At 64.1% G+C, this 55,897-nt stretch carries 59 protein-coding genes and 2 pseudogenes (2 of these 61 only partly in view); 36 read left to right on the forward strand and 25 right to left on the reverse strand.

Annotated elements, in window-relative coordinates:
- The 4 genes from IVA74_RS17040 to IVA74_RS17055 all read left to right on the forward strand — a co-directional run.
- Positions 1–239, forward strand: partial view of a TetR/AcrR family transcriptional regulator gene (locus tag IVA74_RS17040; protein ID WP_247346119.1) — the final stretch only. It extends 346 nt beyond the left edge of the window; only the last 239 of its 585 coding nucleotides appear in the window; the start codon falls outside the window, past its left edge; its stop codon occupies positions 237–239.
- Between the two features lie 98 nt (positions 240–337).
- Positions 338–928 carry a DUF308 domain-containing protein gene (locus IVA74_RS17045; protein ID WP_247346122.1) on the forward strand — a complete coding sequence of 197 codons (591 nt, stop codon included), beginning with the start codon at positions 338–340 and terminating at the stop codon, positions 926–928.
- 201 nt (positions 929–1,129) lie between these two features.
- On the forward strand, positions 1,130–2,146 hold the full coding sequence (locus IVA74_RS17050) for an esterase (RefSeq protein ID WP_247346125.1): 1,017 nt from the start codon (positions 1,130–1,132) through the stop codon (positions 2,144–2,146).
- 115 nt (positions 2,147–2,261) lie between these two features.
- Positions 2,262–3,482 carry an MFS transporter gene (locus IVA74_RS17055; protein WP_247346127.1) on the forward strand — a complete coding sequence of 407 codons (1,221 nt, stop codon included), beginning with the start codon at positions 2,262–2,264 and terminating at the stop codon, positions 3,480–3,482.
- Between the two features lie 22 nt (positions 3,483–3,504).
- On the opposite strand, the gene IVA74_RS17060 is transcribed toward IVA74_RS17055, so the two are convergent.
- From IVA74_RS17060 to IVA74_RS17070, 3 genes are all read right to left on the reverse strand, one after another.
- Positions 3,505–3,891 (reverse strand): ester cyclase, encoded by a 387-nt coding sequence (locus IVA74_RS17060; protein WP_247346130.1) that lies wholly within the window; start codon positions 3,889–3,891, stop codon positions 3,505–3,507.
- Positions 3,892–3,948: 57 nt separating this feature from the next.
- Positions 3,949–4,821, reverse strand: a complete 873-nt coding sequence (locus tag IVA74_RS17065; protein ID WP_247346132.1) for a bifunctional helix-turn-helix transcriptional regulator/GNAT family N-acetyltransferase — start codon at positions 4,819–4,821, stop codon at positions 3,949–3,951.
- 81 nt (positions 4,822–4,902) lie between these two features.
- A complete protein-coding gene (locus IVA74_RS17070; RefSeq protein ID WP_247346135.1) occupies positions 4,903–5,256 on the reverse strand; it encodes an MmcQ/YjbR family DNA-binding protein in 354 nt (117 codons plus the stop codon).
- 1,043 nt (positions 5,257–6,299) lie between these two features.
- Between IVA74_RS17070 and IVA74_RS17075 the strand changes: the two genes are divergently transcribed.
- The 11 genes and pseudogenes from IVA74_RS17075 (at position 6,300) to IVA74_RS17125 (ending at position 15,162) form a co-directional block, all read left to right on the forward strand.
- Positions 6,300–7,955, forward strand: a complete 1,656-nt coding sequence (locus IVA74_RS17075) for an acetolactate synthase large subunit (RefSeq protein WP_247346137.1) — start codon at positions 6,300–6,302, stop codon at positions 7,953–7,955.
- 116 nt (positions 7,956–8,071) lie between these two features.
- Positions 8,072–9,898: a chloride channel protein gene (locus IVA74_RS17080; protein WP_247346140.1), complete on the forward strand. Its 1,827-nt coding sequence runs from the start codon at positions 8,072–8,074 to the stop codon at positions 9,896–9,898.
- 24 nt (positions 9,899–9,922) lie between these two features.
- A complete protein-coding gene (locus tag IVA74_RS17085) occupies positions 9,923–10,270 on the forward strand; it encodes a Lin0512 family protein (RefSeq protein WP_247346143.1) in 348 nt (115 codons plus the stop codon).
- A 4-nt stretch (positions 10,271–10,274) separates the two neighbouring features.
- Positions 10,275–10,966: pseudogene (locus IVA74_RS17090) on the forward strand (GNAT family N-acetyltransferase).
- Between the two features lie 75 nt (positions 10,967–11,041).
- Positions 11,042–12,226, forward strand: coding sequence for a serine hydrolase domain-containing protein (locus IVA74_RS17095; protein WP_247346146.1), 1,185 nt, complete (start codon positions 11,042–11,044; stop codon positions 12,224–12,226).
- A 98-nt stretch (positions 12,227–12,324) separates the two neighbouring features.
- Entirely contained in the window at positions 12,325–12,534 is a 210-nt protein-coding gene (locus IVA74_RS17100; RefSeq protein WP_247346149.1) for a DUF2892 domain-containing protein, read from the forward strand.
- The gene (locus IVA74_RS17105) at positions 12,531–13,052 is read left to right on the forward strand and encodes a sigma-70 family RNA polymerase sigma factor (protein WP_247346153.1); all 522 of its coding nucleotides are present in this window, start codon (positions 12,531–12,533) and stop codon (positions 13,050–13,052) included. Before IVA74_RS17100 ends, IVA74_RS17105 begins: the two co-directional genes overlap by 4 nt.
- Positions 13,053–13,055: 3 nt before the next feature.
- Entirely contained in the window at positions 13,056–13,403 is a 348-nt protein-coding gene (locus IVA74_RS17110; protein ID WP_247346155.1) for a carboxymuconolactone decarboxylase family protein, read from the forward strand.
- Positions 13,404–13,434: 31 nt separating this feature from the next.
- The gene (locus tag IVA74_RS17115) at positions 13,435–14,097 is read left to right on the forward strand and encodes a DUF429 domain-containing protein (protein WP_247346158.1); all 663 of its coding nucleotides are present in this window, start codon (positions 13,435–13,437) and stop codon (positions 14,095–14,097) included.
- A gap of 16 nt (positions 14,098–14,113) precedes the next feature.
- Positions 14,114–14,356, forward strand: a complete 243-nt coding sequence (locus tag IVA74_RS17120) for a hypothetical protein (protein ID WP_247346161.1) — start codon at positions 14,114–14,116, stop codon at positions 14,354–14,356.
- A 101-nt stretch (positions 14,357–14,457) separates the two neighbouring features.
- Complete coding sequence (locus IVA74_RS17125) at positions 14,458–15,162, forward strand: glutathione S-transferase N-terminal domain-containing protein (protein ID WP_247346164.1); 705 nt, start codon at positions 14,458–14,460, stop codon at positions 15,160–15,162.
- Positions 15,163–15,164: 2 nt separating this feature from the next.
- Here IVA74_RS17125 and IVA74_RS17130 read toward each other — a convergent pair whose 3' ends face one another.
- Complete coding sequence (locus tag IVA74_RS17130) at positions 15,165–15,536, reverse strand: tRNA-binding protein (RefSeq protein WP_247346167.1); 372 nt, start codon at positions 15,534–15,536, stop codon at positions 15,165–15,167.
- A 105-nt stretch (positions 15,537–15,641) separates the two neighbouring features.
- Between IVA74_RS17130 and IVA74_RS17135 the strand changes: the two genes are divergently transcribed.
- Complete coding sequence (locus IVA74_RS17135; RefSeq protein WP_247346170.1) at positions 15,642–16,001, forward strand: ArsC family reductase; 360 nt, start codon at positions 15,642–15,644, stop codon at positions 15,999–16,001.
- 3 nt (positions 16,002–16,004) lie between these two features.
- Here IVA74_RS17135 and IVA74_RS17140 read toward each other — a convergent pair whose 3' ends face one another.
- Positions 16,005–16,652: a hypothetical protein gene (locus IVA74_RS17140; RefSeq protein ID WP_247346173.1), complete on the reverse strand. Its 648-nt coding sequence runs from the start codon at positions 16,650–16,652 to the stop codon at positions 16,005–16,007.
- 351 nt (positions 16,653–17,003) lie between these two features.
- Here IVA74_RS17140 and IVA74_RS17145 point away from each other — a divergent pair, with 351 nt between their 5' ends.
- The 7 genes from IVA74_RS17145 to IVA74_RS17175 all read left to right on the forward strand — a co-directional run bounded on the left by IVA74_RS17145 (position 17,004) and on the right by IVA74_RS17175 (position 23,549).
- Positions 17,004–17,759 carry an ABC transporter ATP-binding protein gene (locus IVA74_RS17145; protein WP_247346176.1) on the forward strand — a complete coding sequence of 252 codons (756 nt, stop codon included), beginning with the start codon at positions 17,004–17,006 and terminating at the stop codon, positions 17,757–17,759.
- Complete coding sequence (locus tag IVA74_RS17150; protein ID WP_247346178.1) at positions 17,752–18,498, forward strand: ABC transporter ATP-binding protein; 747 nt, start codon at positions 17,752–17,754, stop codon at positions 18,496–18,498. The genes IVA74_RS17145 and IVA74_RS17150 overlap by 8 nt, the downstream gene beginning before the upstream one ends.
- 89 nt (positions 18,499–18,587) lie before the next feature.
- Positions 18,588–19,811 carry an ABC transporter substrate-binding protein gene (locus tag IVA74_RS17155; RefSeq protein ID WP_247346181.1) on the forward strand — a complete coding sequence of 408 codons (1,224 nt, stop codon included), beginning with the start codon at positions 18,588–18,590 and terminating at the stop codon, positions 19,809–19,811.
- 72 nt (positions 19,812–19,883) lie between these two features.
- A complete protein-coding gene (locus IVA74_RS17160; protein ID WP_247346185.1) occupies positions 19,884–20,747 on the forward strand; it encodes a branched-chain amino acid ABC transporter permease in 864 nt (287 codons plus the stop codon).
- A gap of 1 nt (position 20,748) precedes the next feature.
- Complete coding sequence (locus IVA74_RS17165) at positions 20,749–21,717, forward strand: branched-chain amino acid ABC transporter permease (protein ID WP_247346189.1); 969 nt, start codon at positions 20,749–20,751, stop codon at positions 21,715–21,717.
- 164 nt (positions 21,718–21,881) lie between these two features.
- The gene (locus IVA74_RS17170) at positions 21,882–22,526 is read left to right on the forward strand and encodes a DUF47 domain-containing protein (protein WP_247346192.1); all 645 of its coding nucleotides are present in this window, start codon (positions 21,882–21,884) and stop codon (positions 22,524–22,526) included.
- 15 nt (positions 22,527–22,541) lie between these two features.
- Positions 22,542–23,549 carry an inorganic phosphate transporter gene (locus IVA74_RS17175; RefSeq protein ID WP_247346195.1) on the forward strand — a complete coding sequence of 336 codons (1,008 nt, stop codon included), beginning with the start codon at positions 22,542–22,544 and terminating at the stop codon, positions 23,547–23,549.
- Here IVA74_RS17175 and sugE read toward each other — a convergent pair.
- A complete protein-coding gene (sugE, locus tag IVA74_RS17180) occupies positions 23,542–23,856 on the reverse strand; it encodes a quaternary ammonium compound efflux SMR transporter SugE (RefSeq protein ID WP_247346198.1) in 315 nt (104 codons plus the stop codon). The two genes, IVA74_RS17175 and sugE, sit on opposite strands and share 8 nt — an antisense overlap.
- 169 nt (positions 23,857–24,025) lie before the next feature.
- On the opposite strand from sugE, the gene IVA74_RS17185 reads away from it, so the two are divergent.
- From IVA74_RS17185 to IVA74_RS17220, 8 genes are all read left to right on the forward strand, one after another.
- Positions 24,026–25,645, forward strand: a complete 1,620-nt coding sequence (locus IVA74_RS17185; RefSeq protein WP_247346201.1) for a peptide chain release factor 3 — start codon at positions 24,026–24,028, stop codon at positions 25,643–25,645.
- A 102-nt stretch (positions 25,646–25,747) separates the two neighbouring features.
- Positions 25,748–26,326 (forward strand): hypothetical protein, encoded by a 579-nt coding sequence (locus IVA74_RS17190; protein WP_247346778.1) that lies wholly within the window; start codon positions 25,748–25,750, stop codon positions 26,324–26,326.
- Positions 26,327–26,397: 71 nt separating this feature from the next.
- Positions 26,398–26,982 (forward strand): NnrU family protein, encoded by a 585-nt coding sequence (locus tag IVA74_RS17195; protein WP_247346204.1) that lies wholly within the window; start codon positions 26,398–26,400, stop codon positions 26,980–26,982.
- 73 nt (positions 26,983–27,055) lie between these two features.
- Positions 27,056–28,672, forward strand: a complete 1,617-nt coding sequence (locus tag IVA74_RS17200) for a class I adenylate-forming enzyme family protein (RefSeq protein ID WP_247346207.1) — start codon at positions 27,056–27,058, stop codon at positions 28,670–28,672.
- A gap of 129 nt (positions 28,673–28,801) precedes the next feature.
- A complete protein-coding gene (locus IVA74_RS17205; RefSeq protein ID WP_247346212.1) occupies positions 28,802–29,455 on the forward strand; it encodes a tetratricopeptide repeat protein in 654 nt (217 codons plus the stop codon).
- Between the two features lie 29 nt (positions 29,456–29,484).
- Positions 29,485–30,033, forward strand: a complete 549-nt coding sequence (locus IVA74_RS17210; protein ID WP_247346215.1) for a hypothetical protein — start codon at positions 29,485–29,487, stop codon at positions 30,031–30,033.
- Between the two features lie 49 nt (positions 30,034–30,082).
- Positions 30,083–31,465: a ribosome biogenesis GTPase Der gene (gene der, locus IVA74_RS17215; RefSeq protein ID WP_247346219.1), complete on the forward strand. Its 1,383-nt coding sequence runs from the start codon at positions 30,083–30,085 to the stop codon at positions 31,463–31,465.
- Positions 31,462–32,718 (forward strand): TCR/Tet family MFS transporter, encoded by a 1,257-nt coding sequence (locus tag IVA74_RS17220; RefSeq protein WP_247346222.1) that lies wholly within the window; start codon positions 31,462–31,464, stop codon positions 32,716–32,718. The genes der and IVA74_RS17220 overlap by 4 nt, the downstream gene beginning before the upstream one ends.
- Positions 32,719–32,917: 199 nt before the next feature.
- Here IVA74_RS17220 and IVA74_RS17225 read toward each other — a convergent pair whose 3' ends face one another.
- The 15 genes from IVA74_RS17225 to IVA74_RS17295 all read right to left on the reverse strand — a co-directional run bounded on the left by IVA74_RS17225 (position 32,918) and on the right by IVA74_RS17295 (position 47,461).
- On the reverse strand, positions 32,918–34,144 hold the full coding sequence (locus IVA74_RS17225; protein WP_247346225.1) for an ABC transporter substrate-binding protein: 1,227 nt from the start codon (positions 34,142–34,144) through the stop codon (positions 32,918–32,920).
- A 170-nt stretch (positions 34,145–34,314) separates the two neighbouring features.
- Entirely contained in the window at positions 34,315–35,463 is a 1,149-nt protein-coding gene (locus IVA74_RS17230; RefSeq protein ID WP_247346227.1) for a hypothetical protein, read from the reverse strand.
- A gap of 78 nt (positions 35,464–35,541) precedes the next feature.
- Positions 35,542–36,282, reverse strand: coding sequence for an SDR family NAD(P)-dependent oxidoreductase (locus tag IVA74_RS17235; RefSeq protein WP_247346230.1), 741 nt, complete (start codon positions 36,280–36,282; stop codon positions 35,542–35,544).
- A 144-nt stretch (positions 36,283–36,426) separates the two neighbouring features.
- Entirely contained in the window at positions 36,427–37,932 is a 1,506-nt protein-coding gene (purF, locus tag IVA74_RS17240; RefSeq protein ID WP_247346233.1) for an amidophosphoribosyltransferase, read from the reverse strand.
- 28 nt (positions 37,933–37,960) lie between these two features.
- The gene (locus IVA74_RS17245; protein WP_247346236.1) at positions 37,961–38,590 is read right to left on the reverse strand and encodes a CvpA family protein; all 630 of its coding nucleotides are present in this window, start codon (positions 38,588–38,590) and stop codon (positions 37,961–37,963) included.
- 166 nt (positions 38,591–38,756) lie between these two features.
- The gene (radA, locus tag IVA74_RS17250; protein ID WP_247346239.1) at positions 38,757–40,202 is read right to left on the reverse strand and encodes a DNA repair protein RadA; all 1,446 of its coding nucleotides are present in this window, start codon (positions 40,200–40,202) and stop codon (positions 38,757–38,759) included.
- A gap of 419 nt (positions 40,203–40,621) precedes the next feature.
- Positions 40,622–41,347, reverse strand: a complete 726-nt coding sequence (locus IVA74_RS17255) for a sulfite exporter TauE/SafE family protein (RefSeq protein ID WP_247346242.1) — start codon at positions 41,345–41,347, stop codon at positions 40,622–40,624.
- A gap of 44 nt (positions 41,348–41,391) precedes the next feature.
- A complete protein-coding gene (locus IVA74_RS17260) occupies positions 41,392–42,309 on the reverse strand; it encodes a ribokinase (protein ID WP_247346246.1) in 918 nt (305 codons plus the stop codon).
- Between the two features lie 14 nt (positions 42,310–42,323).
- Positions 42,324–42,770: a ribose 5-phosphate isomerase B gene (gene rpiB / locus IVA74_RS17265; RefSeq protein ID WP_247346250.1), complete on the reverse strand. Its 447-nt coding sequence runs from the start codon at positions 42,768–42,770 to the stop codon at positions 42,324–42,326.
- Positions 42,771–42,837: 67 nt separating this feature from the next.
- Positions 42,838–43,635: a transporter substrate-binding domain-containing protein gene (locus IVA74_RS17270; RefSeq protein ID WP_247346253.1), complete on the reverse strand. Its 798-nt coding sequence runs from the start codon at positions 43,633–43,635 to the stop codon at positions 42,838–42,840.
- 20 nt (positions 43,636–43,655) lie between these two features.
- A complete protein-coding gene (locus IVA74_RS17275; RefSeq protein ID WP_247346256.1) occupies positions 43,656–44,414 on the reverse strand; it encodes an amino acid ABC transporter ATP-binding protein in 759 nt (252 codons plus the stop codon).
- Position 44,415: 1 nt separating this feature from the next.
- Positions 44,416–45,084, reverse strand: coding sequence for an amino acid ABC transporter permease (locus IVA74_RS17280; protein ID WP_247346259.1), 669 nt, complete (start codon positions 45,082–45,084; stop codon positions 44,416–44,418).
- A gap of 7 nt (positions 45,085–45,091) precedes the next feature.
- The gene (locus tag IVA74_RS17285; protein ID WP_247346263.1) at positions 45,092–45,775 is read right to left on the reverse strand and encodes an amino acid ABC transporter permease; all 684 of its coding nucleotides are present in this window, start codon (positions 45,773–45,775) and stop codon (positions 45,092–45,094) included.
- Between the two features lie 10 nt (positions 45,776–45,785).
- Positions 45,786–46,775 (reverse strand): NAD(P)-dependent oxidoreductase, encoded by a 990-nt coding sequence (locus IVA74_RS17290; protein ID WP_247346780.1) that lies wholly within the window; start codon positions 46,773–46,775, stop codon positions 45,786–45,788.
- Positions 46,721–47,461 carry a FadR/GntR family transcriptional regulator gene (locus IVA74_RS17295; RefSeq protein WP_247346266.1) on the reverse strand — a complete coding sequence of 247 codons (741 nt, stop codon included), beginning with the start codon at positions 47,459–47,461 and terminating at the stop codon, positions 46,721–46,723. Before IVA74_RS17295 ends, IVA74_RS17290 begins: the two co-directional genes overlap by 55 nt.
- Before the next feature lie 178 nt (positions 47,462–47,639).
- Between IVA74_RS17295 and IVA74_RS17300 the strand changes: the two genes are divergently transcribed.
- Both IVA74_RS17300 and IVA74_RS17305 read left to right on the forward strand, forming a co-directional pair.
- Positions 47,640–47,957: a hypothetical protein gene (locus IVA74_RS17300; RefSeq protein WP_247346269.1), complete on the forward strand. Its 318-nt coding sequence runs from the start codon at positions 47,640–47,642 to the stop codon at positions 47,955–47,957.
- A 76-nt stretch (positions 47,958–48,033) separates the two neighbouring features.
- Positions 48,034–48,402 (forward strand): GFA family protein, encoded by a 369-nt coding sequence (locus IVA74_RS17305; protein WP_247346272.1) that lies wholly within the window; start codon positions 48,034–48,036, stop codon positions 48,400–48,402.
- A gap of 107 nt (positions 48,403–48,509) precedes the next feature.
- On the opposite strand, the gene IVA74_RS17310 is transcribed toward IVA74_RS17305, so the two are convergent.
- Complete coding sequence (locus tag IVA74_RS17310; RefSeq protein ID WP_247346275.1) at positions 48,510–49,280, reverse strand: exodeoxyribonuclease III; 771 nt, start codon at positions 49,278–49,280, stop codon at positions 48,510–48,512.
- A 41-nt stretch (positions 49,281–49,321) separates the two neighbouring features.
- On the opposite strand from IVA74_RS17310, the gene IVA74_RS17315 reads away from it, so the two are divergent.
- Complete coding sequence (locus IVA74_RS17315) at positions 49,322–49,540, forward strand: cysteine rich repeat-containing protein (RefSeq protein ID WP_247346278.1); 219 nt, start codon at positions 49,322–49,324, stop codon at positions 49,538–49,540.
- 12 nt (positions 49,541–49,552) lie between these two features.
- On the opposite strand, the gene alr is transcribed toward IVA74_RS17315, so the two are convergent.
- The 3 genes from alr to IVA74_RS17330 form a co-directional block, all read right to left on the reverse strand.
- Entirely contained in the window at positions 49,553–50,833 is a 1,281-nt protein-coding gene (alr, locus tag IVA74_RS17320; RefSeq protein ID WP_247346782.1) for an alanine racemase, read from the reverse strand.
- Between the two features lie 74 nt (positions 50,834–50,907).
- Positions 50,908–52,416, reverse strand: coding sequence for a replicative DNA helicase (locus IVA74_RS17325; protein WP_247346280.1), 1,509 nt, complete (start codon positions 52,414–52,416; stop codon positions 50,908–50,910).
- A gap of 751 nt (positions 52,417–53,167) precedes the next feature.
- Positions 53,168–54,418, reverse strand: a complete 1,251-nt coding sequence (locus IVA74_RS17330; protein ID WP_247346282.1) for a cyclopropane-fatty-acyl-phospholipid synthase family protein — start codon at positions 54,416–54,418, stop codon at positions 53,168–53,170.
- A gap of 279 nt (positions 54,419–54,697) precedes the next feature.
- Here IVA74_RS17330 and IVA74_RS17335 point away from each other — a divergent pair, with 279 nt between their 5' ends.
- Positions 54,698–55,663, forward strand: a complete 966-nt coding sequence (locus tag IVA74_RS17335; protein WP_247346285.1) for a hypothetical protein — start codon at positions 54,698–54,700, stop codon at positions 55,661–55,663.
- 57 nt (positions 55,664–55,720) lie between these two features.
- Positions 55,721–55,897, forward strand: a pseudogene (locus IVA74_RS17340) (TetR/AcrR family transcriptional regulator); its annotated part runs 366 nt beyond the window's last position; the annotation flags it as partial.

The following is a 55,897-nucleotide window of genomic DNA, read 5'->3' on the forward strand; positions in this document are numbered from 1 at the left end:
AGGGAGTCGCGCTCGAAGTCCGTGCGCACTTCCGTTCGCTGGCTTCGTGGCTGACATCGGTGATGGAGCGCGGCAAGCGGAAGGGGCGGTTCAAACTCTCCGGCACAGCCAAGGTCGAGGCTGAAGGCTTCATGGCGACCATTCACGGCGCGATGCTGTCGGCGCGCGCCTATGGCGATCCAAAAATGTTCGGTGTGATCACCACCCCGCTGCTGGATCGGCTGTCCACCAGACATTGAGAGACATCGGCGAGACGACCACGACACCCGGTAGCCAAGCCGGGCGAGGCGCCTTGCTATCGGCGAAGACTACCAACTAGTAGGTAAAGGAGGGTGGAATGGCGTATCATCAATTGGATCTCGTTCGTGCCGATCGCGAGCGATGGCTGAAGTTCTACTACTTCATCCGGGCGGCGTTCTCGGTCGCCTGGGTCGGAGCTTCGTTTGCCGTCGGGCCGTCATCTCCGGTGATCGCGGGAGCCTTGCTCGTGCTCTACCCGGCATGGGACGCCGCGGCCAACTTGGTCGACGCGTTGCGCAGCGGCGGGCTCGCTCAAAACCGCACGCAGGCTCTGAACGTCGTGGTCAGCCTGGCGACCACTGTCGCGATGCTTGTTGCCTTGCAGATGAGCATGAACCGGGTGCTCGGAGTGTTCGGGGCCTGGGCGATCCTGTCAGGACTGCTCCAGCTCGGGACGGCCATCCGCCGCTGGAGGAGTTTTGGCGCGCAATGGGCCATGGTGCTCAGCGGGGCCCAGTCGGCGCTCGCAGGCGGCTTCTTCATCTTTCAGGCCACGACGCCGATGTCTCCATCGATCGCGAATGTCGCGGGCTATGCTGCTGTCGGCGCGCTCTACTTCCTGGTCTCGGCGGTATGGCTGACCGTCAGCGAATGGCGCCATAGCGTCAAGAGGACACAGCAGCGATGATGCGATGGCGGGATGATGACATCATGCTGATGTTTTGCCCGACGAGTCAATTCGCGGCTTAGCATCGGAAGTTCTTGGAATCGCAAGTTGCTCGCATCGTAAGCCATTGATCCCGCAGGGGCCGTCTACTGTGCATGGGGTTGTTTTCCGCATTTTTGTTGAGGACAATGCCGCCAACAACAAGAGTCGGAGGAGAGCTTCATGCGCACAATCGCAATCGCGCTGGCGGCGACCATCGCAGCCGCGACCCCGGCCGCGGCCGACTATCTGGTCAAGGAAGTCGGCAGCTTTCACGTCGGCGGCCACACCGAAACGCTGAGCGGGCTTCCTTCCAAGGAGATTGTGTTCTCGCCAGGCGCTCCGCCGATCAAGGTCGATCCGAACGGCGAGTTCGAGGTCGAGCAGATGTACGTTCAATTCGTCAAGCAGGCAGCGCCGAAGTCGAAACTGCCGCTGCTGCTCTGGCACGGCGGCGGCCTTTCGGGTGTGACATGGGAGACCAAGCCCGACGGCAAGCCGGGCTGGCAGCAGTTCTTCCTCAATGCGGGCTACGACGTCTACGTCTCGGATGCGGTGGAGCGCGGCCGCGCCTCCTGGGCGCGCTATCCGGAGATCTTCAAGAGCGAGCCGTTCTTCCGGCCCAAGAAGGAAGCATGGGAGTTGTTCCGGATCGGGCCGAGCTACGAGGTCGGCGGCAAGCGCGAGGCATTCGAGGGCGAGCAATTCCCGATCGAGGCGTTCGACCAGTTCGCCAAGCAGGGCATTCCGCGCTGGGCCACCAATGACGCCGCCACGCAAAAAGCCTACGATGCATTGGTGCAGAAGGTGTGCCCGTGCATCATCCTGGTTCACAGCCAAGGCGGCAATTTCGGCTTCACCGCCGCCCTCAATGCGCCGGACAAGGTGAAGGCGCTGATCACCGTCGAGCCGTCGGGGGCACCCGATCCGGCCAAGGCCGATGCTGCGAAACTCAAGGGCGTGCCGCATCTGATCGTATGGGGTGATTTCCTCGACAAGGTCCCGGTCTGGTCCAAGCTCGTGGTCAATCCGACCAAATGGGGCCAGGCGGTCGCGGCGGCGGGCGGCAAGGTCGATACGTTCGAGCTGCCCAAGATGGGGATCAAGGGCAACACCCACATGATGATGATGGACCGCAATTCGGACGACGTCGCCAGGCTGATCAACGATTGGATCGGGAAGCAGGGACTGGCGAACTAGGCGGAGCGTGAGCGCGGCCGGTCCCGAAAAAATTGCTCCGATGCCGTGGTGCCGGCTGTCGGCGCGAGCAGTTCCCATTCGTCTTCCAGGCAGTCAGACCTGACGGGAGACCAAAATGAACTCTTCCTCGTATCGCTGGGTGGTCGTCGCCGCGGGCGGCTTGCTCGGCTGCGTCGCGATCGGCGGCATGTTTTCGCTGCCGGTGTTTTTGCAGCCGATTGCAAAGGACACCGGCTGGTCGGTGACCGGCATTTCCAGCGCGATGACGATCGGCTTTCTGGCGATGGCCTGTACCAGCATGGCCTGGGGCACGCTGAGCGACAGGTTCGGGCCGCGGCCGGTGGTGCTAACGGGCTCGGCGGTGCTGTCCGTCAGCCTGTTCGCGGCGAGCCACGTGACCTCGCTGCTGGCGTTTCAGTTCGTCTTTGGCCTTCTGGTCGGGGCCTCCTGTGCAGCGATCTTCGCGCCGATGATGGCGACCGTGACCGGCTGGTTCGACACCCATCGCAGCCTCGCGGTGTCGCTGGTGTCGGCCGGCATGGGCATGGCGCCGATGACGATGGCGCCGCTCGCGGCCTGGCTCGTCTCCGGCCATGACTGGCGCACCTCGATGCAGATCGTGGCGCTGGTGGTTGGCGCCATCATGATCCCGGTCTCGTTCCTGGTGCGCCCCCCGCCGGCGCTCGCGCACGCCGTGGCCGCGCCTGCGGGCGAGGGCGCCGCGCAAGGGGAAATGTCGCTGGCCGAGGCGCTGCGCTCGCCGCAATTCCTGATCCTGCTCGCGACCAACTTCTTCTGCTGCGCCACGCATTCCGGCCCGATCATCCACACCGTCTCCTATGCCGTGAGCTGCGGCATTCCGCTGATTGCGGCGGTGACGATCTACAGCGTCGAGGGCTTTGCCGGCATGGGCGGGCGCATCGCCTTCGGCCTGATGGGCGACCGTTTCGGTGCCAAGCGCGTGCTGGTCTCGGGTCTGCTGTTGCAGGCGTTCGGCGCACTCGCCTATGTCTTCGCGCATCAGCTCGCGACGTTCTACGCGGTCGGGGCCGTCTTCGGCTTCATCTATGCCGGCACCATGCCGCTCTACGCGGTGCTGATCCGCGAGAACTTTCCGCTCAAGATGATGGGTACGGTGATCGGCGGCACCGCGATGGCCGGCAGCCTCGGCATGGCCACGGGCCCGCTCGCGGGCGGCCTGATCTACGATGCGTTCTCGAGCTACGCCTGGCTCTACATCGCCTCCTGGGCGATGGGCCTCGGCGCCTTCCTGATGGCGATGAATTTCAGGCCGTTCGCGAAGCCTCAAGCGGAGGTGGCGCCGGCGGCGGCGTAAGCAGGTTCATCGAGGCGCAGCGCTAGAGCTGCGCCTCGATCGCGCGCTTGTCGATGATGGACCACACTTGCCGTATCTTTCCGTCGCGAAATTGATAGAACACGTTTTCGCAAAAGGACAGGCGCCTGCCGTTCACGTCCAGCCCCAGAAACTTTCCAGCCGGCGTGCAATCGAACTTCAGCCGGGAGGCAATTTGGGGCGGATCGCAGACCAGCAGCTCGATGTCGAAATGCAGGTCCGCAATCTCGCGAAAATCGTGCTCCAGCATGGCACGATAGCCGGACAGTCCGAACGGTCGCGCATTGTGGGCGACGTCATCGTGAACGAACTGTCCGAGGGCGGGCCAATCCTGCCGATTCAGGCAGGCGATGTAGCTGCGATAGATGTCGGCGAGGTCGGACCTGGTCATGGCGTTGCTCCTGCGGCTCCGGCCATAACGCGGCAACAGGGGAATCGGCGCCGGCGCTCACAGACGTTTTTCGAAGAACAGGTCCGGATAGGGGTCGTCATTGAAGCGCGGGATCTCGCTCCAGCCGCTTCGGCGGTAGAGCTGGCCGGCCTCCGCCAGGGCGCTGTTGGTGTCGAGCCGCAGCAGCTTGATGCCGAGCCCGCGCGCAGCATCCTCGGTCATTTCCATGAGGCGCCGGCCGAGCCGCAATCCGCGCGCTGCCGGTGCGACCCACAGCCGCTTGATCTCGGCATAGCCGTGATCCGTGCCCTTGAGCCCGACGCAGCCGATCGGCAGCGTGTCCGAGATCGCGACGATGAACGTGCCGCGCGGGCGGCGCATATCCTTGGCGTCAGGATCGCGCGACAGCGAGACGTCAAAGCCCTGCTTGAAGCGGCGGCCGAGCTCGCCATAATATTCGCCGAGGCAATAACGGGCCTGTTCGCTCCGTGGATCCATCTCGTCCAGCGTGACGCGCTCGCGCGTCAATGCGGAGGCAATCAAATCCATCGCCGCCAGCAGCGCCTCGCGTTGCGAGTGTTGGGCGAGGAAGCTCTCGGCCTGCGTATTCGACAGCGCCTCATAGGCCGCGAACTCGCGCCGGCCCGCACGTGTCAACGTTGCCACGCGGCGGCGCGCATCATCTTCATGCGCAATGGTCTCGACCAGCCCTTCGTCCTCGAGGCTGCGGAGCAGGCGGCTCATCAGGCCGGAATCGAGGCCGAGATAGTCGCGAATCTCGGCCACGTCCGACCGCCCGTGCCCGATCGCGTTGAGCACGCGCGCCGCCCCCAGTGGCCGCCCGCGTCCCAGGAATGACGTATCGAGCGCGCCGACAGCCGACGTGACGGCACGGTTGAAGCGGCGGACGCGGGAAACAGGGTCGAGCATGATGTCTGACTTTAGTCAGGCATATTATCGAAGTCAATCACTGCAGGCCCTCGCTTCAGCAGCCTCAGCAGCGGCCGCGCTTCAGTCCAGGCCCAGCGCCTTGCGGGACTTCCGCGTCAGTTTCGCCACGATCAGCGTGTGCGCCTGCGCCAGATAGGTTGTGAGCTCGGCGTCTGACAGTGCGCTGTTGCCGACGAGCTGCACCCATTTGGCGCGCGCCAGATACGGCGCCGGCCGCGCGAGGCCGTGCTCGATCAGCATGGCATAGGCCATGTTCGAGACCTTGAACATGTAGCCGCCGGAGCGCGCGGCAAAGCCGCCGCCGAGTGCGAACATCTTGCCGCCGACCTTGAACACGGAGGTGCCCTCCCACTGTACCACCTTGGTGACAGCGGGCAGGTGCAGGCAGCGGGTTTCGAAGGTTTTGGGAGTCATCGCCCAAGCGATAGCACGGCGCACGCGGCTTGCAACGCCGCCTCGTCACGGAGATTAGCCTGATGGCGAGGTGAGGGCGCCGGGCTACAAGACTTTGTGTTGCCCGTCGGCAAAACACGCCATCCGTTGGTCGATGCCGGCCATCAAAAATATTCCACTTTACCGAAATTCGGAAACGACGTATGTGTCGCCTCACTCCGGCCCAAGGAAGAGGGGCGTATCGCGATCGTCACGAACGCGGGCCGGGCGGCGGCGGACGCTGGGCACACCGGCGCGAACGGCTTCGCAGGGCGGGCAACCGTGAGCGAAGGCGTCGCGCACACGACCGGTGCGCTCTCGCGTACGGCAAAACCGTGTCGTCCTGACGCCCGGGGTCTGTGCGTCAAGTCTTGCGGTGATGTGGCGGCCCGACCGGGTCCGCGCATCTGTGAGGCGACGGGGGCAATAGTGCATCGCTCCCCGGGGAGAGCACGGCATAAGCCGTAAAACCGCTGCGCAGGGAAGGCCGGTTGTTTGGCTTCACCTGTATGCCGCTGTGCAGCTTTTCGTAGCGCAACTTTCGCACAGTGGACCGTGGGTGCCAGCCGGCACCCGGTCTTCCCTGCGCCCTCTTTCATAAGAGGGCAAGGCGATGAAGCAAAGCAAAGCTCGGGCGAACATGCCGCGAGGATGCGAGCCCATGCCAGTCCTTCAACGATGGTCGTGCCCCAGACGCAGCGCAGCGCCTCTTCGCGGTGCGCTGGAGGCGGGGCCTGTGCAACAGCGATGGGCGTAGCTTCCTTGGCTCTGCGAAGCGTCACTGCGTGCCGCACCGCGTCCGGGACACGAGAGGGAGGAGCGTTGTCGCCACACTCCGTCATTGCGAGCGCAGCGAAGCCATCCAGGATCTCTCCGCGGCGACAGTCTGGATTGCTTCGCTGTGCTCGCGATGACAGGGATGATGCAGCTGCGCGCCTCTTTGTGAGTTGTGCCTGCGCTGCGGACCGTTACCATGCCTCCGCTGCCGTGGAACACGGGAGCCGACATTGTGACCGGGAGGCGACATGAGTGGGCAGGAGCGTAAAGCAAAAGGATCGGACCTGTTTGTCGCCGCGCTGGAGAACGAAGGCGTCGACCGCATCTTCGGCGTGCCCGGCGAAGAAAATCTCGATGTGGTCGAATCGCTCCGTACCTCCAGGATCGAGCTGATCCTGACCCGCCATGAACAGGCCGCGGCCTTCATGGCCGCGACGTACGGGCGGCTGACCGGCAAGCCCGGTGTTTGTCTTTCGACGCTCGGTCCGGGCGCGCTCAATCTGTCGACGGGCGCGGCGTATGCGCATCTTGGTGCGATGCCGATGATTTTGATCACAGGCCAGAAGCCGATCATGAGCAGCCGGCAGGCGCGTTTCCAGATCGTCGACGTGGTTGCCTCCATGAAGCCGTTGACGAAGCTGTCGCGGCAGATCATCAGCGCCTCCAGCATCCCGACTGTGGTGCGCGATGCGTTTCGCGTGGCGATGGAGGAGCGGCCGGGGCCGGTGCACCTCGAATTGCCCGAGGACATCGCGGGCGATGAAGTGCCTGATGTCCCGATGATCCCGGTTCATCCGATCGAGATCCCGGTCGCCCATCGCGCCGCGCTCGATCGCGCTGCCGAGATGATTTTGGCTGCGAAGCACCCGCTGGTGATGATGGGCGCTGCGACCAGCCGGCCGCGCGCGACCCACGGCATCGCGACCTTCGTGCGGCGGACCGGCATTCCGTTCTTCACCACGCAAATGGGGAAGGGCACGGTGCCGGGCGGTACCAATCTCTACATGGGCACTGCCGCGCTGTCCGAACGCGACTACGTTCATGACGCGATCGACGCCGCCGATCTGATCGTCGCGATCGGCCACGACCCGATCGAGAAGCCGCCCTTCATCATGGGGCCCTCGGGCCCGAAGGTGATTCACGTCAGCTACACGCCGGCCAGCGTCGAGCAGGTGTATTTTCCGGATGCGGAAGTCGTCGGCGACGTCGGCCCGAGCCTGGAACTGCTCGCCGACCGGCTCGAAGGCAAGCTGCCGCAAGCCGCCGCGCTGCTGCCGCTGCGCGAAACGATTCTCGGCCGGATCGCCGATCGCGCCACTGAAGCGCGCTGGCCGCCGACGCCGCAACGCATAGTGCACGACATCCGGCAGGTCATTCCGGAGAACGGTATCGTCGCGCTCGACAACGGCATGTACAAGATCTGGTTCGCGCGCAACTATCGCACCCGCGTCGCCAACACGCTGCTGCTCGACAATGCGTTGGCGACGATGGGCGCCGGCCTGCCGTCGGCGATGATGGCCGCGATGCTCTATCCCGACCGCCGCGTGCTCGCGGTCGCCGGCGACGGCGGCTTCATGATGAACAGTCAGGAGATGGAGACCGCCGTCCGGCTCAAGCTCAATCTGGTCGTGCTGGTGCTCGAGGACAACGCCTACGGCATGATCCGCTGGAAACAAGCCGTCGACCATTTTGCCGATTTCGGCATGACCTTTGGCAATCCCGATTTCGTCCTGTACGCGCAGGCCTATGGGGCAAAGGGACATCGGATCGAGAGCATCGACAGTTTTGCTCCGACGCTGGATGCCGCCTTCAAGGAGGGCGGCGTGCATCTGGTCGTGATCCCGATCGATTATTCGGAGAATGTGCGGGTGCTCGTCGACGAGTTGCGGGCCCGGGAGAAGTAACGCCAAGCCGTCGAACGGCCCGGAGGATCATGGCAGCCATTCCTTGATATATATCGTGTTACGATATATTGGCGGCACAAGAATCCCTCCCAAATCAAATCCTTCAAGAGCAATTCATGCGCCAGACCCTGGACATTACCGGCGGCCTCCCGCGTCCTCGCGGCAAGCCCGGAGATTTCACCGCCGACCGCCGCGTCCTGGTTCTGATCGGCATGGCCGTGCTGGTCGGCAGCCTCGGCGCCGGAGCCGCGTGGGTGCTGCTGAAGCTGATTGCGCTGGTGACCAATCTGGTCTGGTTCGGTCATATCAGCACCGAGAATGTCTCGCTCGCGAACGCCCATCCGGGGATCTGGATGGTGCTGGCGCCGGCGCTCGGTGGCCTCGTGATCGGGCTGATGGCGCGGTTCGGCGCGGAGAAGATCCGCGGCCACGGCATCCCCGAAGCGATCGAGGCGATTTTGATCGGCGGCAGCCGGCTGCAGCCGAAGGTCGCGATCCTGAAACCGCTGTCCTCGGCGGTGTCGATAGGAAGCGGCGGTCCGTTCGGCGCCGAGGGGCCGATCATCATGACCGGCGGTGCGATCGGCTCGATCTTCGCGCAGTGCTTCCATCTCACCGCAGCCGAGCGCAAGACGCTGCTGGTCGCCGGTGCCGCTGCCGGCATGACGGCGATCTTCGGCACGCCGATCGCGGCGGTCCTGCTCGCAGTCGAGCTCCTTCTGTTCGAATGGAAGCCGCGCAGCTTCCTGCCTGTCGTGACGGGGGCGGTGATCTCGGCGGCGTGGCGTCCGTTGCTGTTCGGGACAGGGCCATTGTTTCCGTTCGCGGAGCGGCCGGATCTGCCCTGGTGGGGACTGGCAGCTGCGGTCGGCGTCGGGATCGTGGCCGGCCTGCAATCCGGCCTGATGACGCGGCTGCTCTACGCGATCGAAGACCTGTTCGACCATCTGCCGGTGCACTGGATGTGGTGGCCGATGCTCGGCGGCCTCGTCGTTGGCCTCGGCGGGCTCATTGATCCGCGCGCGCTCGGCGTCGGTTACGACGTGATCGCCGATTTGTTGTCGGGGCACATGGCGCGCGACGAGGCGATCCGGCTGCTGCTGGTGAAGTCCGCGATCTGGGTGATCGCGCTGAGCTCGGGCACTTCAGGCGGCGTGCTGGCGCCGCTGCTCATCCTCGGCGGCACGGCCGGCTGGATCGAGGGACTGGTGCTGCCCGGCGGAGCGTCGTTCTGGGCGCTGGTCGGGATGGCCGCGATGATGGGCGGCACGATGCGCTCACCGCTGACAGGCGTGATGTTCGCGATCGAGCTGACCGGCAATATCGACATGCTGCTGCCGTTGCTGGCGGCAACCGGCGCGGCGCACGCCGTCACCGTGCTACTGCTGAAGCGCTCGATCCTGACCGAGAAGATTGCGCGCCGCGGTCAGCACATCACGCGCGAATACGCGATTGATCCGTTCGAGCTGCTGCGTGCCGCCGATGTCATGGTGACGAATGTCGACACGCTGCCGGTCGACATGCCTGTCGACGCGGCGGTCGCTTTCTTCACTTCGGATCAGCGCCGTCACAAATCCTATCCGGTGGTCGCCGCCGACGGGCGGCTCGCCGGCATGGTCACCCGTGCCGACGTGCTGCGCTGGCGTACCGAGGGCGATCACCAGGCGGCAACGCTTGATGACGTGGTATCGGATACGTCGGCCGTGGTGGCACATCCCGACGACGTGCTGGGGCGGGTCGCCGATCTCATGGTCGCCTCGGATATCGGCCGCTTGCCGGTGGTCGACCGCGCCAACCATCGTGTGGTGGGTCTGGTGGCGCGCAAGGATCTGCTGCGAATTCGCGCGGTCGTGAATGCGCAGGAGGAGGACCGCAACGCATATTTCCTGCGCGAAAAGGCGCTTGTGCCGGAGGCGCGGATCGCGGAAGCTCAGCCCCTCTGAATTCCAGCACCGACAGGAATGAGCATGACTCGCGTTCGCTGTATCACCGAGATGGGCATGGGCGTGGACGTCCACGGCAAGGACGCCACCAAGGCGGCGAAGCGTGCGGTGTCTGATGCCATCAGGCATTCGAGCCTCGGTTTCTTCCGGATGATCAACAAGACCGCGAACGACATGTTCGTCGACGTCACGATCGCGGTGCCTAATCCGGAAAGCGTGGACAAGGAAGCCGTCGCCAAGGAGCTGCCTTACGGCACGGTGACCGTCAACGCGGTCAAGGGTGGGCTGGAGATTCCCTCGGCCCCGGAACAGGGCAACGACCCCATCCTCATCGCCAATGCCGCCGTCATCGTCAGCTTCGAGAAGGATTGAGACGGTGTCCGACGGTGACGTGACGCTGCTGGATCGCCCGATCTGGAGCGCGCTCACGACCAGCCACAAACATCTGACCGAAGGGGGCCCGCGCGCGCTGCGCTACCCCGTGAACATGACGCCGTTTGCCGACATGGTCGACATGTCCGAGGCGAGCTTTGCCGCGCTCGGCGATCTTCTGTCCGGCTCGCAGGTCGCCGCGCTGTTTACGCCGGATACGGTCGACGTTCCCGCCGGCTTCAAGGTCGTGCTCGCCGGACCCTGCGAGCAGATGATCGGCTCGCCCGCCGACAGCCCGCTTCGCGACGCCGAGATCGTCAGGTTGGGTGCGGCCGACGTTCCCGCCATGATGGCGCTGACCGAGTTGACCAAGCCCGGTCCCTTCGCGCGACGCACGCACGAGCTCGGCACGTTCCTCGGCATCCGCACCGGCGGCGAATTGGTCGCGATGGCCGGCGAGCGCATGAAGCCGGGCAATTTCGTCGAGATGACGGCCGTCTGCGTCCACCCTGATCATCGGGGGCGAGGCTACGCGCAGGCACTGCTCGCGGCGGCCGCGCGCCAGATCGAGGCACGCGGCGAAATTCCGTTCCTGCACGTGTTTTCGAGCAACTCATCAGCCATCGCGCTGTACCAGCGGCAGGGATGCGGATTCGGCGCCGCCTGCACGTCACTGCGTTCATGAAGCAGGACTGAGCTGCGCCGTTCGGACGGGCTTCATATCCGGCGAATTCACGCTATATCGATCCCAACCATCATTGGGGGAAGCACATGGACGCCAGAACACCTGATTTTTCCGCCACACGGACGGCAATGCAGCGTTACGTCGATCAGGAGATCATTCCTGGCGCATCCTGGGCGGTGCTGCGCGGGCGCGAGGTCGTCGATCAGCAATGCGTCGGTTTCGCCGATCGCGAGGCGAGTACCGCGCTACGGCCCGATCACATTTTTCGGGCGTTTTCCAACACCAAGATATTCGTCACCTGCGCGGTCATGCTGCTGGTCGAGGAAGGCCGCATCGGGCTCGATGACGTCGTCGAGAAATTCTTGCCGCAACTCGGCAATCGCAAGGTGCTGAAGCCGGGCGCTTCGAGCCTTGCCGACGTCGAGCCAGCCAAGAGCCCGATCACGGTCCGCCAGCTTCTCACCCATACGGCCGGCCTCAGCTACGGCATCTTCGATCCCGGTTCGGTGCTGTTCAAAGGCTATAACGAGGCGATCATCTTCAATCCGCTCACGCCGCTGACCGGCATGATCGACCAGCTCGCCGATCTGCCGCTGTCCTATCATCCCGGCTCGTCCTGGGAATATTCGGTTGCGACCGACGTGCTCGGGCGTGTCGTGGAGGTCGTCTCCGGCAAGCCGCTCGACGCCGTCTTCAAGGCGCGCATCTTCGAGCCGCTCGGCATGACCGACACCGGCTTCCACGTGCCGGACGCGCAGCAGGGCAGGTTGGTCGCGCTGTACAATGGTGCCGACGTGCTGGACCCGATGAAGCCCGGCCTCACCCGGGCCGACAATCTGCCTTATCCGCAGGCCTATCGACGGCAGTTCCCGCGGCTGTCGGGCGGCGGCGGGCTGGTCTCGACCTTGCCCGACATGCTCGCTTTGGTACGGGCGCTGCTACCCGGCCCGGATGCGCTGCTGAAGCCGGAGACGCTGCGGCAGATGATGACGAACCAGTTGCCCGCAGGCCAGACCATCCGCTTCGCCAATCTCGGCCCAATCCCCGGCAAAGGCTTTGGCCTCGGCGGCGCCGTCACCTTCGCGCCAATGCCGTTCGATCCCCTGAATTCCACCGGCGAATTCCAGTGGGGCGGCCTTGCCGGTACCCATTGGTGGATCTGCCCGCAGGCCAATACCGCCGGCGTGCTGATGACGCAGCGCTACATGGGTTTCTGGAATCCATTCTTCTTCGAATTCAAGCGTCTGGCCTATCAGGCCGTCGGACGCTGATCGCGAAAAAAATTGCACGGTGCCGCGAATCCTTTTGGGTCGTCGCGCCCTCTCTTGATGGTCGGGGCATTTTGCTTCGGCTCATCTCGGAGGATGTGATGGCATTTTACAGGAAGAACATCGGCGGCCTTCATCAGGCGGTGCGGATTGCCTTAGGCGTCGCGGTGGCGGTCGCCGCATTCGCGTATTTCAGCGGCGCTGCGGCGTGGCTGGTTGCGCTCGGCGGCGCCGGCTTCGCGCTGACCGGCCTGGTCGGCTATTGTCCGATCTGCGCGATGGCCGGCATCGGAAGGGGAGGGGTGTCGTGAGAGCCGCCGTGATCTCGCCAAACCTGTTCGAGGCCGCGCGCCTCGGCGATCCCCAGGCGATCGCGTCTCTGCTCAAGACGGCGCAGCCGAACATCCGTCGCTATGCCCGCGCCACCTGCCGCAGCTCGGCGGATGCCGAGGATGCGACGCAGGAGGCGCTGTGGATCCTGTTTCGCCATGTCGGCACGATCCGCTCGTGGCTCGCGTTTTCGGCCTGGCTGTTCAGCGTGGTCCGCCGCGAATGCCTGCGGCTCGCCCGCAAGGCGGGGCTCGCGCCGGCGATTGACGACGGAGAGGCGGAGGCGCTGCTGCTGTCGCGCCCAGAAGCCGATTTGCGGCTCGACGTCGCGGCAGCCTTCGAGGCGCTGCCGCCGCACTACCGCGATGTCGCGCTGATGCGCGACGTCAAGGAAATGACCATCGACGAAATCGCCGTCGCACTCGATACGACAAGGCAAGCCGTGAAGGCACGCCTGCATCGCGCCCGCGCCCTGATGCGCGAATATCTGACGAGGTGAGCCATGACCTGTTATCAAAGCCCTGACGATCTGAAATCGATCCCGGACTTCGTGGCGCTCGCGCCGGTCGAGGCCAGCGCGTTCCTTGCGTTCAACCACGCGGTCGAGCGCAAGGACGGATTGATCCCGCCAAAATATCGCGAGCTGATCTCCCTCGCGGTCGCACTCACCACGCAATGCGCCTATTGCCTCGACGTGCACACGGCGCAGGCGGCGAAGGCCGGTGCAACGCGCGAGGAAGTCGCGGAGACCGCATTGATTGCGGCGGCTGTTCGCGCCGGCGGCACGCTCGGCCATGCACTGTTGGCGCAGCGCCTGTTCGAGCGACATCGGAGCGAGGGCACGGGATGAACGAGCGCGGATCGGTGGCTGGATCGTAGGCGTGAACAACTATCTCGGCCTCGACGGATTTCGCTTCGGCTGGGTCGCTGCCTGGATCGACGCGAGCGGCGATCATGGCTTCGATTATTCACCCGGCCTGACCCGCTTGCTCGCGATGCCGCACGCGCGTGCGATGATCGATATGCCGATCGGATTGAGGCCGAGCGGCTATCGCATCTGCGATTTGCGCGCACGCGAGCTGGTCGGTCCCGCGGTGTTTCTCGGCGCGCGCCGAGACCTCTGGACATTCGCCGACATGGCGGCGGCCAATCGCCACTATTGGGAGCACGAAGGCAAGGGCAGGGGCGTATCGGCACAGCTCTGGAATATCAGGGACAAGATCAGGGACGTCGACGAGATCATGACGCCCGCGCGGCAGGCGACGATCGGCGAAGCGCATCCGGAATTGATCTTCTGGAATCTCGCAGGGTGCGTCCGGCTTGCGAAGAAGACATCCGCGGAAGGCCGTGAGCAGCGCATCGCGCTCCTCGCGCAACGCGGCTTCACGCGCCTGCCGAAATGGTTGACCCAACGTCACGGCACCGGCATCGGCCGCGACGATCTTATCGACGCCTGTGCTTGCACCGTCGCGGCACGCGACAGCACGCAACGTGTCGGCGGGGAGGAGGACCCGCACGGGCTGCGGATGGAGATCAATTATTGAGGTGGGCAGCCGGCTCATGAACCGGGAAAAACCAGCAATTTATTTGAAGCCTGCAGGAACTGTCGATGGTCGGCCCGCGTTCCCTGTGCGAACCGGTGTGAGAGAAGCTCGTGCGATGAATGATACCAGTCAGTTCGCGACCGCGATGCTAGCGCTTGTTTTCACCGGAGCGCTGCTCGTTACCGGGCAGCGCTTCATCGAGCAGCGCGTACAGCGCGATATGACTTACGCCACCAGCCATTTGCTACGGCCATTGTGACCTGATGCCGGTGCGGGAAATCGATCTGAGCACTCGACCTTGCGTCGTTCGTCCGCTCGCCCAGATTAGGCGGCGTCTCATGAACGAAGCCCGGGGTCCCGATGTTCGATCTGTCCGCCTTTCCCATCACCAAGCGCTGGCCAGCCAAGCACCCGGAGTTGCTTCAGCTTTATTCTCTGCCGACGCCGAACGGCGTCAAGGTCTCGATCATGCTGGAAGAGATCGGGCTTCCTTACGAAGTCCACCTCGTCGATTTCGGCAAAGACGATCAGAAGACGGCGGAATTCCTCTCGCTTAATCCGAATGGCAAGATCCCGGCGATCCTCGATCCGAACGGTCCCGGCGGCAGGCCGCTGCCGCTGTTCGAGTCCGGGGCGATCCTGCAGTACCTCGCGGAGAAGACCGGCAAGCTGCTGCCGCAGGATGCGGCGCGCCGTTACCAGACGCTCGCGTGGCTGCATTTCCAGATGGGCGGCATCGGGCCGATGTTCGGCCAGGTCGGCTTTTTCCACAAATTCGCCGGCAAGGATTTCGAGGACAAGCGGCCGCTCGGGCGCTACGCGGGCGAGGCCAAGCGCCTGCTCGGCGTGATGGAGACGCATCTTACCGGCCGGCAATGGTTCATGGATGACGACTACACCATCGCCGACATTTCCATGCTCGGCTGGGTGCGCAACCTCGTCGGGTTCTACGGCGCCGGCGATCTCGTAGAATTCGGCCAATTCAAGTCGGTGGGCGCCTGGCTCGAACGCGGCCTTGCGCGTCCTTCCGTCCAGAGCGGGCTGAACATTCCGAAGCGGCCTTAGGGCTAGAACAGCCGTCCGCCGTTCGGCACGGGCTTGCTCGGCTGCACCAGCACGACCTTGCCCTCGGCATCGGGGAAACCGAGCGTCAGTACCTCCGAGACGACCGGACCGATCTGGCGCGGCGGGAAATTGACGACGGCCGCGACCTGTTGGCCGACCAGCGTCTCAAGCGGATGGTTTTCGGTGATCTGCGCCGAGCTCTTGCGCACGCCAATCGCGGGACCGAAGTCGATCCACAGACGCCAGGCCGGCTTGCGCGCCTCCGGGAACGGTTTTGCATCGACGATGGTGCCGACGCGAATATCGACCGCGAGGAAGCTGTTGAAGTCGATGGTCGGCGACGCGGTCGCGGCTGGATCGTGGGTGACGTGCATGGAGTGTCCGTTCGGAGAGTTGGCGTCGTTCGCAATATTGTCGCGCGAACCGGAGTTGCGTACAACGCTTGGGGATCACGATACGACGCATGCGCGAGGAACGTCTTGCCCAACATCATCTACGGCATCAAGAACTGCGACACCATGAAGAAGGCGCGCGCCTGGCTCGACACCCATGGCGTGACTTACACGTTTCACGACTACAAGACGGAGGGGGTGGAGAAGGACAAGCTCAAGCAGTGGAGCGACAAGGTCGGCTGGGAGACGCTGCTCAATCGCGCCGGGACGACCTTCAGGAAGCTTCCCGATGCCGACAAGGAAGGCTTGAGCGAGAAGAAGGCGCTGGTGTTGATGCTAGCGCAACCATCGATGATCAAGCGGCCGGTGCTGGAAATTGGCGGCAAGGTGCTGGTCGGCTTCAAGCCGGAGATCTACGCCAAGGATTTCGGCGCCAAATCGCGCTGACGGCTAGTTCAGCTCGATGATCGCGGTGGTGACACCGGAGCCCGACTGGTCCGCGAACTCGACCAGTTCGGCGGGCGCGATGCGGCCGGGAGCGCGATGGAACAGGTCGCGGTCGATCACCGCGCGCGATCTCGGGCGCGGCAGCGCGTCATTTCCGCGCATCAGGTTCTTGATCTCGAAGCCGCCATCCTCGCAGAAGGTCTTGAGCGATGCGATGATGTGACAGATATTGCCGTCGACCTGGAACGGCAGCAGCAAGCGCTCATAGGCGACGATCCGCCCGTAAATGTCGTCGACGTCGGCAACGCTGTAGACGGGCAGGCCGCGCGCCACGCATTCATAATAGACCGGCATCACAAAGGGCACGAGTCGCGGCCCGATATAGTCGTCGAGCAGAACGCCTTTGCCCGTGTGTCCATAGGCGCGCGAGATGCGCGTACCTTCGCTCTGGATGGTCAGACGCGGCTTCGGCGCCGAAATGTCGACCGTATAATAGATGAGATCGGAGAGCTCTTCCTCGAGCCGCTCGGGCTGGTACTCCCAGATCGCCGGGGCCATCTGCTCGCGCGCATAAAGCCGCAGCCACGTGTTCAGGAGATCACGCTGCCTGATCGACTTCACCACAGAAGGAGCGGCGCTTGCAAAATCCACGATAATATTCCCGACGTATAAAACCCGCGCATGATCCTGGTTGCGGGAAAATTTTCTATGAAGGCTGGCGCATGGACCGAAAGACCGTTAACGACGGCTTGATGACCGGCGCCTTGCGACCGGGAGGCTGGGCAGGCGACATCAAAACACGTCCGACTAAGGGAGCATAAGTCTCCCGGCCGGAGGCCTGACCTGCTCAGCTTTCCGCCTTGCCTAACCCCCGTCACCTCCGGCATATTCCGCGCCCGGAGGCGGCGTTCCGGAGAGGCTCCAAGGCCTCCGGAAAAAGGCCTCCGGAAACCGAAGCAACAAGGACAGCCACGCGTGTTGCGCGGGCAGGGGGAAAACTGTTTGGCCGATGAGTTCATTCTCGAAACGGAAGGCTTGACCAAGGAGTTCGCGGGCTTCTTCGCCGTCCGGGACGTTGCGCTCAAGGTTCGCCGTGGGAGCATTCACGCGTTGATCGGCCCCAACGGCGCCGGCAAGACGACGTGCTTCAATCTTTTGACCAAGTTCCTCAAGCCGTCTGCCGGAAAAATCCTATACAAGGGGCAGGACATCACCACGATGGCGCCCGCCGACGTGGCTCGCCTGGGGCTGGTTCGTTCGTTCCAGATCTCGGCGGTATTTCCGCATCTCACCGCGCTGGAAAATGTCCGCGTCGCGCTTCAGCGCCAGCACGGCAGCTCCTTCGATTTCTGGCGCTCCAAGTCCGTGCTCAACCAATTCAACGATCGCGCGCGCGAATTGTTGAACGATGTCGGCCTCAGCGAGTTCGCCAATACGCCCGCGGTCGAGATGCCTTACGGGCGCAAGCGCGCACTGGAGATCGCAACCACGCTTGCACTCGACCCCGAGATGATGCTGCTGGACGAGCCGATGGCCGGCATGGGCCACGAGGACATCGACAAGATCGCCGCGCTGATCAAGCGCATCTCCGCGAAATATACCATCCTGATGGTCGAGCATAATCTGAGCGTCGTGGCCAACCTCTCCGACATCATTACCGTGCTGACGCGCGGGCAGGTGCTCGCGCAAGGCCATTACAGCGAACTCACCAAGGACGAACGCGTCAAGGAAGCCTATCTGGGAGCCGGTCATGGTTGAGACTGCAACCGCGCAAGCTCCCGCAAAGACCGCAAGCGGCGGCAACATCCTTCAGGTCCGCAACCTGGAAGCCTGGTATGGCGAGTCCCACATCCTGCACGGGATCAATTTTGACGTGAATGCGGGCGAGGTCGTCACGCTGCTTGGGCGTAACGGCGCCGGCAAGACCACCACGCTGAAGTCGATCATGGGCATCATCGGCAAGCGTACCGGCTCGGTGAAGTTCAACAACCAGGACATCATCCGCACGACCTCGGACAAGATCGCGCGCATGGGCATCGCGTTCTGTCCGGAAGAGCGGGGGATATTCTCCAGCCTCGACGTGCGGGAGAACCTGATGCTGCCGCCGGTGGTGCGCCCAGGGGGATTGCCGCTCGAGCAGATCTTCGATCTGTTTCCGAACCTGAAGGAACGGCTCAACAGCCAAGGAACCAAACTCTCCGGCGGTGAGCAGCAGATGCTCGCGATCGCGCGCATCCTACGCACCGGCGCGAACTTCCTGATGCTGGACGAGCCGACCGAGGGTCTCGCGCCCGTCATCATCCAGCAGATTGGCCACACCATTGCGCGGCTCAAGAAGGAGGGTTTTACGATCCTCCTGGTCGAGCAGAACTTCCGCTTCGCATCCACCGTCGCCGACCGCTATTACGTGGTCGAGCACGGCAAGATCATTGACGGATTTTCCAATGCGGAGCTTGCCGCCAACATGGACAAGCTCCACACCTATCTCGGCGTTTAAAGCATGATCCGGAAAAGTGTGTAGCGGTTTTCCGAAAGATCATGCTCAACAAAAGAACTGCGAACGAGAAAATTCAAAAGGAAAGTTGCATGAAGACCATGTCGATTGCGTCATTGCTGCTGACCACGGCGCTCACCTTCGCCGTAACAGGCGTCGCGTCCGCGCAGGACAAGACCGTCAAGATCGGCGCGCTGTCCGATCAGTCCGGACTCTACGCCGACCTCGGCGGACCGGGCTCGACGCTCGCCGCGCAGATGGCCATTGAAGATTCCGGCCTGGCTGCGAAGGGCTGGAAGATCGACCTCATCTCGGGCGATCACCAGAACAAGCCCGACATCGGCACCGCGATCGCGCGGCAATGGTTCGACGTCGACAAAGTCGACATCATCGTCGACGTGCCGAATTCCGGCGTGGCGCTGGCCGTCAACAACGTCGTCAAGGAGAAGAACGGCGTCTACATCAACTCGGGTGCGGCGACCTCCGACCTCACCAACGCGCAGTGCTCGCCCAATACCGTGCACTGGACCTACGACACTTACATGCTGGCGCATACCACCGGCCAGGCGCTGGTGAAGGCCGGTGGCGACACCTGGTTCTTCCTGACCGCGGACTACGCCTTCGGCGCGGCGCTGGAGCGCGACACCACTGCGGTCATCGCCGCCAATGGCGGCAAGGTGGTCGGCAGCGTCAAGCATCCGCTGAACACGCCGGACTTCTCGTCCTTCCTGCTCCAGGCGCAGGCCTCCAAGGCCAAGATCATCGGCCTTGCCAATGCCGGCGGCGACACCACCAACACGATCAAGCAGGCGGCCGAGTTCGGCATCGTCAAGGGCGGCCAGAAGCTCGCGGCGCTGTTGCTGTTCCTCACCGACGTCAAGGCGATCGGGCTCGAGACCGCGCAGGGCCTCAACTTCACCGAGACCTTCTACTGGGACATGAACGACAAGACCCGGGCGTTCTCCAAGCGCTTCGCCGAGAAGATGAAGAGCAACGCGCCGCCCACCATGGTGCAGGCTGGCGTCTATGCAGGCGTGCGTCACTATTTCAAGGCACTGGAAGCGCTCGGCGGCAACCCGCATGACGGCGCCAAGGTCGTCGAGAAGATGAAGTCGATGCCGACGGAAGACGATCTGTTCGGCAAGGGCGAGATCCAGCCCAACGGCCGCACCATCCACAATGCCTATCTGTTCGAGGTGAAGAAGCCCTCCGAGTCCAAGGGACCGTGGGACTTCTACAAGCTGGTCGGCACGGTGCCGGGCGACCAGGCCTTCACGCCGCTGTCCGAGAGCAAGTGCGCGCTCTTGAAGAAGTAAGATAACCGCCCGCAGGCCATCAGGCCTGCGGGCGACTTTCAGGGAACGCCGAAGGGACCGGGTGCGGGATCGATGCAGGCTCTTTACGCTCAGCTACTGGTGGGACTGATCAACGGCTCGTTCTACGCGCTGCTCAGTCTCGGGCTTGCCGTGATCTTCGGCATGCTCAACATCATCAATTTCGCCCATGGTGCGGTCTACATGATGGGCGCGTTCGCTGCCTATTTCCTGCTGAACCTCGGCGGCATCAACTACTGGTGGGCGTTGCTGCTTGCGCCGATCATCGTCGGCATCTTCGGCATGATCCTGGAGCGGACCATGCTGCAATGGCTGACCGGGCTGGATCATCTCTACGGTCTGCTTCTGACCTTCGGCATTGCGCTGATTGTGCAGGGCGTGTTCCAGAACTACTTCGGCTCCTCCGGCCTGCCTTACGCCATTCCGGACCAGCTCAAGGGCGGCATGAATCTCGGATTCATGTTCCTGCCCGTCTATCGCGGCTGGGTCGTCATCTTCTCGCTGGTGGTCTGCATCGCGACCTGGTTCCTGATCGAGAAGACACGGCTCGGCGCTTATTTGCGTGCAGCCACCGAAAACCCGACGCTGGTGCGCGCCTTCGGCGTCAACGTGCCGCGCATGATCACGCTGACCTACGGCCTCGGTGTCGGCCTTGCCGCGCTCGCCGGCGTGCTGTCGGCGCCGATCAACCAGGTGCGGCCGCTGATGGGAGCCGACCTCATCATCGTCGTGTTCGCGGTGGTCGTGATCGGCGGCATGGGATCGATCATGGGCTCCATCATCACCGGCTTCGCGCTCGGTGTGATCGAGGGCATGACCAAGTATTTCTACCCCGAGGCCTCCAACACCGTCGTGTTCGTGCTGATGGTGCTGGTGCTCTTGGTGAAGCCAACGGGATTGACGGGAAGGGCGGCCTGATATGACAGCCTTGACGGACGACAGACTGCCGGCCCCCCCGCGCGCGATCCGCGACGAGATGATCGTGTTCGTGGTGATGGCGCTGCTGCTGGCTGCGGTGCCATTCAGCGGCATCTATCCGTTCTTCGTGATGCAGGCGCTGTGCTTCGCGCTGCTGGCCTGTGCATTCAATCTCCTGATCGGCTATGGCGGCTTGCTCTCGTTCGGCCACGCGATGTTCATGGGCACCGCCGGCTATTGCAGCGCGCACGCGCTGAAAGTGTGGGCGTTGCCGCCGGAACTCGGCATCCTCGTCGGCATTGCCGCGGCGTTCGGGCTCTCGCTCATCACCGGCTTCATCTCGATCCGCCGCCAGGGCATCTATTTCTCGATGATCACGCTGGCGCTGTCGCAGCTGCTGTACTTCATCTACCTCCAGGCGCCGTTCACCCATGGTGAGGACGGCATCCAGGGCATCCCGCAGGGCCGCATGTTCGGCGTGTTCGATTTGACCAAGCCGACCGTGCTCTACTACGTGGTGCTGGTCAGCTTCCTCGCCGGCTTCCTGCTGATCTACCGCATCATCAATTCGCCGTTCGGCGAAGTCCTGAAGGCGATCCGTGAGAACGAGCCGCGCGCGATCTCGCTCGGTTACCGGACCGATCAGTACAAGTTCCTGGCTTTCGTCCTGTCGGGCACGCTCGCCGGCTTTGCGGGATCGCTGAAGGTGTTCGTGGCGCAGAACGCTTCGCTCACCGACGTGCACTGGTCGATGTCCGGCGAGGTGGTGCTGATGACGCTGGTCGGCGGGCTCGGGACCATCTTCGGGCCCGTGGTCGGTGCCTTCGCGATCATCGCCATGCAGCAATATCTGGCGAGCTTCGGCCAGTGGGTGACGGTGATCCAGGGCTCGATCTTCGTGATCTGTGTGCTCACCTTCCGCCGTGGCGTCATCGGCGAAATCGCGCATTACCTCCGGCGTTCGCTGTAAGTCATTGATGTAGCAGAAAAATCGGTGGCGCGCGAAAGCGGTGGATGATCCGACTCCACAGGTGTGAGGTGGCACGCGCGTGGATCGAAAATGGTCTATGACAGTTTCATGACGGCCCGCTTGGGCTAGGCCATTATCCAAATCCAACCGGTAGTCTCTCCCCCATGATGCGATTGTTTCGCGCTTTCCTGCCCAAGGAAGAACGGTTCTTCGACCTGTTCGACCGCCACGCCCAGACCGTGATTCAGGGCTCGATCGCGCTCCAGGGCATGCTTAACGGGGGCGAGGAGACGCCGGTCTATTGCCAGCGCGTCAACCAGTTCGAGAACGATGCCGACAACATCACCCGCGAGGTGCTGACGGCGGTGCGCCGCACCTTCATCACCCCGTTCGACCGCGGCGACATCAAGAACCTGATCACCTCGATGGACGACGCCATCGACCAGATGCAGCAGACCGCCAAGGCCGTGATGCTGTTCGAGGTTCGCATCTTCGAGCCGCCGATGCGCGAGATCGGCGTGCTCTTGGTGGAATGCGCCAATCTGGTCGGTCGCGCGTTGCCGCTGATGCAGGCGATCGGTCAGAACGTGGCCATGCTGACTGCGATCACGGAAGAATTGACCAAGCTCGAGGGGCGCGTCGACGACCTCCAGGATATCGGGCTGAAGGAACTATTCCTCAAGCATCGCGACGGCAACGCGATGGATTTCATCGTCGGCGCGGAGATCTACGACCATCTCGAGAAAGTCGCCGACCGCTTCGACGACGTCGCGAACGAGATCAACAGCATCGTCATCGAGCAAGTTTAGGGCAGGGGCCGCGCCGTGGATGTTGCGTTGGGTCTTCCCGTCCTGGTCGGACTGATCGCCGTCGCGCTGCTGTTCGACTTCCTGAACGGCCTGCACGACGCCGCCAATTCGATCGCGACCATCGTCTCGACCCGCGTGCTGCGGCCGCAATTCGCGGTGTTCTGGGCCGCGTTCTTCAATTTCGTCGCCTTCATGGTGTTCGGGCTGCACGTCGCCCAGACCATCGGCACCGGCATCATCGATCCCGCGATCGTGGATGCCCAGGTGATCTTCGCGGCGCTGGTCGGCGCCATCGTCTGGAACCTCGTGACATGGGCGCTCGGCATCCCGTCGTCTTCGTCCCACGCATTGATCGGCGGTCTATTTGGTGCTGGCGTGGCCAAAGCCGGCCTTTCGGCGGCGGTCTGGAGCGGATTGTCCAAGACGGTGATCGCGATCGTGCTGTCTCCGCTCGTCGGCTTCCTGCTCGCGATGGTACTGGTTGCGATCGTCTCCTGGGCCTCGGTGCGCTCCACCCCCTTTGCCGTCGATCGCGCCTTCCGCATCCTGCAGTTCGCCTCTGCTTCGCTCTATTCGCTCGGCCATGGTGGCAATGACGCGCAGAAGACCATGGGCATCATCGCCGTGCTGCTCTATTCGCAGGGCCAACTTGGCGGCGAATTCTTCGTACCCTTCTGGGTGGTGCTCTCCTGCCAGGCGGCCATGGCAATGGGCACGCTGATGGGTGGTTGGCGCATTGTCCGCACGATGGGATTGCGGATTACAAAACTGACCCCGATGCAGGGCTTTTGCGCCGAGACCGGCGGTGCCGCGACCCTGTTCATGGCGACCTTCCTCGGTGTTCCCGTCTCGACCACCCACACCATCACCGGCGCGATCGTCGGCGTCGGCGCCGCCCGCCGCCTCTCGGCGGTGCGCTGGAATGTCGCCAGCTCGATCGTCTATGCCTGGGTCATCACGATGCCGGCCTCGGCCATCGTCGCCGCGCTGACCTGGTGGGCAGTACAGATCTTCATCAGGTAACGAGCTTCAGCCCGACAATCCCGGCGACGATCAGCCCGATGCTGGCGAGGCGGAACGCGGTGGCCGGCTCGCCGAACAGGATGATGCCGAGCGTTGCGGTGCCGACCGCGCCGATGCCGGTCCAGACTGCATAAGCGGTTCCAATCGGCAGCGATTTGAGGGCAAGCCCGAGCAGGATGATGCTGCCGGCCATGGCCCCGAGCGTGAGGACAGACGGGACGAGCTTCGTAAATCCCTCGGTGTATTTGAGGCCGATCGCCCAGGCGATCTCCAGGAGACCGGCGACGAACAGGATGCTCCAGGCCACGGCGACCCTCCCTTCGAGGCAGGGTCGTCCCCGCGACTGGCGTGCTGATGGGCGGGAAGGCCGTCCTTCCCAAGCACTGATCCAAGCCCGATATGGGGCTGGCCGGAAGGCACTGCAATCACCAAATGAGGCTTGATAAGGCTCATTTTCCCTGCCAAACGCTGCCGCAATGTCCGACATCGCCACCACAGCCGAATCGCCGGCCCGTTCCCCGCTTGCCGCTGAAGTGTCGCGGCGGCGGACCTTTGCGATCATTTCGCATCCGGACGCCGGCAAGACCACGCTGACCGAAAAGCTGCTGCTGTTCGGCGGCGCCATCAATCTGGCCGGTCAGGTCAAGGCCAAGGGCGAGCGGCGCAACACGCGTTCGGACTGGATGAAGATCGAGCGCGAGCGCGGCATCTCGGTCGTGACCTCGGTCATGACCTTCGAGTTCGAGGGCCTCGTGTTCAATCTGCTGGACACCCCGGGCCACGAGGACTTTTCGGAAGACACCTATCGCACGCTCACGGCCGTCGATTCCGCCGTCATGGTGATCGACGCGGCCAAGGGCATCGAGGCGCGCACCCGAAAGCTGTTCGAGGTGTGTCGTCTTCGGGACATCCCGATCATCACCTTCATCAACAAGATGGACCGCGAGAGCCGCGATGTCTTCGAGCTACTCGACGAGATCGAGAAGACGCTGGCGCTCGACACCACGCCGATGACCTGGCCGGTCGGCCGCGGCCGCGAGTTCCTCGGTACCTACGACGTCGTCAATGGCGGCGTGCGCCTGCTCGAAGGCGGCGGCGCCAAGACCGGTGCGGCGCAGCAGATCGAGATCGCCGAACTCGCCAAGCTCAATGCCAATCTCGATGTGTCAGCGGTCAAGGACGAGCTCGATCTCGTCACCGCGGCGTCAAAACCGTTCGAGCTCGAAGCGTTTCGCGAGGGCCATCTGACGCCGGTCTATTTCGGCAGTGCGCTGCGCAATTTCGGCGTCGGCGACCTGCTGCAAGGCCTCGGCAAGTTCGCGCCCGAGCCGCGCGCGCAGGAGAGCGACCAGCGCAGGGTCGAAGCCACCGATCCGCGCATGAGCGCCTTCGTGTTCAAGATCCAGGCCAACATGGATCCGAACCACCGCGACCGCATCGCCTTTGCGCGTCTGTGCTCCGGCAAGCTCAGCCGCGGCATGAAGGCGAAGCTCGTGCGCACCGGCAAGAGCATGCCGCTGTCCAGCCCGCAATTCTTCTTCGCGCAGGACCGTTCGGTTGCGGACGAGGCTTATGCCGGCGACGTCGTCGGCATTCCCAATCATGGCACGCTGCGCATCGGCGACACGCTGACCGACGGTGAAGATTTCAACTTCGTCGGCGTGCCGAGCTTTGCGCCGGAAATCGTCCGCCGCGTGCGTCTTACGGATGCGATGAAGGCGAAGAAGCTGAAGGAAGCGCTTCAGCAGATGTCGGAAGAGGGCGTGGTGCAGGTGTTCCGCCCGCGCGACGGCGCACCCGCGCTGGTTGGCGTCGTCGGTGCGCTCCAGCTCGACGTGCTGAAGGCGCGGCTGGATGCAGAATATTCGCTGCCGGTCGAGTTCGAGGTGAGCGAGTTCCAGCTTGCGCGCTGGGTCTCTTCGGATGACCGCAAGAAGCTCGACACCTTCATCGCCGCCAACACATCCAGCATCGCCGACGATGTCGATGGCGATCCCGTGTATCTGGCGAGGAACGAGTTCTACCTCGGCTACACCCGGGAACGGGCCGAAGGCATTGAGTTCACCAACGTCAAGGACGTCAAGAAGAAGGGCTAGGGTGAGCGCAAACGGGTCGCGCGCGAGCACGTGAATGCGCGGGGACTTGACGCGTGCACTGACGATGCCACCTTTCTCCATGTGGCACTGCGAGCTCGCATGATGTGGCGCGGCATCCTTGTTTTCCTCCTGCCGGCGATCTCGACGATCGCCGCGGACGCGCGGCCCCGGCAGATCAACCCCATACCGTTTTCGCACGAGCCATGCAGCGTGCTCGACGGCAGGCCCTGCACGCCGTCCTATTGCAGCCCGCTCGAGCCTGGTCCCTGTATTCCCGAGATCGATTATCCCTACGGACAGAACCTCCAACTCACGATCCAAAGCGTACCGGCGGAGGCCGATCGCGCCAAATACCAAAAGCCCGATCACGATCTCGACACGATCGGCGATCTCTTCGCCGAGCTGCGCACCTGCTGGTCGCCGCCATCGGACAATGCGCGCGCGGACATGCAGATGGCGGTGCGTTTCAGCTTCAACAAGGCGGGTGGCCTGATCGGTCCGCCGCGCCTGACCTTTGCGACCTCGGGCGTTCCCGCCGAGACTAGAACCACCTACCTCAATGCGATCAAATCATCGTTGAACGCCTGCCTGCCGCTGAAATTCACGGGCGGTCTTGGCGGTGCCCTCGCCGGGCGGCCGATCGCGATCCGGTATGTCGACAATCGCGAGATCGGCAAGTAGCGCATCAGTTGCGACCCGCCGCCAATCGATGATACGCCATGGGCTGGGGCACTGGTTGAGGGGAGAATCTCGTGGGTCTGCTGGTCATGATCTTGGGGCTCGCGCTGTTTTTCGCGGCCCATGTTTTCACGACGAAACGCGAGGCGCGCGCGCAGGCGATCGCGAGACTGGGCGAGGGGACCTACAAGATCCTTTACTCGCTTGTCTCGCTCGCGGGGCTCGCGCTGATCATCTGGGGCTTCGCCCACTACCGTGCGACCGGCTGGATCGACGTCTGGTATCCGCCGAAGGCACTGAAGCACATCACGCTCGCGCTGATGTTGCCCGCGGTCATCCTGGTGGTTGCGTCATATCTGCGCGGCCGCATCTATGCGACGCTGAAGCATCCGATGCTGGCCGGCATCAAGCTGTGGGCGGCGGCGCATCTGTTGGCCAATGGCGATCTCGGCTCCATCATCCTGTTCGGCTCCTTCCTGGGCTGGGCGGTGTACGATCGCATTACGATGAAGCGTCGCACCGATGGCGGCGGCCCGCCGATTCCAGTGGGCGGCGTCACCAATGATCTGATCGCGGTGGCGGTCGGAATCGTCGCTTATCTGGCGCTGGCTTTTGCGTTCCATCCGGTCGTGATCGGTGTTCCCGTGATCGGCAGCTAGCCGATCAGCACAAGACAGGACCGGCATGCCCATGCGCGGAAGGTAACAAGAGCAACAAGCCAAGGGCATTCCGATGGACTGGTCGCAATCTCAGATCCCGCCGATGCGGTTCGAGGCGCGCTTCGGCGATCGGGTAGTGCCGGCATTTTGCGGTCGGCCGTCGAGCCTGTGGGCGATGATTGCGGACGCCTGCGCCCGCAATGCCGACGGTGAAGCGCTGATCTCAGGCAATGTCCGGCTGAGCTGGGGACAGGCCGCGGAGCAGGCCGCGCGGATCGCGGCCGGCTTTCGCAAGCTCGGACTGCAGCGCGGCGATCGTGTCGCGATCCTGCTCGGCAACCGCGTCGAATTTCCGCTGTTGCTGTTCGCTGCCGCTCATGAGGGGCTGGTCACGGTGCTGCTCGGCACGCGGCAGCAGAAGCCGGAAATCGCCTATGTGCTCGCCGACTGCGGCGCCAAGATCCTGATCCACGAGGCGGCACTTGCGGAGCGGCTGCCGGAAGCGCGGGATGTGCCTGATGTGATCCACCGCATCGCGGTCGACAACGATCCGGCTCTGTCGCATTTTGCGGTGCTCGCCGACAACGCGCCGGCCCCGGCGCCGGTCGAGACCAGCGAGGAGGACACCGCGATGATCCTCTACACCTCGGGCACGACAGGCAAGCCGAAGGGCGCGATGCTGGCCCATTGCAACGTCGTCCATTCCTCGATGATCTTTGTGTCCTGCCTGCAATTGACGCAGGCGGACCGTTCAATCGCGGCGGTGCCGCTCGGCCACGTCACCGGCGTCGTCGCCAACATCACGACGATGATCTGCTGCGGCGGCGCGTTGATCATCATGCCGGAATTCAAAGCCGCCGAATACCTCAAGCTCGCCGCGCGCGAGCGCGTCACCTACACGGTGATGGTGCCGGCGATGTACAATCTCTGCCTGCTCCAGCCCGATTTCGACAGCTATGATCTCTCAAGCTGGCGCATCGGTGGTTTTGGCGGCGCACCGATGCCGGTTGCCACCATCGAGAAGCTCAAGGCGATAATTCCCGGGCTCGAGCTGACGAACTGCTACGGCGCGACCGAGACGACATCGCCGTCCACGATCATGCCTGGCGAGTTGACGGCAAGCCATATCGACAGCGTCGGTCTGCCGTGTCCGGGTGCGCGTATCCTGGCAATGGGGGCGGACGGGCATGAGCTGCCGCATGGCGAAATCGGCGAGCTCTGGATCCAGAGTGCCTCCGTCATCAAGGGCTATTGGAACAATCCGAAGGCCACGGCCGAAAGTTTTACCAGCGGGTTCTGGCATTCCGGCGATCTCGGCTCGGTCGACAATGAGGGATTTGTCCGGGTGTTCGACCGGCAGAAGGACATGATCAACCGTGGCGGCCTCAAGATCTATTCGGCCGAGGTCGAATCCGTGCTGGCCAGCCATCCCGCCGTGGTCGAAAGCGCGATCGTTGCCAAGACATGCCCGGTGCTGGGCGAACGCGTTCACGCGGTGGTGGTGACGCGCGCGCTGGTGGACAGCGAGGCCTTGCGCGCCTGGTGCGCGGAACGGCTGTCCGACTACAAGGTCCCCGAAACCATGGTGATCACCGCCGAGCCGTTGCCGCGCAATGCCAACGGCAAGGTGCTGAAGCGGCAGTTGCGGGAACTCGTGGGAACCTTCTCTCGGGTTGTCCCGGGTGATTAACGCCTTGATCGGGCTCGCTTTGCCTTGCCACCGCCATATCGTTAGGCTACCTCGCCGCCACGTGGGGACCGGGATTCCTGACGCGAACGCTTTGGCGCGCGCACCCGGACGGGCATGGGATTATCATAAGTGTCTGAATTATTTGACGAAGTCGACGAGGAAGTACGTCGCGAACAGCTCAAGAAGCTGTGGGATAAGTATTCGATCTTCTTCATCGCCCTGATGGTGCTGATCGTTGCCGCCGTAGGTGGCTGGCGCGGTTACCAATATCTGGAGGCCCAGAAGGCCGCCGAGGCCGGTGCCGCTTTCGAGAAGGCCGCTGAGCTGTCCGAGCAGGACAAGCACGCGGAGGCCGAAGCGGCCTTCACCGAACTCGCCGCCAAGGCTCCGTCGGGCTATCGCACATTGGCGCGGCTGCGTGCGGCAGCCGAGACGGCGGCCCGCGATCCCAAGGCGGCCGCCAAGCTGTATGACGACATTGCCGCCGACCGCAGCGTGGGCGGTGAGTGGCAAGATCTGGCGAAGCTCCGCGCGGCCGGCCTCCTGCTCGACAGCGCCGGCTATGCCGACATGCAGCAGCGGCTGGAAGCCTCCGCCGCGCCCAAATCGACCTTCCGTCACAGTGCCCGCGAGATGCTGGCTCTGTCGGCCTGGCGCAACAACGACATGACTGCGGCCCGCAAATGGCTCGATGCGATCGCCGAGGACGGCGAAACGCCGCCCGGCCTGCGCTCACGCGCCGAGGCCCTCCAGGCCCTGCTGCCGCCCGTCGCCAAAAGCTGACGGCCCGAGAGCTGACACGAGATACCGATATGCGCCGCACGCCACGCTTGATCGCAGCCGCCGTCCTGATCGCCTTCACGGGCGTCCTGGGCGGTTGCTCCAGCTTCGATCCGAGCGACATGCTCGACTTCCTCGATACCAAGAAGAAGCTGCCGGGCGACCGCAAGCCGGTGTTCCCGGAAGGTGTGCCGGGCCTTGAGCAGGGCGTGCCGAAAGACATGTACAAGGGCGCCCAGCAACAGCCCGATCCGAACGCGCCTGCCGTTGCGGCCTTGCCTGTGGAGCCTCAGCCCGAGCCGGCCAAGCCGGCGAAGGGAGCCAAGGCGAAAAAGACCAGGCAGCCGGCCGCCGCAGCAGTCGCGCCGGCTGAGGCGCCCGCCGGCGAAGTCGATGGCGAGGCCCAGCCGGAGGCGGCGCCCGCGGCCACTCCGCCGCCCAGGCAGAAGATCGTGCGCAAGCGCACCACCGCGCCGCCGCCCGATCAACCCGTCCAGCAGGCGCAACCGACCCAGACCACCCAGCAGCAATCGCAGGGCGCCTTCCCGGCGCCGATGCCGAGCGGCAGCTTCTCGCGCTAATTGTTTCATTTCATTGACAGGCGCAGCTCCAGCAGCGCACGAATGACCGATGTCCTATACAATTGCCATTATCGGCCGACCCAATGTCGGCAAGTCGACGCTGTTCAACCGCCTGGTCGGGCAGAAGCTCGCGCTCGTCGATGACCTGCCGGGCGTCACCCGCGACCGCCGCGAGGGGGAGGCCAGGCTCGGCGACCTCGAGTTCACCATCATCGATACCGCAGGGCTCGACGAGGGCGCCAAGGGCTCGCTGACCGCGCGCATGCAGGAGCAGACGGAGGCAGCGATCGCACAGGCCGACGCGCTGTTCTTCGTGATCGATGCCCGTATCGGCCTCACGCCCAACGATCGCGCCTTCGCCGATTTCGCCCGCAAGGCCAACAAGCCGGTGCTGCTCGTCGCCAACAAGAGCGAGGGCAAGCATGGCGACGTCGGCGCGATGGAGTCCTTCGCGCTCGGCCTCGGCGATCCGATCCAGGTCTCGGCCGAGCACGGCGAGGGCATGGGTGAGCTCTACGACGCTCTGCGCCCGCTGATGCCGGAGCCGGTGGAGGACGATGAGCTCGAAGACGACGAGCCGCTGACCGAGGAAGAGGCCGCCACGCGTCCGATCCGGGTCGCCATCGTCGGCCGGCCCAACGCCGGCAAGTCGACGATGATCAATCATCTGCTCGGCGAGGAGCGCCTGCTGACGAGCGCGGAGGCCGGCACCACGCGCGATTCCATCGCGGTCGAGATCAACTGGAAGGGCCGCGATTTTCGCGTGTTCGACACCGCGGGTCTGCGCCGGCGCTCGCGCATCGAGGAGAAGCTCGAAAAGCTCTCGGTCGCCGACGCACTGCGCGCGGTGCGCTTTGCCGAAGTCGTCGTGATGATGATGGATGCGCAGAACCGCTTCGAGGAGCAGGATCTTCGCATCGCCGACCTGATCGAGCGCGAGGGCCGCGCCGTCGTGCTCGCCGTCAACAAATGGGACCTGATGGAGAGCAAGGGCGGCGGCGCGATCTCCGGCCTGCGCCGGGATGCCGACCATTTGCTGCCGCAGGTCAGGGGCGTGCCGATCGTCGCCGTCTCCGGTCTGATGGGCGAGGGCATTGACCGCCTGATGCAAGCGATCCAGGACGCCTACGCGCTCTGGAACAAACGCGTGTCGACATCATCGCTGAACCGCTGGTTCGAAGAGGCAGTCCAGGCGAATCCGCCGCCCGCCGTATCCGGCCGCAGGCTGAAGCTGAATTACATCACGCAGACCAAGGCCCGCCCGCCGAGCTTCGTGCTGTTCTGCTCGCGCGCGGACGCGGTGCCTCAGTCGTATATGCGCTACCTCACCAATTCGATGCGTGAGGCCTTCGAGTTGCCGGGCACGCCGGTGCGCATCACCTTGCGCGAAAAGGCCAATCCCTTCGCCCACAAGCGCAAGCGGCCGTCGTGAGCAACGATGCCGGCGAGGCGATGGCGCAGAGCGCTGCGCCGGTCCGGCGCGGTGCGGTCGCCTTCATCTTCGTCACCATCCTGCTCGATATGCTCGCGCTCGGCGTGATCATGCCGATCCTGCCAAAGCTGATCGAGAGCTTCGTCGACAACGACACGGCGCACGCGGCCCGCATCTTCGGCCTGTTCGGCACTGCCTGGGCGCTGATGCAGTTCGTGTTCTCGCCGGTGCTCGGCGCGCTGTCGGATCGCTTCGGGCGGCGGCCGGTGGTGCTGCTGTCGAATTTCGGGCTCGCGGCCGACTATGTGCTGATGGCGCTGGCGCCGTCGCTGGTCTGGCTGTTCGTCGGTCGCGTCATTTCCGGCATCACCTCGGCCAGTATCTCGACCGCCTTTGCCTATATTGCCGACATCACGCCGCCGGAGCGGCGCGCGGCGGTCTTCGGCAGGATTGGCGCTGCCTTCGGCGCCGGTTTCGTGCTGGGCCCGGCGCTGGGCGGTCTGCTCGGCGACATCGATCCGCGCCTGCCGTTCTGGGCCTCGGCAGCCCTGAGCCTTGCCAATGCACTCTATGGGCTGTTCGTGCTGCCGGAATCGCTGGCGCCGGAGAAGCGCTCGCCGTTCCACTGGACGAGCGCCAATCCGGTCGGCGCGCTGCGCCTGCTGCGTTCCAACGCGGTGCTCGCTGCGTTGTCCGTCGTTAACTTCATCGCGCAGGTCGCGCATGTCGTGCTGCCCTCGACCTTTGTGCTCTATGCCACCTACCGCTACGGCTGGGATTCGAAAACCGTGGGACTGACGCTGGCGATGGTCGGCATCTGCGCCATGGTGGTGCAGGGGCTCGCGATCGGCCCAATCGTGCGCGTGCTCGGCGAGCGGAACGCGTTGTTGATGGGCCTGTGCTGTGGCGCGGTCGGCTTCGTGATCTTCGGCGCGGCGCCGACCGGGCCGCTGTTCTGGCTCGGCATTCCCGTGATGTCGCTGTGGGGAATCTCGGGTGCCGCCATGCAGTCGCTGATGACGCGGCTGGTCGCGCCCCATCAGCAGGGACAGTTGCAGGGTGCGACCGCGAGCGTGCAAAGCGTGTCGCAGCTCGTTGGCCCGTTCCTGTTTACGCTGACGTTTTCATATTTCATCGGCGCCAGCGCGCCGTGGCAGCTTCCCGGCGCGCCGTTCCTGCTCGCGGCGGCGCTGATGGTGGTGTGCGTGGCGATCGCGGTGCGGGCGCTGGGAGCCACAAAGACGGTCTCGTAGGGTCGGCAAAGACGCTCTTGCGCGGTGCCCACCCTCCTTCCTCGATCTCGAAAGAAACGGCGGGCACGCTTCGCTTTGCCCACTCTACGGCAGCTTTTCCGGGCCAATACGTGAATGCCCGGGACATCCAGCGCGAAGACGCGCTTCGCGCTTTTGCCCGGGCATGACGTCGTTGAGAATTTGCGTGACCGCTACGCGGTTATTTCTTCACCAGCGGGCACTCGCTGTCCTTGAGCGGCTTGGCCGCATCTTCCGCCGGGATGGTCGCGATCAGCTTGTAATAGTCCCACGGTCCCTTCGATTCTTCCGGCTTCTTCACCTCGAACAGGTAAGCGGGAATGATCCGGCGTCCGTCCTCGCGCAGCGGGCCCTTGCCGAACAGCGGATCGTCGGTCGGCAGCTCCTTCATCTTGGCGACGACCTTGGCGCCGTCATGCGGATTGCCTCCGAGCGCGTCGAGCGCCTTCAGGTAATGCAGCACGGCCGCATAATTGCCGGCCTGCGTCATCGACGGCTTCGCCTTGTTGGCCGCCTTGTCCTGGAAGCGCTTCGCGAAGGCGCGCGTGCCTTCGTTGAGGTCCCAGTAGAAGGATTCGGTGAAGGTCAGCCCGTGCGCGGTCTTGAGGCCGAGCGAGTGGACGTCGTTGATGAACAGCAAGAGCGCGGCAAGCTTCTGGCCGCCCTCGACAATGCCGAACTCGGAGGCCTGTTTGATCGAGTTGGTGGTGTCGCCGCCAGCATTGGCGAGTCCAATGATCTTCGCTTTCGAATTCTGCGCCTGCAGCAGGAAGGAGGAGAAGTCGGAGGTATTCAGCGGGTGCTTGACGCCCCCCAGCACCTTGCCGCCGTTTGCCGTGACTACCGCCGTTGTGTCACGCTCCAGTGCTGCACCAAAGGCGTAATCGGCGGTCAAGAAGAACCAGCTGTCGCCGCCAGCCTTGGTGAGCGCCTTGCCGGTACCGTTGGCGAGCATGTACGTATCGTAAGTGTAGGAGATGGTATTGGCGTTGCACGCCTTCCCGGTCAGATCGGCGCTGGCCGCACCTGAGTTGAGCAGGATCGCATTCTTCTCTTTGACGAGGTTGCTGACGGCCAACGCCACGCCAGAATTCGGAGTGTCCGAGATCACATCCACTTTTTCGGTGTCGATCCATTGCCGCGCAAGATTGACGCCGACATCGGGCTTATTCTGATGATCTCCGCTCAGCACGTCGATCTTCCAGCCCTTTGCGAGCAAGCCGGAATCCTCGACCGCCATCTTAATCGCGACCACGGCACCAGGGCCATTGATGTCGGCGTAAAGGCTCGACATGTCGGTCAGGACACCGATCTTGGCGGTCTTGTCCTGGGCGAAGGCGGATGTGGCAAAACCGAAAGCGGCACAGGCCAGAAGGGCCGCAGAGCGGCGCGCGAACGTCGTCGTCATAGAAGGTTTCCTCCATTGTCGAACATGCGGACAGCCCTCTTGAATGGGAGCCTTGTTCCGGCTGATGGCTCTACCGTGTCCCACGGCCGGCGGCAATGCGCCTAAAGCCGGATGGCGCTGCGTCGTAGCGTCATCCGTCGGTTAACTTTTGGGCAAAATGCGTCGAGACGCTATTTCAGCGCGTCCGACGTCAGCTTGAATTTCTGGATGCGCTTTCCGGTGTCGACCTCGGCGGTATAGACGTTACCCTTGGCGTCGATCGCCATGGCATGCACCCAGTGGAATTGCCCGGCATTGCGGCCGTTGTGCCCGAAGCTGCCGACTACGCTGCCGTCCTCGCGCCTGATGACCCTGATCTCGTTGTTTTCGCCGTCGGCGCTGAGCAGCCAGGTCTGCTTCGGATCGGGCCAGATCGCGATGTCCCACACCGCGCCGTTGCCGAGCGTGTTCTTCTCGAAGAAGAACTCCTTCACGAAGCTGCCGTCCTTCTTGAAGACCTGGATGCGGTTGTTGATGCGGTCACAGACGTAGACGAGCCCGTCATTGGCGAGCTTCACGCAATGGACGGGGTTGCCGAATTGCTGCGACACTGGCGCCTTGGGATCATACGCCGCCTGCTTGGTGTCATCGGGCTTGTTGCCGTAGGCGCCCCAGTGCCGCTTGTAGGCGAGGGTGGTTGCGTCGAACACGATGACGCGGCGGTTGCCATAGCCGTCGGCGACGTAGATTTCGTTCGTAGCCTTGTCGATCGCGGTCTCGGCGGGCTTGCCGAGCTGCGTCGTGTCGTTGCTGCCGAGGCTCGGCGCGATCTTGCCGATCTGGGCGACGAACTTGCCGTCGAGCGTGAACTTCAGGATCGCGTTGTCATTGTCGGCATTGCCGCCGACCCAGACGAAGCCGCGCTCGTCGACCTCGATGCCATGCTCGCGGCCGACCCATTCATAGCCTTCACCGGCACCGCCCCATGACCGTAGCAGGTTGCCGTCGGTGTCGAATTCGAGCACCGGCGGTGCTGAAATGCAGCATTTGGAACGCGGCGGGTTGAGGCTCGCGCCTTTCTCGTCATCGGTGAGTGAGCGCGGGCGATGGATGACCCAGATGTGACCCTGCCAGTCGACGGTGATGCCGCCGACCTGGCCGAGGATCCAGTTGTTCGGCAGCGGCTTTGGCCAGGAGGAATCGACTGCGAAGGTCGGGACCTCGCCTGCTGTGGCAACGCCCGGAAGCGCGAATGCGACGGTCGCGATCAGGATGGAAAAGGCGTGAGAGACATTTGCGAGCGCACGCGTAACGCCTGCGCGATCATGCCGTGGCGCCATGGCGACCTCCCTTTATTGGCTTGCGGCTTGCTGCCGCTTGAGTGCGGGCAGTCAATCGCGGGGAGGCCGTCAAGTCAATCAGGCCGGCGAGCGGAAGCTCATCAGGCTGCGGGACTTGTAATCGTAGAACTTGCCGGTCTCGGTCCAGTCCGGCGCGCACATCGGCACGATGAATTCGGCGACCTGCTCGGACGTTTCCAGCGTCGCCGGGTCTTCGCCCGGCATTAGCGTGGCGCGCATACGGGTGCGGACCGGGCCGGGATTGAACAAATTGATGCGCAGCTTCGTATTTGCGGTCTCCTGCGCCCAGGCGCGCGCCAGCGTTTCCAGCGCGGCTTTGGAGGCGGCGTAGGGGCTGACATAGGCGGTGGCCTTGTTGGCCGCGCCCGAGGTGATGAACACCGCGCGGCCGGCGTCGGATTGCTTGAGCAGCGGCTCCATGCAGCGGATCAGTTGGAAGTTCGCGGAGACGTTGACGGCCATCACGTCGTTGAAAGCCTTCAGCTCGATATGACCGACCGGCGAGGACGGGCCGAGCACGCCGGCATTGCCGACGAGGATGTCGAGCTTGCCGTAGCGTTCGTGCAGGCCGGCGCCGAGCCGCGCGATGCCGTCGGAATCGGTGAGGTTGAGCGGCACCAGCGTTGCGCTGCCGCCGTCCTGGCGGATCTCGTCGTCGAGCTCTTCCAACCCGCCCTGCGTGCGCGCGACCGCCACGATATGCGCGCCGGCCTTCGCGAGCGCCTTGGCCGTGGCGAAGCCGATGCCGCGCGAGGCGCCGGTGACGAGAGCGATGCGGTTGGCGAGGGGATTTGTCATTGAAAGGTTCTATCCAGCGTCGTCCTGACGAAAGCCAGGACCCATACGCCGTGACGTTTATGGCTAGGGAAGATGATTGTCACACCTTCTTCGAACCAGAGAGGCCTGTGGTAATGGGTCCTGGCTTTCGCCAGGACGACGAGCCTAGCTCGCCTCCGCCAGCAGCGACAATTGCCGCGGCTGCTGCTCGGTCTGGGTCTGGTCGGTGAGGTGGGTCGGATACGCCCCGGTGAAGCAGTGATCCGAGAATTTTGGATTGGCGGGGTCGCGGCCGGGCTCGCCCATCGCGCGGTACATGCCGTCGATCGACAGGAAGGCGAGCGAGTCGGCGCCCATGATCTCGCGCATCTCCTCCAGCGAATGCGTCGCGGCCAGCAGGCCGCCGCGGTCCGGCAGGTCAATGCCGTAATAGTCGGGATAGAGGATCGGCGGCGAGGCGAGGCGGAAATGCACTTCCTTGGCGCCCGCGTCGCGCATCATGCGCACGATCTTCTTCGAGGTGGTGCCGCGCACAAGCGAGTCGTCGATCAGGATGATGCGCTTGCCTTCGATCGCGGCGCGGTTGGCCGAATGCTTCATGCGCACGCCGGATTCGCGGATCGCCTGCGTCGGCTGGATGAAGGTGCGGCCGACATAATGGTTGCGGATGATTCCGAGCTCGAACGGCACGCCGGAATGCTGGCTGTAGCCGACCGCGGCGGGCACGCCGGAATCCGGCACCGGCACGACGACGTCGACCGGGACGTGGCTCTCGCGCGCGAGCTGCGCGCCAAAGGCCTTGCGCACCTCGTAGACCGAGCGGCCGTGAACGATGGAATCGGGACGGGAGAAGTAGATGTATTCGAAGATGCAGGGACGCGGCGCGATCGGCGGGAACGGCTTGTGAATGTCCTTCCCGTTCTCGTCGAACACGATGACCTCGCCGGGCTCGATGTCGCGGACGAAGCGCGCACCGATGATGTCGAGTGCGCAGGTCTCCGAGGTCAGGATCGGGCAGCCGTCGAGGTCGCCGAGCACCAGCGGACGGATGCCGCGCGGATCGCGCGCGCCGACCAGCTTCTTGTTGGTCAGCGAGACCAGCGCATAGGCGCCCTCGATCTCGCGCAACGCGTCGACATAGCGCTCGATGAAGCGGCTGCGCCTGGAGCGCGCGACCAGATGCAGGATCACTTCGGTGTCGGTGGTCGACTGCATCATTGCGCCGCTCTTCACCAGCTCGCGGCGCAGTGTCAGGCCGTTGGTGAGGTTACCGTTGTGGGCGACCGCAAGGCCGCCGGCATTCAATTCGGCGAACAGGGGCTGCACGTTGCGCAGGATGGTCGCGCCGGTGGTGGAATAGCGGACATGGCCGACCGCCATGTTGCCGGGCAGGCGGTCGATCACTTCGCGGCGGGAAAAAGTGTCGCCGACGAGGCCGAGGCGGCGTTCGGAATGAAAGCGGCTGCCGTCATAGGAGACGATGCCGGCGGCTTCCTGACCGCGGTGCTGAAGGGCATGGAGGCCGAGCGCCGTGATGGCGGCGGCATCGGGGTGGCCATAGATGCCGAAGACGCCGCATTCCTCGCGCAGCGTATCCCCTTCCAGATCGTCCTGAAGCTCTAGCGCGGCCGGGCCGAGATCAAGTAGGGCGTCCTGGTCAGGATTTCGCATCTCGTCCGAGCCTCTCTTTAGGGCTTAATCAACGCGCCGCGGGTTTCTCGATCAGCTTTTTAAGGCCGTCACGAGCCGGTTTGCTGTATCCGTCGCCATTGCCCGAAGGCTGCTGCTCGGAATCAGTCTGCTCATCATCTGGTTTGTTTTTCTTGAATCTCTTCAAGATGGTGTTCTCGGGGTCGTCAGGCAAGAGGGCCATCAGCCAATCGCCGGTTCCCTGGAGCACAACGCGGGACTTGGCCCCCGTGACCCAGTCCGGGCGCTGCTTGTCCGGCACCAGCCAGGTGAAGAACAGGAAGGCGACCACGACGATCAAAAGCCCGCGAGCCAGCCCGAACAGGAAGCCGAGTGTGCGGTCCAGCGCGCCGATGCGCGAATCGAGGATCATGTCGGAGATCCGGACCGTGATCACGGAGACCACGACCAGGGTGCCAACGAACACGCCGGCGACCACGACCACGCTCGCGACGGTATCGTTGTTGAAATAGGTCTTGGCGGTCGGCAGCAGCTTCGAGAATGAATAGAGGGTGACGATCGCCGCCGTGCCCCACGCCGCGATCGACAGGATTTCGCGCATGAAACCGCGAACCATGGCGAGCAGGCCCGAGATCAGCATCACACCGAGCAGGATCAGGTCGAGGATGGTTACTGGCATCGGCTGGTCTGGTCCGCTCGTACTTCAAAGGTGCTCAGCGAATCGGTGTTTGGCCGCCGCCCTAAGTGAGGGGCAGACGACGTTTCCGGCAAGGCCGCAACCACGCAATCCCATGCTGCTTTTGTGACGGCTGTATAGCGGTGGGGACGGGGAACGTCACCTCCGCCTAACCCTCTCCACGGCGGAATCTTGCCGGTGTGGCATTTTTCTCTGCCGGCGCGCTCGAGTCGCCCCGGCGGGAGCCGCGGGCGGCGATTTCGGCGACCAATGTCGTCAGGCTGTTGATCGCGTTCAGCGATAGTCCGGCATCGCCGCTGGCTTCGCCCCGGGCCGATTCGGGCAGCACGGCGCGCTGAAAGCCGAGTTTTGCCGCTTCCTTCAGCCGGACCGGGGTCTGCGCCACCGGGCGGACCACGCCGGACAGCGAAATCTCGCCGAAATAGACCGCATCGGTGGGTAATTGTGCATTAACCAGAGAGGACACGAGCGCGGCCGCGGCGGCCAGATCGGCCGCCGGCTCGTGGATGCGCAGCCCGCCCGCAACGTTCAGATAGACATCGTGGCCGGACAGCTTGACCCCGCAATGGGCCTCCAGCACCGCCAGCACCATCGACAGCCGGCTCGGATCCCAGCCGACCACGGCCCGGCGCGGGGTGCCGAGCGAGGTCGGGGCCACCAGCGCCTGCAATTCGACCAGGAGGGGCCTGGTGCCCTCGATGCCCGCGAAGACTGCGGTGCCCGGCGTGCCGAGATCGCGCTCGGACAGGAACAGCTCCGAGGGGTTGGTGACCTCGCGCAGGCCGAGCCCGGTCATCTCGAACACGCCGATCTCGTCGGTCGGCCCGAAACGGTTCTTCACGGCGCGCAGGATGCGGAATTGCTGCGAGCCTTCGCCCTCGAACGACAGCACGGCATCGACCATGTGCTCGACCACGCGGGGGCCGGCAATCTGGCCATCCTTGGTGACATGGCCGACCAGAATGATAGCCGCGCCGGTCTTCTTGGCGAACCGGATCAGCGCCTGCGCCGAGGCGCGCACCTGGGTGACCGTGCCGGGCGCGGATTCCACCGTGTCGGTCCACATGGTCTGGATCGAATCGATCACGATGAGCCGCGGCACCGCACCTTCCGACAGCGTCGAGACGATGTCCTCGACCGATGTCTCGGCGGCGAGCTGCACCGGCGCGTCCGATAGCCCGAGCCGCTCCGCGCGCAGCCGCACCTGCGCGACCGCCTCTTCGCCCGAGATGTAGACGATGCGATGCCCGGCGCGTGCCATCAGGCTGGTTGCTTGTGTCAGCAGCGTCGACTTGCCGATGCCGGGATCGCCGCCGACCAGAAGCACCGAGCCGCGGACGAAACCGCCGCCGGTGACGCGGTCGAGCTCCGTCATGCCTGAGGACAGACGCGGGGCATCCTGGGTTTTTCCGGACAGGCTTTCGAGCGCGAACGTCCGGCCCTTGCGCTTGGAGCGGATCGACACCGGTACGCTGCCGGTCGCGTCCTCCTCGGCGAGCGTATTCCACTCGCCGCAGGACTCGCACTTGCCCTGCCAGCGGTTATAGGCCGCGCCGCAGTTCTGACAGACGAAGGAAAGCGTGTTCTTGGCCATGGGGACAGCGAGTCCAAGGGTTGCAGGCTTGCTGATAGCACGGAATGACGGGTCGAGAGAGCAGACCGGCCGAATCCCGAATATCGCAATTCAGCGCGCCTGATACACGCTTTGTTAGCTCTGTGTCGCCGCGCCAAAAGCTCAAGACCTGGCTCGGCGACATCACGACGGATCTTCGGACGGTGGGCGCGCGGATGGCCAATGCCCTGATCGGTGCGGCGCGTGCCGATCGAGCGCGCCGAGCAGGCCAAGGCCATGCGCGAGATGGGCGTGACGTTCGGGCAGGGCTTTCTCTATCACCGGCCGCAGCCGCTCGCGGCCGTGTTGCTATGGCTCGAGGAACAACCGGCCCAAGAGAGCCGCGTCCTCGAGGATAACCCGTCGATCGCGCCCGAATTTGCCGCCTGTGTGCAGCGCGGCTACGGCTGCGCCGCATTCCACAGCATGGAAAGGCCGGCCGCGATCATGATCGCGTCCATCACCACGCGGAACATTTCGGGCTTCAGATGCAGCACGAAGCGCTTGGCGATGAAGGCGCCGGCCATCAACGAAGATCCTGCCACCAGGCCTTTGACGAACACATCGCCGGTGAGCGCGCCGAAACGTTCGAAGGTCACGGACTTTGCGAAATAGAGGCCGAGCGAAGAAGCCGCCTCGGTGGCAAGGAAGGCGCCCCTGGACAAGCCGTAGAACAAAAACAGCGGGACGCTGAGCGGGCCGGTGGAGACGACGATGCCGGTGAGATAGCCGATGAGGGCCCCGCCGATGGCGAGATGCCAGAGATTGGCCTTGAGATCGTGCCGCGCCAGCCAGTGCCGCACCGGCACCATCGCGATCAGAAAGAGGCCTATGGCAAGATCGACGGCGTGCGGGGGCAGCGCCAGCAGCGTCCGCGCGCCGAGCACCGCGGCCGGAATGCCCGTGACCGAATAGGCCGCGCAGGCGCGCCAGTCCACATCGCGCCACCAGGCCAAAATCCGCGAAAAATTCGCCATCACCGCGGCGACTGCCATGATCGGCACCGCTTCCTTCGGCCCATAAGCATAGACCAGTACCGGCATCAGCATGATCGACGACCCCGTGCCGACGATGCCGGAAATGGTGCCTGCGATGAGGCCGACGGTGAGGACGAACAGGAAGGCCAAGGGAACTGCTCCGGGAATCGGAGCAGTGTAGCCGCGGAACGATGTCAGGCGAGAGAGGGAATCGCGGCCCGCATCGGCATGCCGGCCTGCGCGCCGCGCGTGAGGCACTTTTGGGCTGCCGCGTCGCACCCGACCTGGAGGGCAGTTTGCAATGGTGCCTTCTCGCTCAACATGGCCGCGAACGCGCCGACAAAAGTGTCGCCGGCGCCGGTCGTGTCCACCGGCGTGATGCGCGGGGCAGGGGCGCGCAGGCGGGTGTCATCGGCCGTGACGGCCAGCGCGCCTTGCGCACCGGCGGTGACGATGCAGGTGAGGTCCCCGGTCCTGGCGAGGTCGGCGGCTGCCGCTTCGTAATCGGATGGAGCGAAGCCTATGGCCGCGGCCGCGTCCATCGCCTCGTGCTCATTGACGAGGAGATAGTCGGTCACGGCGAGAAGCGCTGCAACCATATCGCGCGTCATCTGCTCCGGGACTGGCGCCAGGTTCCAAATGACGGTGCCGAATTCCGCTTTCGTCCTGCGTGCGGCCTCGAGCGCCTGCGCAAAGGGCACCTCCATCTGGAGCACCAGCACCGTGTCGGGACCGAATAGCCCCGCAGGGAGGTCACCGGCGCTCGTGGTCATGTTGGCGCCGCTGGCCACCGTGATCGCATTCTCGCCGGCATGGTCGACCGTGATGAAGGCGCAGCCGGTCGGCTCATCCGATCTGACGACGAGATCGGCATCAACATTGTTTGCCCGGAGGTTCTCGATCGCGCGATCGCCGAATCCGTCCCGTCCGATGCGGCCGGCCATCCGGACCTGTCCCGGTCCTGCGATCCGCGCGGCGGCCACGGCCTGATTGGCGCCCTTGCCGCCGAAATGCGTCTGGTAGGACGGCGCGAGCACCGTTCGGCCCGGCCCGGGAATGACCGGGACCGCCGCGACCAGATCGATATTGAGCGATCCGAACATCAGGATCATGGCGGCGACGTCCGTCAGCCTTGCTCGTCCATGACGCGCAGCTTTTCCACGCGGCGGCGGAAATCCTCGTCGGTGGAGAATTCGGCGGAGAGGTACGACGAGACGAGATCCACGGCGAGCCAGGCGCCGACAATCTGCGCGCCGATGCACATGACATTGACGTCGTCATGCTCGACGCTCTGATGGGCGGAATGGACGTCGTGGCAGACCGCGGCGCGGATGCCCTTCATCTTGTTGGCCGCGATCGAGGCACCGACGCCGGTGCCGCACACCATGATGCCGCGTGTGGCTTCGCCCGACGTGACCTTCTGGGCGACTGCGCGCGCGATGTCGGGAAAGTCCACCGGCTTGTCGTCATGGGAGCCGACGTCGAGAACGTCGTGGCCGAGGCTGCGGATGTGGTCGATAACGGTCTGCTTGAGCGGCCAGCCGGCGTGGTCTGATCCGATGACGAGACGCATGTGATGTCCTTCTTGATTTTGCATGGATCGTGACAGCCGCAAGCGGCTGCCACGATTTTCCGTAGTTTCAGCTACGCATGTCGGGCGGCAGATCGACGCCATGGAATTTCTTGTAGATCGCGTTGAGCTTGCCGTTCTTGACGTTCTCGGTGATCCACGCGTTGAGCTTGTCCATCAGGCGCTGCTCGCCCTTCTTCAAGCCAATAGCGAGGTCGAAGGTAGCAAGTGGAATCTTGGACTCGAAGATGCGGGCCGGATTCTTCACCCCGATCTGGTTGATGATCGTCGCGGAGGTGCCGACGCAATCGACCTGGCCGGAGACCGCCGCCGTCACTTCCGTGGCGTCGTCGTCATAGCGGGCGATCTTCAGTTCCTTGTCCTTCATGTTCGACAAGGTGGTGTCCTGCGTGGTGCCGCGCGAGACGCCGATCGTCTTGTCCTTCAGGTCGGGCCAGTCCTTGACGTTGAGCGACTTGAGGCAGCCGACGTCGGATTGCAGCGTCGCGTAGCGCTTGGTGAAGTCGATGACCTTGGCGCGCTCGGGCGTCACCGAGAGCGTCGAAATGATGATGTCGGCCTTGCCGGTCAGGACGTTGGGGATGCGCGTTGCGCCGGTGGTCTGGATGAATTCGAGCTCGAATCCCCAGTCCTTGGCAAGCAGCTGCGCCACTTCGACGTCGGAGCCGGTCGGCTTCATGCTGGCATCCATCATGCCCGAGGGCGGAATGGCGACGTCCGTCGAGATGCGGATCTTCTTCGCCTGCATGATCTCGTCGAGCAAATCGGCAGCCGACGCCGGGCCGGCTGCGATCAACATGAGACAACACGCCGAAACTGCTGCGCCCAGAAATGTCCTCTTTGTCATCCTTGGTTCTCCTCTCCCTGTTACGATTTCAAGTTTCCTGTGCCGACGAATTGCGTCAGCTCCGGCGTCGTTGGCGACGTCAGGATCGAGGCGGGTCCGGTCTCATGAACCTTGCCGCGATGCATGAAGACGATCCGGTCGGCGATGCCCTTGGCAAAACCCATCTCGTGGGTGACCATCACCATGGTCATGCCGTCCGCCGCCAACTGTTCGATCACCTTCAGCACTTCGCCGGTGAGCTCGGGATCGAGCGCGGAGGTGACTTCGTCGAACAGCATGACTTTCGGCTGCATTGCGAGCGAGCGGGCGATCGCCGCGCGCTGCTGCTGGCCGCCCGAAAGCTGCTCGGGGTAGGCGTGCAGCTTCTCCTCGAGCCCGACCTGCGCAAGCACTTTTCGCGCCAGGTCTTTGGCCTCGCCTGTGGCAAGGCCCTTCACGGCGCAAGGGGCGAGCGTGATGTTCTGCTCGATCGTGAGATGGGGAAACAGATTGTAGCTCTGGAAGACGATGCCGACGTCCTGACGCAACGCGCGCAGATCGACGTCCGGACGGTCGACCCGGTGACCGCACACCACGATCTCGCCGCCGTCGACCTTCTCGAAGCGGTCGATGCAGCGAAGCGCCGTGCTCTTGCCGGAGCCGGAACGGCCAATCAGCGCCAGCACCTCGCCGCGCTCGACGGAAAAGGAGACGCCATCGAGGACCCGGAGCGGGCCAAAGCTCTTCTGCACGTCGCGAAGCGACACGATTGATTCGGAGGAGGTGGGTTTTTGTTGCATGTCAGGCTGGCGCGAGGTTGGACCTGCCACGCCCCATCCGCCGTTCCAGCCTCTGGCTGAACAGGGAGAGGGGATAGCACATGGCGAAGTAGGTGACGGCAATGATGGCGTAGATGGCAAACGGCTCGAACAGGGAGTTGTTGACGATCTGGCCCGAGCGCATCAGCTCGACGAATCCGACGACGGAGGCGAGCGAAGTGTTCTTGACGATCTGCACCATGAAGCCGACGGTGGGCGGCGTGGCGATGCGGATCGCCTGCGGCAGGATCACCTTCATCATGCGCTGGGTGCGGCTCAGCGCGAGGCCCTCGGCGGCCTCCCATTGCGGCTTCGGCACGGACTGGATGCAGCCGCGCCAGATCTCGCCGAGATATGCGGCGACATAGAGCGTGAGCGAGGCGCCGGCGGCCGCGAGCGGCGAGACCTGGAGGCCGATGGCGGCAAGGCCGAAATAGCCGAGGAACAGGATGACAAGCAGCGGTGTGCCCTGAATGAGCTGGACATAAACGGCACTGGCGATCCGCACCGATTTGAGCGGCGAGATTCGCGCCAGCGCGATCACGAAGCCGACGATGCCGCCGCCAATCAGCGCGATCACCGATAGACCAATGGTCCACAACGCGCCCTGACCGAGGAATATCAGATGGTTGATGTTGAGATGTCCGCCCATGGTCATCTCACAACGGTGTGCCGAGCCGGCGACGGCGCGGAAACAGTACGAGGCCGAGGCCCCAGAAGCCCGCGCGCATCACCAGCGACAGGATGATGTAGAGGACCGCGACGATGATGTAGGTCTCGAACGCGCGGTAAGTGTCCGACTGGATGTAGTTGGCGACTGCGGTGAGTTCTTCCGCCGAGATCTGCGAGCAGACCGAGGAGGCCAGCATCAACAGCACGAACTGGCTGGTCAGCGCCGGATAGACCTTCTCGATCGCGGGCAGCAGGATGATATGCCAGTAGATCTGGAGGCGCGACAGCGCCAGCCCCTCGGCCGCCTCGATTTGTCCGCGCGGGATCGCCTCGAAACCGGCGCGCATGATCTCGGCGGTGTAGGCGCCGACATTGATCGTCAGCGCGGCCACCGCCACGGTGAAGGCGGAGAATTTCAGCCCGAGGCTGGCGAGGCCGAAATAGACCAGGAAGATCTGCACCAGCAGCGGCGTATTGCGGATGGCCTCGACATAGATCTTGCAGGCGGCTGCGATCAGGGCACTGTGCGCGCCGCGCCCGACCGCCGCGAGCGTGCCAAGGACGGCGCCGCAGACCGTCGAAAAGGCCGCCAGCTCCAGCGTGAGGACGGCGCCGGCAAGGAAACTCGGCCAACGCTCCAGCACTGCGGGAAAGTCGAGTTGGAGGCTCATCGTATCAGGGTCAGCCGGTGGTCTGGTTGGTCATGCGGTCGTAGACGCGGAACAGCGCCTGGTTGCCGTTGTTGCCTTCGCCGTGGGCGCGCGCATCGACATATTGGCTGGTGACGAGCGCGGTGCCGGGCAGCGGCACGCTCAGCGCCTGCGCCTGCTCTTGCACCAGGCGGAGGTCCTTGAGCTGCAGATCGATCCGAAAGCCGGCGGAGACGTCGCCCGCGATCATCGCGGGGCCGAGCTTGTCGAGCATCCAGGATGCGGCGGAGCCACCGAGCAGCACGCGGCGCAGCAGATCGAGATCGAGGCCAGAAGCGCGACCGAGCGCCAGCGCCTCGCAGATCGCCTGGATGTTGATGCCGCAGATGAGCTGATTGCAGAGTTTTACGGTCTGGCCGGCGCCGGCCGCCCCGACATGCGTGATGGTCGTGCCCATCGCGCGGAAGAACGGCTCGGCTTTGGCAAATGCTTCGGCGTCGCCGCCGGCCATGATCGAGAGCGCGGCGTTCCTGGCGCCGAGCGGGCCGCCCGAGACCGGCGCATCGATGAAGCTGACGCCGGCCTTTTGCAGGTCTGCATGGATGCGGCGGACGGCGACCGGTGAGATCGTGCTCATGTCGACGATGAGCTTGCCTGATGGTGGCGACTTCAACAGCCCATGCTCGCCGTAAATGGTCGCCTCGACATGGGGCGTGTCGGGCAGCATGGTGATGACGACATCGGCGGCTTGCGCGGCCTCGGCCGGACTTTTGGCGCGAACCGCGCCTTCCTTGACGATGTCGGCGACAGCAGCCTCATTGAGGTCGAAGGCGCGCACCGCGTGCCCGGCCTTCAAGAGGTTGCGCACCATCTCCAGGCCCATCGTGCCGATGCCGATGAAGCCGACGCTGCCCTTGTCGTTCCGTCCCATGTTGTCAGTCCGTTTCTTGTTTCGTCTGTCTGCGGTCAGCGCGAGGCGCTGGTCTTGTCCAAGTCGCCGACGACGGCGCGTCTGCGGAATTCGTCTCCAATGGCAAAATGCTTGCGCAGCGTTGCGTCCGCGCGCTCCGGATCGCGCGCGATCACAGCTTCAAAGATGCGGCGGTGGTCGTCGATCAGATAGGTCTTCATGGACGGGAAGGCCTGCACCAGCTCGCGGCGACTGCGATGCGAATGCGTCAACAGGCCGGCCATCGAGCCATGGAGGACGGTCAGGGTTTCCGAGCGTGAAGCCATCACGATCGTGCGGTGGAAATCGAAGTCGGCTTTACCGCCGCCATCCGCCTCGTCGATCGTTTCCTCGATTTTCGCAAGTGCGCGCTGGAGCCGCTCGTAATCGGCAATGTTTGCGCGCTCGCAGGCAAGCCGGATCGCCTGGCACTCGATCGCGACGCGCGCCTGCATGACGTCGTCGAGCATGTCCGCTTGCTGGGCGAGCGCGAAGGTGAAGAAGTCGTTCAGCACGGAGACGTCCGGCCGCGTCACCACGGTGCCGACGCGGTCGCGGATCTCGACGATGCCGAGCACGGTGAGGGCGCGCAGCGCCTCGCGCACGATTGGCCGGCTGACGCCGAGAAGGCTCGCGAGCTCACGCTCGGAGATCAGGCGATCGCCGGGCTTGAGCGAGCCCGCAAGCAGCCGTTCGCGCAAGAAGGCGAACACCTTCTCGAAGCCCTTTTCGCCTTCAGCCGCGCGCTTGAGTTCCATCCCTGTCTCTTTTGGTCTGATCTTGGTAAGACCAGTAGGATGACCAGAATGGTGCGTCAAGCGCCTTGGTTAACCGCCGGTGTCGCAGGCACCGCCAATCCGAGCCGTTCGCCGGCCCGATCCTTAGAATTTGAAGCGTATTGATCGGAGCGTTCGCTTAGAGAATTTGAGGTCCGCGATGCCCGACCATCATTCCTTCTCCGTGCTCGATCGCCATGCGGTGTTGAGCGGATCCGATGACGGTTTCCCCTGGTACGCGGGCGCGATGCTTGCGGTCGAGGCGAGTGATGTGATGCGCTTGCGCTACGAAAAACTCAGCCAGGGCAACGAGGCCGCCGGGCGGGAGGCCGTGCTGATGGTGAGCGAGAAGATCGCAGCTGCCTTCGAGACGGCAGCTAGCCTGCTTGCCGGGGCGACGCCGGCAGTGATTGTCCAGCGCTATCGCGAGCATGTGGCCGCGAATGCCAAGCGGTTGTCCGCGAGCGACGCTCCGTGACGGGGCCGCGCTGCTGACAGCATGTTGGCAGCAGGGTCCGGCTATGACCACCTTCTGACAAAACGGAGAGCGGGTCATGCCGATCGAGGCAAGCTGTCATTGCGGTGAGACGGTGTTCGAGGTGACGGAGGCGCCCTCGAGCGTGACCCGCTGCACCTGTTCGCTCTGTGCCAAGCGCGGCGCGTTGTGGGCCTATTATACGCCGGCGCAGTTTCGGCTGCTGTCGCCGGCGGAGAACGTCGCGACCTATCTCTGGGGCAGCCGCACGGTCAAACATCATTTCTGCGCGAGCTGCGGCTGCGGTACCTATTCGGAGTCGCCGGACTGGTCGACCGGCAAGCCCGATTTCGACAATCCCAAGGTCGGCGTCAACGCGCGTCTGTTCGACGAGTTCGACCTGGAGGCCGTGCCGGTGAACATGATCGACGGCAAGAATTTGTGGTGAGCATGCGCTCTCAGGCATATCTGCCGCACGGTCTGTCCACCATTCCTCACCAACGCAAGCGGGAGTGGTGGGCACGCTTCGCTTTGCCGCCTTACGAGTTCGTTCATTTATTTCAGCACGACCCACGCCGGCGCGTGATCGCTGGCGCCATCCTCGCCGCGAACCTTCTTGTCCACGCCCGCTTTAGCCAGGCGTGAGACGAGGGCGGGGCTGAGCAGGAGATGATCGAGCCGCAGGCCCGCATCGCGCGACCAGCGGTTTCGCTTGTAATCCCAGAAGGTGTAGATGCGCTTCTCCGGGTGCAGTTCACGGATCGCGTCGCACCAGCCTTGTGCCACCAGCGAGCCGAAGGCCGCGCGGCTCTTCGGCTGGATCAAGGCATCCTTGTCCCACGAGCGCGTCGGATAGATGTCGATCTCCGTCGGCGCGACGTTGTAGTCGCCGGCGAGCACCACGGGCAGGTCCTGCTTGATGAAAGTTTTGGCGTGGCGCTTGAGCCGCGCGAACCAGTCGAGCTTGTACTCGAATTTCGGTCCCGGCTGCGGATTGCCGTTCGGCAGGTAGATGCTGGTGACGATGACACCGCTTACGGCGGCCTCGATGTAGCGGGCTTCGAGATCGGCAGGCTTTCCCGGCAAGCGATCGCGGGTGAGAATGGGCTCGGCATTGCGGGCCAGGATGGCGACGCCGTTCCAGGTCTTCTGTCCACACCACACTGCGCCGTAACCGGCCTTTTCGATGGCGGCCGCCGGAAATTCGCCATCACTTGCCTTCAATTCTTGAAGCGCAACGACATCAGGTTTCGCCGTTCGCATCCATGCCAACAGATTGGGCAGGCGGCGATTGATGTTGTTGATGTTGAATGTCGCAATCTTCATGTAGAGCTGACCGCTTCTTACGTTCCGACACCGGAGATACAATGTCCAAGTTGAACTTTGCCGCCATCGCATTGCTCGTCGCATTCTCCGGAACGGCTTCGGCACAATCCTCCGATCCGCGCGGCGCGTGCAAGGCGGACTACGATAAATTCTGCGCCGGCCTCGCACCGGGCGGCGGCATCGTCGCCTGCCTCAACGGCAAGCGCGATCAGCTCAGCGCGACCTGCAGGACGGCGCTGGACAGCAGGAAGAAGAAGTAAGCGGCCGACAGATCAGCCCGGCAGCGGCGGCGGGTTCGCGGGCTGCTCGATCGACGGCGGAGCGGACGGCTGCTGCTCGGCCGCCTGCGCAGGTGCGGGCTTTGCCAGCGGCTCCACCACATTGCCGCCCTTGTAGATTCGCGCGTAGCGGTGGCCGAGGCTGGTCAGCACCTCATAGCCGATCGTGCCGAAATGATGGGCGAGCTCGTCGATGGTGATGCCCTCGCCAAGCAGTGTCACCATGTGGCCGCGCCGCACCGCGTTCGGCGGCAAGTCCGTGATGTCGATCGCGATCAGGTCCATCGAGACGCGGCCCGCGACGGGGCAGCGCTTGCCGGCGACGATGACCTCGGCGCCGCGGGTGCCGTCATTGGAGCTTGCGGCGCGGAAATAGCCGTCGGCATAACCGACCGCGATGATCGCCAGTTTCGTCGGCCGCCGTGCGGTCCAGGTGCCGCCATAGCCGACGCTTTCGCCGCGCTCGACGCTGCGGATTTGCACGATGCGGGCCTTGAGGTCGACCACCGGCTGCATCGGATTGTCGGCCTCCGGCGTCGGGTTGACGCCGTAGAGCGCGGCGCCCGGCCGCACCATGTCGAACTGGAATGGTGCGCCGAGGAAGACGCCGGAGGAATTGGCGAGCGCGGCCGGCACGCCGGAGAATTCGCTGGCGATGCCGCGGAAGGCCGCGAGTTGCTTGGCGTTCGCTTGGTTGTTGAGCTGCTCGGCCGAGACCAGATGGCTCATCACCAGCGTGATGCCGTGGTCGCCGGCATTGATGCGCGGGATGATGGCGTGCGCTTCCGCAAGCGTTAGGCCAAGCCGGTTCATGCCGGTGTCGATGTGAACAGCCGCGCCACCGGTCCAGCCGGTTCGGCGGCAGAACACGTCCCATTCGGCAAGCTCGTTGAGATCGCCGATCACGGGGCGGCAGTTGATTTGGGCGTAGTGCTCGCCGGTGTTCTGGAAATAGCCACCGAGCACGTAGATCGTAGGCTCCGGCACGGCTGCTCGCACCTTGCGCGCTTCCTCGATGGTGGCGACGAAGAACGTCTTGCAACCGGCCTTGTTCAGGGCACGCGCAACCTGCTCGGCACCGCAGCCATAGGCGTCGGCCTTGATCACCGCCGAGCATTCGGCCGGCACCGCGGTCTTCTCGAGCTTGCGCCAGTTGGCGATGATGGCGTCGAGGTCGACGGTGAGCACGCCGCCGAAGGCAGCGAGCGCGGCAGTTTGATTGGCCTCCGCGGAGAGAAGGCCGGATTGCGGGATCATTTTCGGGTCGGACGCCATTGTCATGACGCCGTTTTACGCAAGAGACCGCTGCGGTTCAACCCAAGGAACCAACAAGGAACCGAACGAGGAGCCTAGTAGTCGCCGCCACCGCGGTCCGGCACCTGACTGTCCGGCGCAAGGTCGCCAAATCGTGTGATCGACGCTTCAAAGGCCAGATCGACGGTGCCGGTCGGACCGTGGCGCTGCTTGCCGATGATGACTTCGGCCTTGCCATGCGCAAGATCCATGTCCAGGCGCCATTTTTCGTGCTCGGGTGTGCCCGGGCGCGGCTCCTTGTTTCCGAGGTAATATTCCTCGCGGTAGACGAACAGAACGACGTCGGCGTCCTGCTCGATCGAGCCGGATTCGCGCAGATCTGAGAGCTGCGGCCGCTTGTCCTCGCGCGACTCCACCTGGCGCGAGAGCTGCGAGAGCGCGATCACGGGCACGCTCAGTTCCTTGGCCAGGGCCTTCAGACTTGTCGTGATCTCGGTGATTTCCTGCACGCGGTTTTCGCTGCGCTTGCCCGAGCCTGACAAGAGCTGGATGTAGTCGATGACGATGAGGTCGAGGCCCTTCTGCCGTTTCAGCCGGCGGGCGCGTGCCATCAGCTGCGAGATCGAGAGGCCGCCGGTCTCGTCGACATAGAAGGGCAGCGATTGCAGCTCGATCGAAACCTCGCGGATATTCTCGAAATCGGCTTCCGAGATGCCGCCGCGGCGGATGTGGGAGGAGGGAATGCCGGTGCGCTCGGCGACGATACGCGTGGCGAGCTGGTCGGCCGACATTTCGCAGGAGAAGAAGCCGATGACGCCGCCATGGGCGGCCTTCGTGGTGCCGTCGGCCTGCAGTTCTGGAACATAGGCCCGGGCGACGTTATAGGCGATGTTGGTTGCAAGCGACGTCTTGCCCATGCCGGGGCGGCCGGCGACGATGATGAGGTCGGAGTGCTGCAAGCCGCCCATCTTGGTATCGAGGTCGCGCAGGCCCGTCGAGATGCCGGACAGCTTTCCGTCGCGCTGGAACGCTTTCGCGGCGAGATCGACCGCGAGCGTTAGCGCCTGCGAGAATTTCTGGAAGCCGCCGTCGTAGCGGCCGGACTCGGCGAGTTCATACAGGCGGCGTTCGGCGTCCTCGATCTGCGCGCGCGGCGCGAAGTCGACCGGGGCGTCATAGGCGACATTGACCATGTCCTCGCCGATCCCGATCAGATCGCGGCGCAATGCCAGGTCGTAGATGGTGCGCCCATAATCCTGCGCATTGATGATGGTGGTCGCTTCGGCGGCGAGCCGCGCCAGATATTGCCCGATGGTCATGCCGCCGACATCGGTGTCGGCGGGCAGGAAGGTCTTCAGCGTGACGGGCGTCGCGATCTTGCCCATCCGGATCAGGCTCGAGGCGGTCTCGAAGATGGTCTGGTGCAGCGGCTCGAAGTAATGCTTCGGCTCCAGGAAGTCAGAGACGCGGTAAAATGCGTCGTTGTTGACCAGGATCGCGCCCAGAAGGCTCTGTTCCGCTTCGATATTATGCGGCGCGCTCCGATAGGCGGGAGTTCCGGAGTCCGGCGCGAGTTTGAGAACGTTCGAATCAGTCAGGGCCATGGTCGAGCGATAGCAATTTTCTGGGGCGGATGCGGGGCCGGGATAAAGCGCCGCCTCAGCGCAAAGCGGAAGCAAAAGCTCGCCGCTATCAACCGATCATTAAAATGGTGGATGATTGGCCGCCGCAGCACGCGCCGCGCTTGACGGATTTTCGCTGAACCAGGTCGCGGCGCAGGAAGCGACCGCGCCACGGAAAACTCCGGATGAGGTGAACCTAATGGGTTGGCGGGCAGACCTATCGAGACGCGCGCGAATGACGCACGCTGGGAGCTTTCGGCTCGGTTCAGACCAGCAGGAGGTAGACCAGTGCAACCAGGGCCGCCCCGACGCCGGTAGCGATCAGGGCGTAATCGGTGCGGAGGTCGTCCTGCACGTCGAATGAGGTTTGGGTCTCTTTGCTCATGGCGACGGTCTAGGCCAGGGCCGGCGGGACTTATGTGAAGCAGATCACATCTCCCCGGATTCTTTCGGGGTATGGCCGGAACAGGCGAGCGGGCGGGGGGTTGTCTCCCGCGATCCGCCACCAGAAACGAGGCAAGCGATGCGGCCAGGACGGCAGCCCCGGAATTGGCGAAGCGAAGCAGGCAGCCGGCTCTGGCTGTCGGGGTTGATCGCGGCCATGGAGCACGCTGAGCGGTCTGAAGTGCGTCGGGAACCGGTCGCCCCCGAAATCCTGAAGGCACTGCGGATACAGTTGGCCTTGACTGCCTCTTTCCGGTCCGCTCCGATTTCGACCCTGCACCACTAGGACTTATTCACCAGCCATCTTCAGCCTCGGCTTGGCGCCGGCTTCGACGGCCAGCAGCCGGGCTTCTTCACGCGCGATGTAGTTGCGTGTCATCGGCACTATGCCCTGACGCCGGGTGAGTTGAATCTGGAAGTTCATCATATCCTGCTTGCGGAACGTCATCTCGCTGGCCGCCAGATAAAATTCCCACATTAGCGCGAAGCGCTCGTCGTACAGCTGTACGGCTTCTTCGCGCCGCGCCATGAAGCGCTCGCGCCATGCTTTCAAGGTTTCGGCGTAATGCAGCCGCAGAATCTCGATGTCGCAGACCAGCAGGCCCGCCCGCTCGATCGCCGGCAGCACCTCCGAGAGAGCGGGGATGTAGCCGCCGGGAAAGATGTATTTGGCGATCCAGGGATTGGTGGAGTCCGGGCCCTGCGAACGGCCGATCGAGTGCAGCAGCATGACGCCGTCTTTGTCCAACAGCTCGGCGCAGCGCCGGAAGTAGGTGTCGTAGAAGCGGGCGCCGACATGCTCCAACATGCCGACTGAGACGATGCGGTCGAACGGGCCGGCGACGTCGCGATAGTCCTGAAGCAGGAATTTGGCCGATCCGGTCAGACCCTTTTCGGCTGCGCGCGCATTGGCAATCTGCAACTGCTCGGTCGACAACGTTATGCCGGTGACGTCAACACCTGCGATCCCGGCGAGATAGAGCCCAAGTCCGCCCCAGCCCGAGCCGATGTCGAGCACGCGCTGGCCGCCCTTGACGAGCAGCTTTGCGGCGATGTGTCGTTTCTTGGCGAGCTGCGCATCGTCGAGGGTGGTCTTCGGCGTCTCGAAATAGGCGCAGCTATATTGCTTGTCGGCGTCGAGGAAGAGCGAATAGAGCCTCGCATCGAGATCGTAGTGGTGTGCGACGTTGCTGCGGGAGCGCGGGCGCGGATTGAACTGCCTCAGGTGCCGCGCCAGGTAGCGAAGGTGCCACCAGGGTTTTGCCCAGTGCGGCAATAGGTCGGGTTGATCGAGCAGGATCGCGAGGGCATCAGCTATGGTGCCGTGCTCGACGACGAACTCGCCGTCCATATAGGCCTCGCCAAGCCCGAGCTCGGGATTGACGAGGATCTTCCGCTCTGCGTCCGCGGTGACGAAGCGGACTGCAACCGGTTCGCCTGAGCCATCACCGACCGTGAACTTCGAACCCTTTGCCGCGGTCACCGTCATCGACCCGCGGCGGATGAATTGAGACAGGAATTGACGCAACAATCGGTCCATCGATACCCATCCTCTCGAGCGAACCCGAAGAGATGCGACTAAGCCGGCATTCACCCTACGCGCGGCCACCGCAGCGGTTCCTATGCGTTTGCATCTAAATCTAGGGGAAGTGTCCCGTCCCGGCTATTGCGCTGTGTTCACGGCCGATATTCAAAAAGCGCTTAATCACATTCTTGCGCGTGGAGCCTGCTTCCATTCGCGGCTCAATCGGATAAAAGGTGACCCGCCGCCGCGCCCCATGCCGGCTGCACCTCTCGGAATTCAATGGAGATGATGGGAATGTCGAGCCGAGCGCTCAGCCTCGCGACGGTATTGCTTTTGATCGGCTTCGGCGCGACCGATGCCGCTCTCGCGCAGGCGACGAACCTCGAGGCCGGTAAGGCCCCATCCCAGCTGTTCACGCAGACCTGCACTGCATGTCACAAGAGCCCGCGCGGCCTGTTGAAGTCCGTGGCGCCGGGTTCGCTGCCGGGCTTCCTGCGTCAGCATTACACGACCAGCTCCGACATGGCCGGCGTGCTTGCTTCCTACCTCGTCTCCAACGGCGCCACCGACACCCGCTATCAGGCCAAGGACGGCAAAGACAAGAAGGACGGCGTCAAGGACAAGGAAGCCAATACCAATCCCGCGCAGCCCCCTGAACATCGGGGCCGCCGCCAACGTTCGCAGGAGTCCGTCAGGCCGGAAGGCGAGGGTGCCGCGCCCGCGGCCGAGGGCGCGCGTCAGAAGCGCGCGGCGCGGCCGGCCGAGGAGGGCGCCAAGGAAGGCGTGAAGCCCGAGGGCCAGGCCGCCCCCGAAGGGCGCAAAGGTAAGCGTCGCGGCAAGCCCGCGATCGAGGAAGCGCCGAAGGTCGACGCCGCGTCGCCGGCGGCAGACGACAAGAAGAATGAGCCGAAGGTCGAATCCAAGCCCGAGACTGCGAAGGATGATTCCGGCGAGTCCAAATCTGAAAGCAGCAAGCCGGCCGAGAAGCCCGCCGAGGCCAGGCCCGAGAGCGCCAAGGTTGAGCCGCGCGGAAGCGATACTCCGGCGCTGCAGCCCGATCCGGTGCCGCAGGTGACACCCGCTGCGAAGCCCGCCGAGCCAGCTGCGCCCAAGCCGGCGGAAGAGGCTGCTCCCAAGCCTGCCGCGAGCTCCGAACTGCCAGCGAAGTCGCAGGAGCCGGCGCCGCCCGCGACCGCTGCCGCCCCACCCGCGGCGCCAGCCGAATCGTCCGGTGCGCCAACGCCACCGATTTCGAGATAAGCGACCCATTTTTTCCGATCGACTTGCGAAGGCCGCACGCATCCGCGGTCCTCGCATCGCGCCGCCAATGGCAGCTTCTTCCACGTCTTCGGCTCGAAGAAGGAGCTGGCCGGTGCACTGTTCCTCGATGTGCTCGGGTACTATCACGCCGCGATACTGGCCGCGCTCGATCCTGTGCCGGACGCCAGGCAGGGGATCGATCGCCTGATCCGGGCGCATCTTGATTGGGTCGTC

The organism is Bradyrhizobium sp. 132, assembly GCF_023074185.1.
In the GTDB taxonomy this organism is placed as follows: Bacteria; Pseudomonadota; Alphaproteobacteria; order Rhizobiales; family Xanthobacteraceae; genus Bradyrhizobium.

Excerpts from the sequence above, each read along its gene's own strand:
- IVA74_RS17045 (WP_247346122.1), top strand. The coding sequence starts at position 338 with ATGGCGTATCATCAATTGGATCTCGTTCGTGCCGATCGCGAGCGATGG.
- IVA74_RS17050 (WP_247346125.1), top strand. The coding sequence starts at position 1,130 with ATGCGCACAATCGCAATCGCGCTGGCGGCGACCATCGCAGCCGCGACC.
- IVA74_RS17055 (WP_247346127.1), top strand. The coding sequence starts at position 2,262 with ATGAACTCTTCCTCGTATCGCTGGGTGGTCGTCGCCGCGGGCGGCTTG.
- IVA74_RS17060 (WP_247346130.1), bottom strand. The coding sequence starts at position 3,891 with ATGACCAGGTCCGACCTCGCCGACATCTATCGCAGCTACATCGCCTGC.
- IVA74_RS17065 (WP_247346132.1), bottom strand. The coding sequence starts at position 4,821 with ATGCTCGACCCTGTTTCCCGCGTCCGCCGCTTCAACCGTGCCGTCACG.
- IVA74_RS17070 (WP_247346135.1), bottom strand. The coding sequence starts at position 5,256 with ATGACTCCCAAAACCTTCGAAACCCGCTGCCTGCACCTGCCCGCTGTC.
- IVA74_RS17075 (WP_247346137.1), top strand. The coding sequence starts at position 6,300 with ATGAGTGGGCAGGAGCGTAAAGCAAAAGGATCGGACCTGTTTGTCGCC.
- IVA74_RS17080 (WP_247346140.1), top strand. The coding sequence starts at position 8,072 with ATGCGCCAGACCCTGGACATTACCGGCGGCCTCCCGCGTCCTCGCGGC.
- IVA74_RS17085 (WP_247346143.1), top strand. The coding sequence starts at position 9,923 with ATGACTCGCGTTCGCTGTATCACCGAGATGGGCATGGGCGTGGACGTC.
- IVA74_RS17095 (WP_247346146.1), top strand. The coding sequence starts at position 11,042 with ATGGACGCCAGAACACCTGATTTTTCCGCCACACGGACGGCAATGCAG.
- IVA74_RS17100 (WP_247346149.1), top strand. The coding sequence starts at position 12,325 with ATGGCATTTTACAGGAAGAACATCGGCGGCCTTCATCAGGCGGTGCGG.
- IVA74_RS17110 (WP_247346155.1), top strand. The coding sequence starts at position 13,056 with ATGACCTGTTATCAAAGCCCTGACGATCTGAAATCGATCCCGGACTTC.
- IVA74_RS17120 (WP_247346161.1), top strand. The coding sequence starts at position 14,114 with ATGAACCGGGAAAAACCAGCAATTTATTTGAAGCCTGCAGGAACTGTC.
- IVA74_RS17125 (WP_247346164.1), top strand. The coding sequence starts at position 14,458 with ATGTTCGATCTGTCCGCCTTTCCCATCACCAAGCGCTGGCCAGCCAAG.
- IVA74_RS17130 (WP_247346167.1), bottom strand. The coding sequence starts at position 15,536 with ATGCACGTCACCCACGATCCAGCCGCGACCGCGTCGCCGACCATCGAC.
- IVA74_RS17150 (WP_247346178.1), top strand. The coding sequence starts at position 17,752 with ATGGTTGAGACTGCAACCGCGCAAGCTCCCGCAAAGACCGCAAGCGGC.
- IVA74_RS17155 (WP_247346181.1), top strand. The coding sequence starts at position 18,588 with ATGAAGACCATGTCGATTGCGTCATTGCTGCTGACCACGGCGCTCACC.
- IVA74_RS17160 (WP_247346185.1), top strand. The coding sequence starts at position 19,884 with ATGCAGGCTCTTTACGCTCAGCTACTGGTGGGACTGATCAACGGCTCG.
- IVA74_RS17165 (WP_247346189.1), top strand. The coding sequence starts at position 20,749 with ATGACAGCCTTGACGGACGACAGACTGCCGGCCCCCCCGCGCGCGATC.
- IVA74_RS17170 (WP_247346192.1), top strand. The coding sequence starts at position 21,882 with ATGATGCGATTGTTTCGCGCTTTCCTGCCCAAGGAAGAACGGTTCTTC.
- IVA74_RS17185 (WP_247346201.1), top strand. The coding sequence starts at position 24,026 with ATGTCCGACATCGCCACCACAGCCGAATCGCCGGCCCGTTCCCCGCTT.
- IVA74_RS17190 (WP_247346778.1), top strand. The coding sequence starts at position 25,748 with ATGTGGCGCGGCATCCTTGTTTTCCTCCTGCCGGCGATCTCGACGATC.
- IVA74_RS17200 (WP_247346207.1), top strand. The coding sequence starts at position 27,056 with ATGGACTGGTCGCAATCTCAGATCCCGCCGATGCGGTTCGAGGCGCGC.
- IVA74_RS17210 (WP_247346215.1), top strand. The coding sequence starts at position 29,485 with ATGCGCCGCACGCCACGCTTGATCGCAGCCGCCGTCCTGATCGCCTTC.
- der (WP_247346219.1), top strand. The coding sequence starts at position 30,083 with ATGTCCTATACAATTGCCATTATCGGCCGACCCAATGTCGGCAAGTCG.
- IVA74_RS17225 (WP_247346225.1), bottom strand. The coding sequence starts at position 34,144 with ATGACGACGACGTTCGCGCGCCGCTCTGCGGCCCTTCTGGCCTGTGCC.
- IVA74_RS17230 (WP_247346227.1), bottom strand. The coding sequence starts at position 35,463 with ATGGCGCCACGGCATGATCGCGCAGGCGTTACGCGTGCGCTCGCAAAT.
- IVA74_RS17235 (WP_247346230.1), bottom strand. The coding sequence starts at position 36,282 with ATGACAAATCCCCTCGCCAACCGCATCGCTCTCGTCACCGGCGCCTCG.
- purF (WP_247346233.1), bottom strand. The coding sequence starts at position 37,932 with ATGCGAAATCCTGACCAGGACGCCCTACTTGATCTCGGCCCGGCCGCG.
- IVA74_RS17245 (WP_247346236.1), bottom strand. The coding sequence starts at position 38,590 with ATGCCAGTAACCATCCTCGACCTGATCCTGCTCGGTGTGATGCTGATC.
- radA (WP_247346239.1), bottom strand. The coding sequence starts at position 40,202 with ATGGCCAAGAACACGCTTTCCTTCGTCTGTCAGAACTGCGGCGCGGCC.
- IVA74_RS17260 (WP_247346246.1), bottom strand. The coding sequence starts at position 42,309 with ATGATCCTGATGTTCGGATCGCTCAATATCGATCTGGTCGCGGCGGTC.
- rpiB (WP_247346250.1), bottom strand. The coding sequence starts at position 42,770 with ATGCGTCTCGTCATCGGATCAGACCACGCCGGCTGGCCGCTCAAGCAG.
- IVA74_RS17270 (WP_247346253.1), bottom strand. The coding sequence starts at position 43,635 with ATGACAAAGAGGACATTTCTGGGCGCAGCAGTTTCGGCGTGTTGTCTC.
- IVA74_RS17275 (WP_247346256.1), bottom strand. The coding sequence starts at position 44,414 with ATGCAACAAAAACCCACCTCCTCCGAATCAATCGTGTCGCTTCGCGAC.
- IVA74_RS17280 (WP_247346259.1), bottom strand. The coding sequence starts at position 45,084 with ATGGGCGGACATCTCAACATCAACCATCTGATATTCCTCGGTCAGGGC.
- IVA74_RS17285 (WP_247346263.1), bottom strand. The coding sequence starts at position 45,775 with ATGAGCCTCCAACTCGACTTTCCCGCAGTGCTGGAGCGTTGGCCGAGT.
- IVA74_RS17295 (WP_247346266.1), bottom strand. The coding sequence starts at position 47,461 with ATGGAACTCAAGCGCGCGGCTGAAGGCGAAAAGGGCTTCGAGAAGGTG.
- IVA74_RS17300 (WP_247346269.1), top strand. The coding sequence starts at position 47,640 with ATGCCCGACCATCATTCCTTCTCCGTGCTCGATCGCCATGCGGTGTTG.
- IVA74_RS17305 (WP_247346272.1), top strand. The coding sequence starts at position 48,034 with ATGCCGATCGAGGCAAGCTGTCATTGCGGTGAGACGGTGTTCGAGGTG.
- IVA74_RS17310 (WP_247346275.1), bottom strand. The coding sequence starts at position 49,280 with ATGAAGATTGCGACATTCAACATCAACAACATCAATCGCCGCCTGCCC.
- IVA74_RS17315 (WP_247346278.1), top strand. The coding sequence starts at position 49,322 with ATGTCCAAGTTGAACTTTGCCGCCATCGCATTGCTCGTCGCATTCTCC.
- alr (WP_247346782.1), bottom strand. The coding sequence starts at position 50,833 with ATGGCGTCCGACCCGAAAATGATCCCGCAATCCGGCCTTCTCTCCGCG.
- IVA74_RS17325 (WP_247346280.1), bottom strand. The coding sequence starts at position 52,416 with ATGGCCCTGACTGATTCGAACGTTCTCAAACTCGCGCCGGACTCCGGA.
- IVA74_RS17330 (WP_247346282.1), bottom strand. The coding sequence starts at position 54,418 with ATGGACCGATTGTTGCGTCAATTCCTGTCTCAATTCATCCGCCGCGGG.
- IVA74_RS17335 (WP_247346285.1), top strand. The coding sequence starts at position 54,698 with ATGTCGAGCCGAGCGCTCAGCCTCGCGACGGTATTGCTTTTGATCGGC.